The organism is Patiriisocius marinus (assembly GCF_008974325.1).
Taxonomy (GTDB): domain Bacteria; phylum Bacteroidota; class Bacteroidia; order Flavobacteriales; family Flavobacteriaceae; genus Patiriisocius; species Patiriisocius marinus.
In genome coordinates, this window is sequence record NZ_BKCG01000007.1 from 1 (window position 1) to 57,671 (window position 57,671).

Annotated in this window: 59 protein-coding genes (1 of these 59 running past the window's edge); 40 read left to right on the forward strand and 19 right to left on the reverse strand. The window is 33.8% G+C overall.

The window, feature by feature from the left end; genetic code table 11:
- On the reverse strand, positions 1-1,123 hold a 1,123-nt coding region (locus GBH57_RS11985; RefSeq protein WP_507763218.1), incomplete at its 3' end, for a phage tail-like protein.
- A gap of 170 nt (positions 1,124-1,293) precedes the next feature.
- The gene (gene radA / locus GBH57_RS11990) at positions 1,294-2,670 is read right to left on the reverse strand and encodes a DNA repair protein RadA (protein WP_151674737.1); all 1,377 of its coding nucleotides are present in this window, start codon (positions 2,668-2,670) and stop codon (positions 1,294-1,296) included.
- Between the two features lie 311 nt (positions 2,671-2,981).
- Between radA and GBH57_RS11995 the strand changes: the two genes are divergently transcribed.
- A complete protein-coding gene (locus tag GBH57_RS11995) occupies positions 2,982-7,442 on the forward strand; it encodes a T9SS type A sorting domain-containing protein (protein ID WP_151674738.1) in 4,461 nt (1,486 codons plus the stop codon).
- 79 nt (positions 7,443-7,521) lie between these two features.
- On the opposite strand, the gene GBH57_RS12000 is transcribed toward GBH57_RS11995, so the two are convergent.
- Positions 7,522-8,670 carry an alpha/beta hydrolase-fold protein gene (locus GBH57_RS12000; RefSeq protein WP_151674739.1) on the reverse strand — a complete coding sequence of 383 codons (1,149 nt, stop codon included), beginning with the start codon at positions 8,668-8,670 and terminating at the stop codon, positions 7,522-7,524.
- 391 nt (positions 8,671-9,061) lie between these two features.
- On the opposite strand from GBH57_RS12000, the gene GBH57_RS12005 reads away from it, so the two are divergent.
- Entirely contained in the window at positions 9,062-9,715 is a 654-nt protein-coding gene (locus GBH57_RS12005; protein WP_151674740.1) for a response regulator transcription factor, read from the forward strand.
- 88 nt (positions 9,716-9,803) lie between these two features.
- On the opposite strand, the gene GBH57_RS12010 is transcribed toward GBH57_RS12005, so the two are convergent.
- From GBH57_RS12010 to panC, 3 genes are all read right to left on the reverse strand, one after another.
- The gene (locus tag GBH57_RS12010) at positions 9,804-10,772 is read right to left on the reverse strand and encodes a lysylphosphatidylglycerol synthase transmembrane domain-containing protein (RefSeq protein ID WP_235904712.1); all 969 of its coding nucleotides are present in this window, start codon (positions 10,770-10,772) and stop codon (positions 9,804-9,806) included.
- Between the two features lies 1 nt (position 10,773).
- Positions 10,774-11,121 carry an aspartate 1-decarboxylase gene (gene panD, locus GBH57_RS12015; protein ID WP_151674741.1) on the reverse strand — a complete coding sequence of 116 codons (348 nt, stop codon included), beginning with the start codon at positions 11,119-11,121 and terminating at the stop codon, positions 10,774-10,776.
- A 69-nt stretch (positions 11,122-11,190) separates the two neighbouring features.
- On the reverse strand, positions 11,191-12,033 hold the full coding sequence (panC, locus tag GBH57_RS12020; protein ID WP_151674742.1) for a pantoate--beta-alanine ligase: 843 nt from the start codon (positions 12,031-12,033) through the stop codon (positions 11,191-11,193).
- A gap of 104 nt (positions 12,034-12,137) precedes the next feature.
- Here panC and GBH57_RS12025 point away from each other — a divergent pair, with 104 nt between their 5' ends.
- The 7 genes from GBH57_RS12025 (at position 12,138) to GBH57_RS12055 (ending at position 20,360) form a co-directional block, all read left to right on the forward strand.
- Complete coding sequence (locus GBH57_RS12025) at positions 12,138-12,962, forward strand: glycogen/starch synthase (RefSeq protein WP_151674743.1); 825 nt, start codon at positions 12,138-12,140, stop codon at positions 12,960-12,962.
- Between the two features lie 69 nt (positions 12,963-13,031).
- The gene (bamH, locus tag GBH57_RS12030; RefSeq protein WP_161596096.1) at positions 13,032-14,612 is read left to right on the forward strand and encodes a BamH family beta-barrel-assembly machinery protein; all 1,581 of its coding nucleotides are present in this window, start codon (positions 13,032-13,034) and stop codon (positions 14,610-14,612) included.
- A 9-nt stretch (positions 14,613-14,621) separates the two neighbouring features.
- Positions 14,622-16,469: a glutamine--fructose-6-phosphate transaminase (isomerizing) gene (gene glmS, locus GBH57_RS12035; RefSeq protein ID WP_151674745.1), complete on the forward strand. Its 1,848-nt coding sequence runs from the start codon at positions 14,622-14,624 to the stop codon at positions 16,467-16,469.
- Between the two features lie 169 nt (positions 16,470-16,638).
- Entirely contained in the window at positions 16,639-17,118 is a 480-nt protein-coding gene (locus GBH57_RS12040) for a DUF4442 domain-containing protein (protein WP_235904713.1), read from the forward strand.
- A gap of 212 nt (positions 17,119-17,330) precedes the next feature.
- Positions 17,331-18,836, forward strand: a complete 1,506-nt coding sequence (atpD, locus tag GBH57_RS12045; RefSeq protein ID WP_151674747.1) for a F0F1 ATP synthase subunit beta — start codon at positions 17,331-17,333, stop codon at positions 18,834-18,836.
- A 72-nt stretch (positions 18,837-18,908) separates the two neighbouring features.
- On the forward strand, positions 18,909-19,184 hold the full coding sequence (locus GBH57_RS12050) for a F0F1 ATP synthase subunit delta/epsilon (protein WP_151674748.1): 276 nt from the start codon (positions 18,909-18,911) through the stop codon (positions 19,182-19,184).
- 669 nt (positions 19,185-19,853) lie between these two features.
- Positions 19,854-20,360, forward strand: a complete 507-nt coding sequence (locus GBH57_RS12055) for a hypothetical protein (protein ID WP_151674749.1) — start codon at positions 19,854-19,856, stop codon at positions 20,358-20,360.
- Between the two features lie 52 nt (positions 20,361-20,412).
- Here GBH57_RS12055 and GBH57_RS12060 read toward each other — a convergent pair whose 3' ends face one another.
- Positions 20,413-20,592, reverse strand: a complete 180-nt coding sequence (locus GBH57_RS12060) for a helix-turn-helix domain-containing protein (protein WP_308640249.1) — start codon at positions 20,590-20,592, stop codon at positions 20,413-20,415.
- A 30-nt stretch (positions 20,593-20,622) separates the two neighbouring features.
- Positions 20,623-21,087 (reverse strand): DUF2975 domain-containing protein, encoded by a 465-nt coding sequence (locus tag GBH57_RS12065; protein ID WP_151674750.1) that lies wholly within the window; start codon positions 21,085-21,087, stop codon positions 20,623-20,625.
- Positions 21,088-21,227: 140 nt separating this feature from the next.
- Here GBH57_RS12065 and GBH57_RS12070 point away from each other — a divergent pair, with 140 nt between their 5' ends.
- From GBH57_RS12070 to bioA, 4 genes are all read left to right on the forward strand, one after another.
- On the forward strand, positions 21,228-22,337 hold the full coding sequence (locus GBH57_RS12070; RefSeq protein WP_235904714.1) for an aminotransferase class I/II-fold pyridoxal phosphate-dependent enzyme: 1,110 nt from the start codon (positions 21,228-21,230) through the stop codon (positions 22,335-22,337).
- Positions 22,334-22,744, forward strand: a complete 411-nt coding sequence (locus tag GBH57_RS12075; protein WP_151674752.1) for a putative signal transducing protein — start codon at positions 22,334-22,336, stop codon at positions 22,742-22,744. The genes GBH57_RS12070 and GBH57_RS12075 overlap by 4 nt, the downstream gene beginning before the upstream one ends.
- Positions 22,744-23,355, forward strand: a complete 612-nt coding sequence (bioD, locus tag GBH57_RS12080) for a dethiobiotin synthase (RefSeq protein WP_151674753.1) — start codon at positions 22,744-22,746, stop codon at positions 23,353-23,355. The genes GBH57_RS12075 and bioD overlap by 1 nt, the downstream gene beginning before the upstream one ends.
- A gap of 66 nt (positions 23,356-23,421) precedes the next feature.
- Positions 23,422-24,687, forward strand: a complete 1,266-nt coding sequence (gene bioA, locus GBH57_RS12085; protein WP_151674754.1) for an adenosylmethionine--8-amino-7-oxononanoate transaminase — start codon at positions 23,422-23,424, stop codon at positions 24,685-24,687.
- Between the two features lie 3 nt (positions 24,688-24,690).
- On the opposite strand, the gene GBH57_RS12090 is transcribed toward bioA, so the two are convergent.
- Positions 24,691-25,128 (reverse strand): cytochrome c oxidase assembly factor Coa1 family protein, encoded by a 438-nt coding sequence (locus tag GBH57_RS12090; RefSeq protein ID WP_161596097.1) that lies wholly within the window; start codon positions 25,126-25,128, stop codon positions 24,691-24,693.
- 63 nt (positions 25,129-25,191) lie between these two features.
- Here GBH57_RS12090 and GBH57_RS12095 point away from each other — a divergent pair, with 63 nt between their 5' ends.
- From GBH57_RS12095 to GBH57_RS12115, 5 genes are all read left to right on the forward strand, one after another.
- Complete coding sequence (locus GBH57_RS12095; protein ID WP_151674756.1) at positions 25,192-26,340, forward strand: beta-ketoacyl synthase N-terminal-like domain-containing protein; 1,149 nt, start codon at positions 25,192-25,194, stop codon at positions 26,338-26,340.
- Positions 26,341-26,636: 296 nt separating this feature from the next.
- Positions 26,637-27,212, forward strand: coding sequence for a hypothetical protein (locus GBH57_RS12100; RefSeq protein ID WP_151674757.1), 576 nt, complete (start codon positions 26,637-26,639; stop codon positions 27,210-27,212).
- Between the two features lies 1 nt (position 27,213).
- On the forward strand, positions 27,214-28,617 hold the full coding sequence (locus GBH57_RS12105; RefSeq protein WP_151674758.1) for a flotillin family protein: 1,404 nt from the start codon (positions 27,214-27,216) through the stop codon (positions 28,615-28,617).
- A gap of 224 nt (positions 28,618-28,841) precedes the next feature.
- Positions 28,842-29,930: a biotin synthase BioB gene (gene bioB / locus GBH57_RS12110; protein WP_151674759.1), complete on the forward strand. Its 1,089-nt coding sequence runs from the start codon at positions 28,842-28,844 to the stop codon at positions 29,928-29,930.
- 112 nt (positions 29,931-30,042) lie between these two features.
- Positions 30,043-30,906 (forward strand): cupin-like domain-containing protein, encoded by an 864-nt coding sequence (locus GBH57_RS12115; RefSeq protein WP_151674760.1) that lies wholly within the window; start codon positions 30,043-30,045, stop codon positions 30,904-30,906.
- On the opposite strand, the gene GBH57_RS12120 is transcribed toward GBH57_RS12115, so the two are convergent.
- The 3 genes from GBH57_RS12120 to GBH57_RS12130 all read right to left on the reverse strand — a co-directional run bounded on the left by GBH57_RS12120 (position 30,899) and on the right by GBH57_RS12130 (position 33,778).
- Positions 30,899-31,375, reverse strand: a complete 477-nt coding sequence (locus GBH57_RS12120) for a regulatory protein RecX (RefSeq protein WP_151674761.1) — start codon at positions 31,373-31,375, stop codon at positions 30,899-30,901. The genes GBH57_RS12115 and GBH57_RS12120 overlap by 8 nt on opposite strands.
- 149 nt (positions 31,376-31,524) lie before the next feature.
- A complete protein-coding gene (locus GBH57_RS12125) occupies positions 31,525-33,066 on the reverse strand; it encodes an Rne/Rng family ribonuclease (protein ID WP_151674762.1) in 1,542 nt (513 codons plus the stop codon).
- Positions 33,067-33,487: 421 nt separating this feature from the next.
- Positions 33,488-33,778 (reverse strand): HU family DNA-binding protein, encoded by a 291-nt coding sequence (locus GBH57_RS12130; protein ID WP_151674763.1) that lies wholly within the window; start codon positions 33,776-33,778, stop codon positions 33,488-33,490.
- Positions 33,779-34,075: 297 nt separating this feature from the next.
- Here GBH57_RS12130 and mutY point away from each other — a divergent pair, with 297 nt between their 5' ends.
- The 5 genes from mutY to GBH57_RS12155 all read left to right on the forward strand — a co-directional run bounded on the left by mutY (position 34,076) and on the right by GBH57_RS12155 (position 38,512).
- Complete coding sequence (gene mutY, locus GBH57_RS12135) at positions 34,076-35,140, forward strand: A/G-specific adenine glycosylase (protein WP_151674764.1); 1,065 nt, start codon at positions 34,076-34,078, stop codon at positions 35,138-35,140.
- A gap of 97 nt (positions 35,141-35,237) precedes the next feature.
- Entirely contained in the window at positions 35,238-35,687 is a 450-nt protein-coding gene (locus GBH57_RS12140; RefSeq protein WP_151674765.1) for a single-stranded DNA-binding protein, read from the forward strand.
- 19 nt (positions 35,688-35,706) lie between these two features.
- Positions 35,707-37,035, forward strand: coding sequence for a gliding motility-associated protein GldE (locus GBH57_RS12145; protein WP_151674766.1), 1,329 nt, complete (start codon positions 35,707-35,709; stop codon positions 37,033-37,035).
- Entirely contained in the window at positions 37,032-37,586 is a 555-nt protein-coding gene (gene gldD / locus GBH57_RS12150) for a gliding motility lipoprotein GldD (protein WP_151674767.1), read from the forward strand. Before GBH57_RS12145 ends, gldD begins: the two co-directional genes overlap by 4 nt.
- 53 nt (positions 37,587-37,639) lie before the next feature.
- Positions 37,640-38,512: a DMT family transporter gene (locus GBH57_RS12155; RefSeq protein ID WP_151674768.1), complete on the forward strand. Its 873-nt coding sequence runs from the start codon at positions 37,640-37,642 to the stop codon at positions 38,510-38,512.
- A gap of 11 nt (positions 38,513-38,523) precedes the next feature.
- On the opposite strand, the gene GBH57_RS16035 is transcribed toward GBH57_RS12155, so the two are convergent.
- The 3 genes from GBH57_RS16035 to GBH57_RS12170 all read right to left on the reverse strand — a co-directional run bounded on the left by GBH57_RS16035 (position 38,524) and on the right by GBH57_RS12170 (position 40,292).
- The gene (locus GBH57_RS16035) at positions 38,524-38,832 is read right to left on the reverse strand and encodes a T9SS type A sorting domain-containing protein (RefSeq protein WP_161596098.1); all 309 of its coding nucleotides are present in this window, start codon (positions 38,830-38,832) and stop codon (positions 38,524-38,526) included.
- Between the two features lie 222 nt (positions 38,833-39,054).
- Positions 39,055-39,882, reverse strand: a complete 828-nt coding sequence (locus GBH57_RS12165) for an FG-GAP-like repeat-containing protein (protein ID WP_151674770.1) — start codon at positions 39,880-39,882, stop codon at positions 39,055-39,057.
- Positions 39,883-39,893: 11 nt separating this feature from the next.
- Positions 39,894-40,292, reverse strand: coding sequence for a hypothetical protein (locus GBH57_RS12170; protein ID WP_161596099.1), 399 nt, complete (start codon positions 40,290-40,292; stop codon positions 39,894-39,896).
- A gap of 265 nt (positions 40,293-40,557) precedes the next feature.
- On the opposite strand from GBH57_RS12170, the gene rplU reads away from it, so the two are divergent.
- The 3 genes from rplU (at position 40,558) to GBH57_RS12185 (ending at position 41,972) form a co-directional block, all read left to right on the forward strand.
- Positions 40,558-41,199: a 50S ribosomal protein L21 gene (rplU, locus tag GBH57_RS12175; RefSeq protein ID WP_151674772.1), complete on the forward strand. Its 642-nt coding sequence runs from the start codon at positions 40,558-40,560 to the stop codon at positions 41,197-41,199.
- Positions 41,200-41,266: 67 nt separating this feature from the next.
- Entirely contained in the window at positions 41,267-41,530 is a 264-nt protein-coding gene (rpmA, locus tag GBH57_RS12180) for a 50S ribosomal protein L27 (protein ID WP_151674773.1), read from the forward strand.
- Between the two features lie 139 nt (positions 41,531-41,669).
- Positions 41,670-41,972 carry a hypothetical protein gene (locus tag GBH57_RS12185; protein WP_151674774.1) on the forward strand — a complete coding sequence of 101 codons (303 nt, stop codon included), beginning with the start codon at positions 41,670-41,672 and terminating at the stop codon, positions 41,970-41,972.
- 106 nt (positions 41,973-42,078) lie between these two features.
- Here the strand turns inward: GBH57_RS12185 and ahcY are convergent, their stop codons facing one another.
- A complete protein-coding gene (gene ahcY, locus GBH57_RS12190) occupies positions 42,079-43,389 on the reverse strand; it encodes an adenosylhomocysteinase (protein WP_151674775.1) in 1,311 nt (436 codons plus the stop codon).
- Between the two features lie 153 nt (positions 43,390-43,542).
- Here ahcY and GBH57_RS12195 point away from each other — a divergent pair, with 153 nt between their 5' ends.
- The 8 genes from GBH57_RS12195 to GBH57_RS12230 all read left to right on the forward strand — a co-directional run bounded on the left by GBH57_RS12195 (position 43,543) and on the right by GBH57_RS12230 (position 50,901).
- Entirely contained in the window at positions 43,543-44,175 is a 633-nt protein-coding gene (locus tag GBH57_RS12195; RefSeq protein WP_151674776.1) for a 4'-phosphopantetheinyl transferase family protein, read from the forward strand.
- 6 nt (positions 44,176-44,181) lie between these two features.
- Positions 44,182-44,880 carry a geranylgeranylglyceryl/heptaprenylglyceryl phosphate synthase gene (locus GBH57_RS12200; protein WP_151674777.1) on the forward strand — a complete coding sequence of 233 codons (699 nt, stop codon included), beginning with the start codon at positions 44,182-44,184 and terminating at the stop codon, positions 44,878-44,880.
- Positions 44,881-44,996: 116 nt separating this feature from the next.
- Positions 44,997-45,257, forward strand: a complete 261-nt coding sequence (locus GBH57_RS12205) for a thiamine-binding protein (protein ID WP_151674778.1) — start codon at positions 44,997-44,999, stop codon at positions 45,255-45,257.
- Positions 45,241-45,873, forward strand: coding sequence for a nicotinamide riboside transporter PnuC (gene pnuC / locus GBH57_RS12210; RefSeq protein WP_151674779.1), 633 nt, complete (start codon positions 45,241-45,243; stop codon positions 45,871-45,873). Before GBH57_RS12205 ends, pnuC begins: the two co-directional genes overlap by 17 nt.
- Positions 45,834-46,424, forward strand: a complete 591-nt coding sequence (locus GBH57_RS12215; RefSeq protein ID WP_151674780.1) for an AAA family ATPase — start codon at positions 45,834-45,836, stop codon at positions 46,422-46,424. Before pnuC ends, GBH57_RS12215 begins: the two co-directional genes overlap by 40 nt.
- Positions 46,402-47,931 (forward strand): DUF4301 family protein, encoded by a 1,530-nt coding sequence (locus GBH57_RS12220; protein WP_151674781.1) that lies wholly within the window; start codon positions 46,402-46,404, stop codon positions 47,929-47,931. The genes GBH57_RS12215 and GBH57_RS12220 overlap by 23 nt, the downstream gene beginning before the upstream one ends.
- Positions 47,928-48,335: an alternative ribosome rescue aminoacyl-tRNA hydrolase ArfB gene (gene arfB / locus GBH57_RS12225; RefSeq protein WP_151674782.1), complete on the forward strand. Its 408-nt coding sequence runs from the start codon at positions 47,928-47,930 to the stop codon at positions 48,333-48,335. Before GBH57_RS12220 ends, arfB begins: the two co-directional genes overlap by 4 nt.
- A 346-nt stretch (positions 48,336-48,681) precedes the next feature.
- A complete protein-coding gene (locus GBH57_RS12230; protein ID WP_151674783.1) occupies positions 48,682-50,901 on the forward strand; it encodes a TonB-dependent receptor in 2,220 nt (739 codons plus the stop codon).
- 75 nt (positions 50,902-50,976) lie between these two features.
- Here GBH57_RS12230 and GBH57_RS12235 read toward each other — a convergent pair whose 3' ends face one another.
- Entirely contained in the window at positions 50,977-51,414 is a 438-nt protein-coding gene (locus GBH57_RS12235) for a Rieske (2Fe-2S) protein (protein WP_151674784.1), read from the reverse strand.
- Between the two features lie 228 nt (positions 51,415-51,642).
- On the opposite strand from GBH57_RS12235, the gene greA reads away from it, so the two are divergent.
- Both greA and GBH57_RS12245 read left to right on the forward strand, forming a co-directional pair.
- On the forward strand, positions 51,643-52,119 hold the full coding sequence (gene greA, locus GBH57_RS12240; RefSeq protein ID WP_151674785.1) for a transcription elongation factor GreA: 477 nt from the start codon (positions 51,643-51,645) through the stop codon (positions 52,117-52,119).
- Between the two features lie 3 nt (positions 52,120-52,122).
- Complete coding sequence (locus tag GBH57_RS12245) at positions 52,123-52,512, forward strand: HIT family protein (RefSeq protein WP_151674786.1); 390 nt, start codon at positions 52,123-52,125, stop codon at positions 52,510-52,512.
- Here GBH57_RS12245 and GBH57_RS12250 read toward each other — a convergent pair.
- Together GBH57_RS12250 and GBH57_RS12255 are read right to left on the reverse strand one after the other, a co-directional pair.
- Positions 52,507-52,857 carry a hypothetical protein gene (locus GBH57_RS12250; protein WP_151674787.1) on the reverse strand — a complete coding sequence of 117 codons (351 nt, stop codon included), beginning with the start codon at positions 52,855-52,857 and terminating at the stop codon, positions 52,507-52,509. The genes GBH57_RS12245 and GBH57_RS12250 overlap by 6 nt on opposite strands.
- Positions 52,857-54,014, reverse strand: a complete 1,158-nt coding sequence (locus GBH57_RS12255) for a sensor histidine kinase (RefSeq protein WP_151674788.1) — start codon at positions 54,012-54,014, stop codon at positions 52,857-52,859. Before GBH57_RS12255 ends, GBH57_RS12250 begins: the two co-directional genes overlap by 1 nt.
- A gap of 100 nt (positions 54,015-54,114) precedes the next feature.
- Here GBH57_RS12255 and GBH57_RS12260 point away from each other — a divergent pair, with 100 nt between their 5' ends.
- The 4 genes from GBH57_RS12260 to GBH57_RS12275 all read left to right on the forward strand — a co-directional run.
- Positions 54,115-54,942: a flavin reductase family protein gene (locus GBH57_RS12260; protein ID WP_151674789.1), complete on the forward strand. Its 828-nt coding sequence runs from the start codon at positions 54,115-54,117 to the stop codon at positions 54,940-54,942.
- 109 nt (positions 54,943-55,051) lie between these two features.
- A complete protein-coding gene (locus tag GBH57_RS12265; protein WP_151674790.1) occupies positions 55,052-55,438 on the forward strand; it encodes a DUF3127 domain-containing protein in 387 nt (128 codons plus the stop codon).
- A 122-nt stretch (positions 55,439-55,560) separates the two neighbouring features.
- A complete protein-coding gene (aat, locus tag GBH57_RS12270) occupies positions 55,561-56,205 on the forward strand; it encodes a leucyl/phenylalanyl-tRNA--protein transferase (RefSeq protein ID WP_151674791.1) in 645 nt (214 codons plus the stop codon).
- An 88-nt stretch (positions 56,206-56,293) separates the two neighbouring features.
- Positions 56,294-57,671 carry the 5' portion of an agmatine deiminase family protein gene (locus tag GBH57_RS12275; protein ID WP_151674792.1) on the forward strand. 359 nt of this gene lie beyond the right edge of the window, so 1,378 of the gene's 1,737 nt are visible here — the first part of the coding sequence; it begins with the start codon at positions 56,294-56,296; its stop codon lies off the right edge, out of view.

A 57,671-nucleotide genomic window follows, 5' to 3' on the forward strand; every position in this document is an offset into this window, starting at 1 on the left:
TAATTGTTCCATCACCATTGTCAACGATAGTTGTTGTAGTTTCAAGAGCTGCCACAAGATCACCCAGATTATATATGTTAGGAGTTCCGTTTTCGTCAGTATATGTAAGTTCAGAAGTTGCAGCGTCGTAGCTAAAAAATGTTAGCGTTTCAAATTCATCAACCATTCTAGCGATGTTGATGATGGTCTCTACACCTTCTTCATCCGTATAGGTAATTGTTCCATCACCATTGTCAACAAGGGTAGTTACTGTTTCTAGAGAAGCTATAATAGCTCCTAAATTATATACGCTAGGTGTTCCATTCTCATCTATGTAAGTTAAATCAGATGTTGTAGTGTCGTAGTTTAGAAACGTCAATGTTTCATAATCACCAACCATCGTTGCGATGTCGATAACAGTTTCTACTCCGTCTTCATCCGTATAGGTAATTGTTCCGTCACCATTGTCTACGATTGTTGTTACTGTTTCTAGTGTAGAAATTAAGTCGGCTAAATCTAGAGAAAATATTGTTCCGTCTTCATTGGTATAGGTGAAAATTCCAGTTACTGGATCGTAATTTGCTACAGTTACGGTTTCGAAATCTCCAATTATTGTTGCTAGGTCAATAATAGAATCTACTCCGTCTTCATCTGTATAAGTAATAGTACCGTCTCCATTGTAAACAAGTGAAGTAAGTGTTTCAGAGTTTGAACCGTTAAAAGTTATTGGTGTTCCATCACCATTGTCGAAAGTAAACGTTCCGTCACCGTTATCGATTAAAGAAGCTTTTTGGATAATCGTTAAAGTTCCTTCTTCATTTGTATATGTGAATGAACCGTCATTATTATCAATAAGTGTTGTAATAGTTTCATTATCCATTACATCAACACATAGGCTAGTCCAAGAGTTGTTATTAAATTGAAATAAACACTGCTCATCAGTATTATATACAATCGCTCCGTTTAATGGAGTAATTGAAATCATTTGAGAGTTTGATATTCTCGAAACAACTAAAACCTTTTCATTACTCTCAAGTTCTAAGATTGAATTTGAGTCAATTGTGTTCGGGTTATTTCCAATTTTAACCTGAGCATTCATAGTCAAAGACATACAAACAATCAGAAGAAGTATAATTTTTTTCATAGCAAAACCTTTATAGGAATTGCAAATTTATAGATTGGTAATCAGTATTGTAGGAATTGTAGGACCCTAACAATTTACTTTTCGACCAACAACTTTTATTTACGACAAAATAATAGTTGTGAAAAATTAAAATATGTAGTTTTTGTTAAAAATGAGGGTGATAGGACAGTTTAGGCGAACAAATGCTTAACCACATCGTGTACTTTGGCCACTTTTACTATCTGAATTCCGTATGTTTCTTTAGGAAGTTTGCAATATTTTGAGATGATTATTGTTTCAAAACCTAGTTTCTCGGCTTCTAAAATTCTTTGGTCCACTCGAGTTACTGGACGTACTTCTCCAGCAAGTCCTATTTCGGCAGCAAAGCACATTCTTTTGTCAATTGCGATATCTACATTACTCGATAAAACAGCTGCAACTACAGCGAGATCAATCGCAGGATCATCTACAGAAATTCCACCAGTTACATTTAAAAAAACATCTTTAGCACCCAATTTGAAACCTGCACGTTTTTCTAAAACCGCAAGAATCATATTTAACCTTTTGGCATTATATCCAGTGGCACTTCGTTGTGGTGTTCCGTAAACTGCAGTTGATACTAAAGCTTGAATTTCAATCATCAATGGACGCATTCCCTCTAAGGTTGCAGAAATTGCAGTACCACTTAATTCTTCTTCATTTTTAGATATTAATATTTCCGAAGGATTTGAAACTTCACGAAGTCCGCTACCTTGCATCTCGTATATTCCTAGTTCGTTTGTACTTCCAAAACGGTTTTTATTAGCGCGTAAAATTCTGTAAATATGGTTGCGATCTCCTTCAAATTGAAGAACGGTATCTACCATATGTTCTAAAATTTTAGGTCCTGCAATATTTCCATCTTTTGTAATATGCCCAATTAATATAACAGGCGTAGCAGTTTCTTTTGCAAACTTGATGAGTTCGGTTGTGGTTTCTCTAATTTGAGAAATACTACCAGGACTACTCTCAATATAATCTGTATGTAATGTTTGTATGGAATCTATAACAACAATATCAGGTTCCATTTCGGCAATGTTACGGAAGATATTTTGTGTTTTTGTTTCAGTTAAAATGTAACAGTTTTCCGATTCTGGATGAATGCGTTCTGCACGCATTTTAATCTGGCTTGCACTTTCTTCACCTGAAACATAAAGTGTTTTATAAGGAAGTTGCAATGCAATTTGAAGCATTAATGTACTTTTTCCAATACCAGGTTCACCACCTAAAAGTGTTAAACTTCCGGGTACTAATCCACCACCAAGAACTCGGTTAAGTTCGCCATTTTGGGTGTCCATTCTTGTTTCTGCAGAAGTGCTAATTTCTGAAACTTTAAGAGGTTTAGCAGTTCGGCTTCTATTTGTAGTAGCCATTTTTGATTCGCCAACCTCCCAAGAAATTTTTTCGGCTTTTTGAATTACCTCTTCAGCAATTGTATTCCATTCTTTGCACGATGTGCACTGTCCTTGCCATTTTGCAAATGAAGCACCACAGTTTTGACAGAAAAAAGTTGTTTTAGTTTTAGCCATAGATAGAATGTAAAAGTAAGATTTTCAAAACTGAATTTATAATTTTTATTATCTATTGAAAGTCTAACTCAGTTTAATAAAACTAAGGACTTAAATGATTAAAATTTCCGAAGTTATTTAAATCTAGTTTACGTACATATACAAGTTTTAGTTTTGCTTACTCATTGATAGTGTATGTTTAAATGTAATTTTTGGTGAGTTTGTTTTTAAAAATTCATTCACTAAAAAAAACGTTTACTCACTAAAAATTTAGTCAATTTAACAGTTAATAGCTATATTTTTAGGAATCCTCCCCCCTAATAGTATTCAGTATGAAAAACACATTACTCTTCCTTGGAATATTATTTCCATTAATGTCAATGTTTGGTCAAGCGCCTGCAAATGATAATTGTAGCTCCGCCGAAACGCTCAACTTTTTAGTAAATAGTGAAGGAAACCCTGAAACTACGGTCACTTCAATTTTTGATATGTCAACAGCAAGTTCAATAACAGATTCTTGTAGTGGAAATGGATTATTTAACGACGTATTTTATGAATTTACGATGCCATTTGACGGGAATGTACAGTTTTCAGGAGACCTTTTTGTATTTGATTATTTAACTGTTTATACCGATTGTGATATTGCAACTGAAGTAATTTGTAGAAGAAACAAAGGATTATTGTTGGGTTTAATAGCTAACACCACCTATAAATTAAGGCACTCAAATACAAACTCCACAGATCCAGTTACATTTTCTTTAGAGTTATTAGAAACACCAACAAATGATACCTGTTTTATGAATATGGCAGATGAAATGATCTTTGTAACTAATGGAGATGGAAATCCTGAGGTTACTAAAACAAGTGTGATACCAAACGCATCAGATAGTGGGATAAATGGAACTTGTGATGATAATACAACCAATCTAGATGTGTTCTATAAGTTTGTAATGCCTTTAGAGGGTAACGTGCGATTTTCAGGTTTGTTTGTATTTGATAAATTGACATTATATACAGGTTGTGATGAGGCAACTGAAGTAGGATGTAGGACAAATAATGGGTTGCTTTATAATTTAATAAGCGGGACAGAGTATATTCTTAGACACTCTATGGCAGAGAGTCAGGCAAGTACTGCTACATTTACAATGGAAGTGTATAGTGCAATTTTAAACGATGATTGTGTTACTGCTGAAGAGGTTGTTTTTTCGCCAGATGTAGATGGAAATCCCTCAGCATCTTTTGTCCTGAAACAACGTAATGCTACGCCAAGTACTATTTCTAATACTTGTGATCAAAATACTATAAATGTTGATCAATGGTATGAGTTTACGATGCCAGTTCAAGGGAATATTAGTGTGAGTGGTCTTTTTGTTTTTGATAGAATGGCCTTGTACAGTGCTTGCGATACATCTACTGAAATTGATTGTTTTTCTAATAATGGAATTTTTGAAAATTTAACTGTAGGAGAAACATATCTACTTAGGAATTCGATTGCAGAATCTCAAGCGACCACACGAACATTTACAATGACTGCTCTAGAGGTAATAGTTAATGATGAGTGTGAGTTTAGAACTCCGTTAAATGTTACTACTACAGAAGAACTAACTGTAATAACTGATTTGAGAGCAGCAACCGAATCTGCAGGTCCTAATTTGCCAAATCCGTGTGGTGAAAATCCAGCGCATATATATGTTGATGTTTGGTACGAGTTTACAATGCCTGTAAATGGAAATTTAGCAATTACAAATAGTGACGGTCCCAGCGAAGCTATTGTATTGTATGATATGTGTGGTGATCTTGTAGATTTAGGATGTGAGTTTGGAAGTGGAATAATTTATAACCTAACTGGAAATACAACGTATATAGTACGTTATGCAGATAGAGATGTACACTTAAATAGTAATTCGGATTTTAGATTACAAGCATTCGAAACGCTGCCAAATGATGAATGTGAAGATAGAATAACATTAGAAATACCAACCGAAACAGAACTAACAGTTGTTTCAGAACTTAGAGGTGCAACAGCATCCACAGATCTAAATCTAGCAAATCCTTGCGAAGCAAATGTATTGCATACCTATGTTGATGCTTGGTACGAATTTGAAATGCCCGTAAATGGAAATTTAGTAATAACAAATACTGATTCAAATTCTGAAGCACTTACTTTGTTTAGTATGTGTGGTGATGTTGTAGAGTTGCATTGTGAATTTGGAAGTGGCGTTTTTTACAATTTATCAGTGGGTTCAAATTACATTATGCGATACTCAGACAGGGATATCAATGTAAATGGAAACTCAGATTTTAGAGTACAGGCCATTGAAGCACTTTCTAATGATGACTGTGAAAATAGAGAAACTCTTGTAATAACAACCACGGAACAATTATCAGTTGAAACTGATTTACGAGGAGCAACGCCTTCTATAGATCCAAATTTAGCAAACCCTTGTGAAGCAAATGCATTGCATACGTATGTTGATGTTTGGTATGAGTTTGTAATGCCCGTAAACGGAAATGTACAAATAACAAACACCAATAGTAACACTGAGGCAATTACGCTTTATAATGCTTGTGGTGAAAATGTAGATGTAGGGTGTGAATTTGGAAGTGGACTTCTTTATGATTTAAATCAAGGAACTACTTATCTACTTCGATATTCTGATAGAGATGTAAGTTTAAACAGTAATTCCGATTTTAAATTACAAGCTTTTGAAAAAGCTGAGAATGATGAATGTGCAGATGCTTCGGTTTTAAACCTAAGTACCTTGAATCCTGTTTCGGTAAGTACAGATTTTCGGGGTGCTTCAAATGATAGTGAGATAAGTTGTGAAAACAATGAAACGCGTTTATATCTTGATGTTTGGTATGATGTGACAATGCCTGTTGATGGGGAAATTCAGTTAAATAATGTAAATAATAATATGTACATAGCTTTCTTTGATGAATGTAGCGGGAATGAACTAACGTGTTTCTTTAACGATGGATCATTATTTAATGTCTCAGCAGGAACTCAACTCAAAATGAGAGCTTCAGTTAGAGATATAAATGCAGCTCAATTTACTTTCGATGTTGCGGTAGTTCCAAGCCCATTATCAACTTGTATTGGTACAACTGAGTTTATAGCAGGGGAATGGAATAACGGTATTCCAGATAATTCAATGAATGCCATTATTAGAGAAAGTTATAATACCTCAACAACAATTAATCCTGCAACATTAGAGCCATATGGTAGTTTAGAAGCGTGTAGTGTTTCAGTAGATACTGGACATACACTTGCTATTGCTCCAGATACTTTTTTAGAAGTTACAGGAGATATCCTTGTAAATGGAACTTTAGAGATCGCGCATACGGCAAATGTAGTTCAGTTAGATCCATTAGCTACAACCATAAATAATGGAACTATTAATGTAAATATAACAACTCCTTTACTTGCTCCACGAGATTTTATGTTGCTTGGTAGCCCAATGACAAATGAAATGACTAATAGTGTTTTTGCTGAAGCTCATCAAATTCGTCAACACAATACAACTCTTTTTGTTCCAAATGTAGACGTAGCAACGGAGTTTCCTTTTGCTGAAAATTTTGCTGATGATAATGGTGATGATTGGACAATGCAAACAGGACTGCTTAATGCTGGACAAGGATATTTTGTACAGCCACAACCAGATTTATTAACTGGAGGGAGCTTTAGCCTTATTTTTAATGACGGAATATTTAATAATGGTACTATTTCAATGCCATTGCTATTCAATACAGATAAAAATAGTAGTCCAAATATTTTGGCAAATCCATATCCATCTGCAATATTAGCAGACGATTTTATCAACACAAATATTTCGGTTGGCGAAGTATATTTCTGGGAACATATCACTGAGCCTTCCGGAGACTTTCCGGGATATAATACTGCTAATTTTAGTATGGAAGATATTTCTATGTATAATTTAATGGGAGGAGTAAAAGCTGCTAGTGACCCATCAATAGATGATACAAAACCTAACGGAATAATTTCCACAGGTCAAGGTTTTGGTGTAAAAGCAAACGTGGCTGGAGTGGCTATTTTTTCTAATGAAATGCGAAGATTATCAGGAAATACAACTTTAAGAACAAGTCAAAATGATACAGAAAAACTTTGGCTATCAATCACTGCTCACGAATTTAATAGAAAAGGGAGCACGTTGCTTGGCTTTTCAAACCAAACTAGCCAAGGTTTAGATGCTGGTTTTGACAGTAATAGATTAGCAAGTATTCTTTCAATCTTTTCTGAGATAGAAGGGAGTGATGTGGAGCTAGGAATACAAAGTCGTGAGGCGTTTAATGAAAATATATCTATTCCAATTGGGTATTCTACTATGATTGATACACCAACAATGTATCGTATAAACGTTGACGAAATAGAAGGTTCTCAACTTTTTGATACCACAGTAATTTTAGAAATAGTTGCAACTGGTGAAAGAATTAATATTTCAGAAAATGCTTATGAGTTTCTTTCGGAAAAAGGACAATTTAAAAATGCTTTTGTACTTCACTTTAAAAATAATGTGCTAGGTATTTCTTCTGAAAATTTCAGCAACACAACCATATCGCCAAATCCAAGTGATGGAGTTTTTAATATTAATACTCAAGAAACTTTAGATGCTGTTATAGTGACAGATATATTAGGAAGGCAAATTTTTAATGATGAAAACATAAAAAATAATCCGTATTCACTCGATTTAAAACAAGAAAGTTCAGGCGTGTATTTTGTGACACTGACTTCTAAGCAGCACAGTAAATTGATTAAAATTATAAAGGAATAACTAATGGACTAACTATATTAAATTTTAAAAGCCACGATGTGTATCGTGGCTTTATTCTTTTCAGAAATATGATTGTTATTTAATAACCAAATTCATCTTTTATTTTATCAGCCCTTTCAAGCATCATGTCTACAGTAATAAAATCTGCTTCTTCTTTATCGAAAGCTGCTTGATACGTTCGCATTGCTTTTTTAGGCTCTCCAGTTTCTTCGTAAAAACGACCTAAATAATAAGACCCTAAAACGGTGTCTGGATATGCTTTTATTGCCATTTGAGCAATTGTTTCTAAGCTCTCCCATTTTTTACGCTTCTCGCAGGCAGTTGCCGTTGCGATAAAGTCATTTACCCTAATTGGGTTAGTTAGTCCAAATAGGTCTTCAATTGTTTTATATTTATCAATTAAATATTGGCTAATAGGAGTGTCAAGTTTCATAACGACATCCTTAAATTCTTGTTTGCTAATAGGTCTGTACACAGCAAAGATTTTTTCTAGAGCATTTGGAATTCCACGTCCAACTAGAGAATAGTGTGTAGCACCTTCAAAATTGTCAAAATAATATTCAAAATTATCACTCTTAACACCTTTTAGGGCTGCGTCTAATTGAACAGTTCCTTCCATTAACCCTTTGATGTCGTCAGAGCCAGTAGCTAAGTAGTAAAAAATCTTAGATTGCACACCAGGTAATCTACTCGCTAATCTATTTGCGGTATCAGGGGCTAAATCTGGACTTAGTGAAATATAACCATTCATTAATGGAGGGTCTTTAAAAAGATAGTAGTTTAAAAAATTAGCTGTAAAATCGTGCCCAACACCAATTACAAACTTTGCAGTTCTATAATTATTATCAATATATGGCATTAACTCAAGACCAATGAATTCGAAAAAGTCAGCTCCTTTATCTGAAGGTAATGAATTGTCATCATCATAATTACAATCATCATAGCGTTTATCACCTTGCATAATTCCAACCACAATTGACTCTGGCATATCTTCCCAGTAGCTAAAGTAATCTACATTACCTGCAACAGGTTCAAAAAGGTAGTCGGCATCAAGTACAAGTACCACGGGATATACTTTGTCAGTATTTTCCTCATAATTTCTAGGTAGTTGAATTTTAAGCCTTCTGGTTTCTTCAAGTTTGTTAGAAGTAAATTCTTCATATACAATTTGCGCACTAGCAGTCATAGCTGTTAAGCAAAAAGTAAAAAGCAAGATCAGTTTTTTCATTGTTTCGGAAATTTTAAGAATGGAAAGATAGTGATTTTTGTAAATGTCACATTATATCAAATATTGAAAGATTAGTTTCAATTGTAAAAAAGCGATAAATATTTAGTTTTTCTTTCTTTTGGTTGTGGATTGTCTGTTGAGAAATGTAGTTTGTTAATTATCTTTTATTCAGGAATATAGAAATTTAACCTTGTTAATGATTTTATGTTTAATATTCTGAAATATGTAAGAAAAAATATTTTTTTATATTGATAATAAGTAGGTTATGGGCTTTTTTTGTGTATTTGATACCAATATTAATGTAGTTCGTCTCAATAATTTTTATGACATCTTATAATGATGTATTTTTAGTAGTAACTAACTAACTATTATTATTTTAATTACATTTTCCATGGACAATAATCATATAATTATTGCACATAGTAATAGGCAATTCCTAGAAGGAATTGTCTCTGAAGTGCTGAGAAGAGAGTACAAAATCGCAAAGCAATTTACCAGTGGAGTCAAAGCCCTGAGGTATATTTTAAGAGAGCAACCTGAAATCGCAATTATTCAATCTCAATTTAGTGATATATCTGTCTTCGAGATTATCAACGAAGCTAGAGCAAAAGAGATTGATATTCGATTTGTAATAATTTTTCCTAAAACAGAATACAAACAATTTTTAATTGCCAGTAAGATGAATATTGCTGGTTGTATCTATGCTGGTGAGGTTTTAGAGGATCTTTTAGACTGCTTAAATACGGTGTTACAGGGCGAAATCTTTGTGAGTAAAGGCATTAAATCTACCAATCCTAAAGATGAATCGCTAAAGCTTATTTCTTCTTTGTCTGCTACAGAGATAAAGGTTTTAACACTTGTATCAATCTATCAGAAATCTTCAAAAATTTCTAATAAATTAGATATTTCAATTAGAACAATTGAAAAGCATAGGAGTAATATCATCAAGAAATTAAAAATTAATTCTAAAGTTAAAACATTGCCTAATTGGGCTGAAGAACATAGAGAATTAATACAGTCATTCGCCTTACAAAGTTTGGCATGAAAACAGATGGAGTTTTAAGAAAAGTGCTTTTATACTGTGCAATCGTAGTAAGCGGTTTGCTAGTGATTTCTTATTTAGTAAAAGTAATTTAAGCTAATTTATTTTTGTTGTATAGGGGTAATGTTATTAATGATATTACTCCTATAACAACAATTGAAGTGATGTTTGATATCCAAACTATCCACCCAAAAGCTGTACCTACTGTAAACGGGACCGCAAATAACACCAGTATGCCAGCTATGGCAGCAGGATATGTTCCAAAACCACTATTTGTAAAGGCAAAGGTGAAACTACCAACAACGAATGCTATAATAATAGTGCTTAAAGGGATGCTAGAGGTTTCAATTAAAGCATGTGTTGCAGTGTAAAATGATGCAACATATAAACCCCAAATAAAAAGAGAATGAAGTATAAAAGCTTTCTTTTTTTTCATTTTAACAATGCTTAATACTCCATCTTTTAAGCCATCAATAAAATTTTTGATTTTAGCAGGAATTGTAAATGTTTTAAATTTCAGAAGAAATATTAGCGCAATAGAAAAAACAATAAAACCAATTCCAGCTGCATACATGAGCTTTTTTGGAATGCTGGATGCTATGTATTCGTAAAGCACGTCAAACTTAAGGAAGAGTGCGGTGAACGTAAAAATCATTAAAAAAATAAGATCTACAATTCGTTCACTTATAATTGAGCCAAATCCTTTTTCAAAAGGAATTTTTTCATACTTATCCATTATTAAGCCTCTAGATACCTCTCCGCTTTTTGGTATAAATATGTTCATTAGGTAGGCAATTGAAATTGCCATAAAATTATTAGCCAATTTAGGTTTATAACCTAAAGGCTGTAGCATAAAATTCCAGCGGTAAGCTCTTAAAAAATGGCTTAAAACACTTAATAGCACAGATAAAACAACAATGCCATAATTAGCATTACTAAAATATGCCTTAAGTTCAACAAATTGTTCAGGAGTGAATTTATTATATGTAAACCAAATGAGGAAAATTCCAAAACCTAACGGAATTCCTATTTGGAGAAACTTAGATATAATTTTATTCAAACTAAACGAGTAAGTTGTCTGTGTTAGGAAATACTAAAGAAGGCTTAAAGTTTTTTGCATCTTCTCTAGTCATTAAACCATAGGTGATAAGTATTAAAATATCTCCAGGAGCTACTTTTCTAGCAGCTGCACCATTAAGAGTTATTTCTCCACTTCCGCGTGGTCCAGGAATAGCATAAGTTTCTAATCGTTCGCCATTGTTGTTATTAACAATTTGAACTTTTTCACCTTCAACAATATTTGCTGCGTCAAGCAAATCTTCATCAATTGTGATACTTCCTATATAGTTTAGATCAGCACCAGTAACTTTTACTCTGTGGATCTTTGATTTTACAACGTGTATTAACATAGTGCAAAGATACTTATTATTAGGAAAACAATTATAAAATGATATTTATCAAATTAATAAATACTTAAATTAATTTATTCTCATATTATCTATAAGTCTAACTTCGCCACAAAACGCCGCTACAAAAGCTCTATATTTAGTCGATTTGTGTTTTCTTAATGCTGTTTTTAAAGTGCGCTCGTTCGCAATTTCAAAATACTCTAATTTTAAATTACTTTCCTTAAATTTTTTTTCAGCTAACTTTGTTAGTGCTGGGAGTGATAGTGAATTAAATTTTGAAGCCACTTCTTTTAATGTAGCGCTAATTAATATTGCCTCTTCAAATTCTGTAGTAGAAAGTCTTTTGTTTCTAGAGCTCATTGCTACTCCATTAGGTTCGCGTACAATTTCACAACCTACAATAGTTGTTGAAATATTTTCAATCTCAACAAGTTTTTTTACAATTTGTAACTGTTGAAAATCTTTCTGCCCAAAATATGCTTTATGTGGCGCTACTATTTTTAATAATCTAGACACAACTGTCCCCACACCATCAAAGTGACCTTTTCTGTGTTTTCCTTCCATTTCATTTGCAATTGCTCCAAAATTGAAGGTGCGAGATTTTATATTGCCTTCGTAAAAGGCTAAAGCATCTGGAGCATACACAATTATATTTCCTTGCAACGTTTCTAAAAGTGTGACGTCTTTATCCAGTGTGCGAGGGTATTTTTTTAGATCTCCTTCATTGTCAAACTGAGTTGGATTTACAAAAATGCTTACAACCACACAGTCATTGTCTTGTAGGGCTTGGCTTACAAGAGACAGATGCCCTTGGTGTAATGCTCCCATAGTAGGGACAAACCCAATGGTTTTTGTGCTTCTGAAAGCGCTAAGAGCCTGTGATAATTTTTCATTGGTGGTATAAACGTTCATAATGGTATTGTAATTGATAGCTAAATTAACTTATAGTAAGCAATCTGCATAAATTTTCGTAATTTTGCAACTTTTAATAACCTAGCTAATAAAGCACTAAATTTATGAAAGATAAAAGAATCTTGTATGTGTCATCTGAAGTAATTCCTTACCTGCCAGAGACCGAGATTTCTTCCATGTCGTTTGAGGCACCTAGAATGGTTAATAACAACAATGGGCAGATTAGAATATTTATGCCTCGTTATGGTAACATTAATGAGCGCCGTCATCAATTACATGAAGTAATTCGCCTTTCGGGGATGAATTTAGTGATTAATGATTTAGACATGCCTTTAATTATTAAAGTAGCTTCTATACCTAAAGAGCGTATGCAAGTTTACTTTATTGATAATGAAGATTATTTTAAACGTAAGGCAACTTATGCTGATGAGGATGGAAACTATTTTTCAGATAATGATGAAAGAGCTATTTTCTTTGCAAAAGGAGTTATTGAAACAGTGAAAAAATTAAATTGGTCGCCTGATATTATCCATGTTCACGGATGGTTGGCTTCTTTTTTACCATTGTATCTACGTAATTACTACGGAAATGAGCCGTTGTTTGAAAATAGTAAGATTGTTACTTCTGTTTATAACCAAGGTTTTACAGGTACTTTAAATGAAGAAGTAGGAGACAAAATTAGGTTTGATGCTATTGATGATGAAGCTATTGCTCATTTAGATACGCCTACATTTGAAAATGTGATGAAAATTGCAATTGATAATTCAGATGCGTTGATTATGGGTTCTGAAGATATTTCAGAAGAACTAGTTTCTTACATTGGAGGAATAGATAAGCCTGTTTTGCCATTTCAGCACAAAGAAGACGTAGAAAGAGAATATATTGAATTTTACAAGTCTAAAGTTTTATCCGAAGAAAGCGAAGAATAACCGCCATTTTATTTGGCGTTAAGGATTTTGCCGGAATAAAATTTCGGCTTCCTTTAAAAAAAAATGAAGATGAAAATAAAAAATGCGTTGCCAAAACTTATGGCAATTTTTAGTGCCATAGTTCTTATGGCATCTTGTGAAGAAGATTTAGGTACTATTGGTTCTCAAATTATTGGAGATCAAAATGTGGATGCTATTTTAGATGATACTAAAACGGTACTGTCTTACAGTCGTAAACTTGTTCCAACACAGTCTAATGAGCTTCCTATTTATCAATTAGGAAGCTATACAGATCCTGCTTATGGTAGATCTACAGTAAATTTATTAAGTCAATTAACGCTTAATAATACCAATCCTAACTTCAATTTCTACCCAGAACTTGATAGTGTTGTGTTATATATTCCTTATTTTAGTGAGCTTACTACTGATGATGAAGGAGTTGGTACTTATGAGTTAGACTCAGTATATGGGAATAGCCCAATAAATATTGAAATTTTCGAATCTGGATATTTTCTAAGAGATTTTGATCCAAGTTCGGGGTTTGAAGAAACTCAAAAATACTATACTAATCAGGGTCCACTTTTTAATTCATTTCAAGGTGAGTTGATTCATACAATTACGAATTTTGTTCCTTCAAGTGACGCAATTGAAACAGTTGAGTTTCCAGATGAAGATGACGATGGTGGTGAAACTGAGCCCGTAGTTACGGAATTACCTCCAGGATTAAGAGACACATTGCCAACAGCCTATTGGGAAGAAAAGATTTTTAGTAGAGAAGATACTCCAGATTTATTAAATAATAATAATTTTAGAGAGTATTTAAGAGGATTATATTTTAAAGTAAATGGTAGTGGAGATAATTTAATAAAGTTTGATCTTTCTGATGCGAGAATAGATATACATTATACTTTTCAAACTGATTCAAATATTCCTAGCGACGATATACCTCGTACGGCAACTGTTTTGACTTTAGGTTTTGATGCGATAAATGTAAATGTATTTGATAATGATCTTACACCTTCAATAGCTGCAGATTTAGAAAATCCTGATGTGGTGAATGGTGAAGAGCATTTGTATGTTCATGGTGGAGATGGGGTTATTACATTGTTAGAACTTTTTGGAGATGATGCTGATGGAAATGGTGTTGCAGATGAGTTAGATCAAATGAGACAAGACGAGTGGCTAATTAATGAAGCTAACTTAATTTTCTATGTAGATAAAGGTCAAGTTTCAGGTGGTTCTCAAGAGCCAGAAAGAATAGTTATTTATGATATTGAAAATGGAACTGCTTTAATAGATTATACAGAGGATACAACTTCTGGAGATGAAGCTATTGATGCTTATACAACTCACTTAGGTCGTTTACAAAGAGATAGTGACGGTAAAGGTGATTTTTATAAAATTAGAATTACAAATTATTTAAGCGATCTTATTCATAAGGATTCTACAAATGTGGCTTTAGGTCTTGTAGTTTCTCAGAATGTAGGAGCTGGAGGTTATCAAGATTTAGAAACAACACAAGCACCTGGAGTAGAACAGGTGCCTTCTAGTAGTGTAGTTGCCCACGAGGGTACTGTATTGTTTGGGAATAACTCAACAAATACAGAACGAAAATTGAAACTTCAAATTTATTATACAGAACCAAACTAAAATAAAAGTATGTGTGGAATTGTTGGTTATATAGGTCATAGAGAAGCTTATCCTATTGTTATAAATGGATTAAGAAGATTAGAGTATAGAGGTTATGATAGTGCTGGAATTGCACTTTATGACGGAAAAAATATTCAGTTAAGCAAAACCAAAGGTAAAGTAGCAGATTTAGAGAAGCGTGCTGATTCTGAAATTTCTAAAAAAGGATCATTAGGAATAGGTCATACAAGATGGGCAACTCACGGTGTGCCTAATGATGTAAATTCACATCCTCACTATTCAAATAGTGGTAATTTAGTGATAATCCATAATGGGATTATTGAGAATTACTCTTCAATTAAAACAGAACTAATTAATAGAGGTTATACTTTTAAGTCTGATACTGATACTGAAGTTCTTGTGAATCTTATTGAAGAAGTAAAGAAAAAACAAGATGTAAAACTTGGTAAGGCAGTTCAAATTGCTTTAAATGAAGTAGTAGGAGCTTATGCTATTGCTGTGTTTGATAAAAATAAACCAGACGAAATTGTAGTTGCAAAATTGGGTAGCCCACTTGCAATAGGTGTTGGTGATGATGAGTTTTTTATCGCTAGTGATGCTTCACCTTTTATCGAGTTTACAAACAATGCTATTTATCTTGAAGATGAAGAAATGGCAATTATTCGTCGTGGTCGTGACATTAAAATTAGACAAATTAAAAGTGATAAGTTAGTAAAACCTTTTGTACAAGAGCTTAAGTTGAATATTGAGCAAATCGAAAAAGGTGGGTATGACCACTTCATGTTAAAAGAAATTTACGAACAGCCTTCTGTGATTAAAGACACATATAGAGGTCGTTTGTTAGCAGATAAAGGTATTATTAAACTTGGAGGTTTAGAAGAATATATTCCTAAGTTTATTAATGCAGATAGAATTATTATTGTTGCTTGTGGTACTTCATGGCACGCAGGACTTGTTGCTGAATATATTTTTGAAGACTTAGCGAGAATTCCAGTTGAGGTTGAGTATGCAAGTGAGTTTAGATATCGTAACCCTATTATTACTGAAAATGATGTAGTTATTGCTATTTCTCAAAGTGGTGAAACTGCTGATACGCTTGCAGCTATTAAATTGGCCAAAGAAAAAGGAGCATTCGTTTATGGTATTTGTAACGTTGTAGGTTCAACAATTTCAAGAGAAACACATAGTGGAACATACACACACGCAGGACCAGAAATAGGTGTTGCATCTACTAAAGCATTTACAACACAAATTACTGTGTTGACAATGATTGCTTTGAAATTGGCGCAAGTAAAAGGTACTATTTCTAAGTCAGATTATATGATGCACCTTCGTGAACTAGATATGATTCCTACTCACGTTGCGGCAGCATTGAAAAGCAATGACAAGATAGAAGAAATTGCAGCAGTATTTAAAAATGCTACAAATTTCTTGTATTTAGGTAGAGGGTATAATTTCCCAGTCGCACTTGAAGGAGCGTTGAAATTAAAAGAGATATCATATATCCATGCTGAAGGATATCCAGCTGCCGAAATGAAACACGGTCCTATTGCTTTAATTGATGAGCATATGCCAGTTGTAGTTATTGCTATTAATAGTAATCATTATGGTAAAGTTGTAAGTAATATTGAAGAGATTAAAGCAAGAAAAGGAAAAATTATAGCGGTGGTTACAGAAGGTGATACAGTTGTAAGAGAACTTGCAGATTATGTTATGGAAGTTCCTAAAACTCCTGAGTCATTAACTCCTTTAGTTACTACAATTCCATTGCAATTACTATCTTATCATATAGCGGTAATGCTTAATAAAAACGTAGATCAACCACGTAACTTAGCTAAATCTGTTACGGTAGAATAAGATTTATAATTATTATATTATTATCAGCTCTTTCCTTTAATGGAGGGGGCTGATTTTGTTTTGTCTTATTTGCGACAACTATTCTATGTATCCATAAAAATTTCAAATTACTTATTAAATATATAATATGTCTTTTTATCAAAAACTCTCTGAAGTAGGCTCTAAGTTCATGAGTCAAGCAACATTGTTTAAATATGGTTTTAATCTTTCGCCTATGTATCGTCGCAGTACAGCTCGTATTACAGAAGTTACTGATGATTTAATGCATATTAAGATAAGGCTACCTATCAATTACAAAAACAGGAACTATGTGGGATCAATATTTGGGGGGAGTATGTTTAGTGCGGTAGACCCTATACCAATGATACAAGTGTTGAATATTCTTGGCAATGATTATGTTGTTTGGGACAAGGCTGCTGAGATTAAATTTAAACGTCCAGGAAGAGAAAATCTTTATGCCAATTTTAACTGCACACCTTCGGAAATATTAAACATTAAAAACCGTGTCGAAAATGAACAAGAAATCGAAATCCAAAAACTTACACAGCTAACAAATAAGAATGGAGATGTTGTTTTTTGTGAAGTTTCAAAGACAATTTATATAGCAGATAAGGAATTTTATAAAACTAAACGAAGAACGAAAAAATAATCGTTACTTATAATTAGAGAGTAATAATATAATTATGAGCAGTTTCAATCAATTGCAGCTCTTTTTCAGTCTTTAAAATTTCGGAAGAAAAAAATCATTTAAAAAAGACGTTTTTTGAGTTGTCATATTTCCGAAGAAAAAACTATCTTTGCAGCGTTAAAAAAGAGGGTGCTTCATGTACCCGTAGATAACTAAAACAGAAACAGTTGATAATGTCACAAGTTACAGGAAAAGTTGCACAGATTATTGGACCAGTAGTAGATGTTGAATTTGCTAATGGAGCCGAGCTTCCAAAGATTTACGATAGTCTAGAAGTTAATAACCATGGAAACAAGTTAATTCTTGAAGTACAGTCTCACGTAGGTGAAAATACAGTTCGTACCATTTCAATGGATTCAACGGATGGTTTAAGCCGTGGAGTAGATGCTGTTTCAACAGGTGCGGCAATACAAATGCCAATAGGTGATGATATCTATGGTCGTCTTTTTAACGTAATTGGTGATCCTATTGATGGTATGGCTGCGCTCCCTAAAGAAGGGGCTAACGGTTTGCCAATACACAGGGATGCACCTAAATTTGAAGATCTTTCAACTTCAAGTGAAGTACTTTTTACAGGTATTAAAGTAATTGACTTAATTGAGCCTTATGCAAAAGGTGGTAAAATTGGTCTTTTTGGTGGTGCCGGAGTAGGTAAAACAGTATTGATTCAGGAGTTGATTAACAATATTGCAAAAGGTCACGGTGGACTTTCAGTATTCGCAGGAGTAGGTGAAAGAACACGTGAAGGAAATGACCTTTTGAGAGAGATGTTAGAGTCAGGAATTATCAAGTATGGTGATGACTTTATGCACTCAATGGAAGAAGGAGGATGGGACTTGTCTAAAGTAGACAAGATGAAGATGAGAGAATCTAAAGCAACATTTGTTTTTGGACAAATGAATGAGCCACCTGGAGCACGTGCTCGTGTTGCATTATCAGGATTAACAATTGCTGAGTATTTCCGTGATGGAGCTGGGGATGGTCAAGGAAAAGATGTACTTTTCTTCGTTGATAACATTTTCCGTTTTACTCAAGCAGGTTCTGAGGTATCTGCCTTATTAGGTCGTATGCCTTCTGCCGTAGGTTACCAACCTACACTTGCAACTGAGATGGGAGCAATGCAGGAACGTATTACTTCAACTAAAAAAGGTTCTATTACATCTGTACAAGCGGTTTACGTACCTGCAGATGATTTAACGGATCCAGCACCAGCAACAACATTTGCTCACCTTGATGCAACTACAGTATTATCTAGAAAGATTGCTGAGCTAGGTATTTACCCAGCGGTAGATCCACTAGATTCAACTTCTCGTATATTAACTGAAGCTATTTTAGGTAAAGAGCACTATGCTTGTGCACAAAATGTAAAAGAACTTTTACAACGCTATAAAGAATTACAAGATATTATTGCAATTCTTGGTATGGAAGAACTATCTGAAGAAGATAAACTTGCTGTAAACCGTGCACGTCGTGTACAACGTTTCTTATCTCAACCTTTCCACGTAGCGGAGCAGTTTACTGGTATACCAGGAGTTCTTGTAGATATTAAAGAAACTATTAAAGGATTTAACATGATTATGGATGGTGAATTAGACCACCTTCCTGAAGCAGCATTTAACCTTAAAGGTTCTATCGAAGAAGCGATTGAAGCTGGAGAGAAAATGAACGCAGAAGCTTAAAATATAGTAATCAGTAGTGCGTATTGAGTTTTACTCACTACACATTACTAATTGCTCAATACTATAAAAAATATGTATTTAGAAATAGTAACTCCAGAAGCATCCATAGTAAGCGGTGAGGTAGAAAGTGTAACGGTTCCAGGAATGGACGGATCATTTCAATTATTGAATAATCACGCAGCTATCGTATCTTTATTAATGGAAGGAATGGTTAAGTTTAAAGGTAACCCAACTATTGCAGCTGGTTTCGAAAATAAATTTACTCAACAAGATGGTGAATGGTTAATGAAAATTAGCGGTGGTACTATCGAAATGAATAACAATAAAGTAATTGTATTAGCTGACTAATTTTTCTAATCATTACAAAATTCCTAAGCCCAAAATCTATTTATTAGATTTTGGGCTTTTTATATTTGTGTAGTACATCATAGACATTTTATTTATACCTGCTTTGTGGATTTAAAAAATAGTTACATTTCTAATGAAAAAGGTCTCTGTGGCACATAATACTTGCTGCATTTTTTTTTACTGCTAGCTTTTTTATTTTATATCTAGTATGTTTTGATAATAGCATTGTTAGTCATAGAAGAGAATACGGTGGTCTGGCATATATAATAACATTTGGTCTTATATTAGGGATTCGATACCCTCAAGTTATAGATTATCAATTTGATTTTGAAAAGAAGACCTATAAGAAAATCTATACATTTGGATTCATAAAATTTCCAAAGGAGTTTCCCTTCGAGGACTTAAAATATATTGCAGTTTTTGGTAAAAATGATTTAATTTATGAAATCAATTTATGGCACGGTAAAAATAAACAGTTTACAATTTCATATTATGAAGAGCTACCTATTGCCTTGACAAATGCACGACATATTGCCGAAAAACTTCACTTGGATATTTCGGATGCATCAAATCCAAATAGTGCAGATTGGTTGATCAAGGAAAATCTAATAGAATTAGATAGATAATTTATAATTCAGAAATATTAATATTCAATTAGTTTTAATTAAAATGTCCTTATTAGTAGACGATAGATATGTTGTGATTTCTCAAGGTCCGGTGCCTTTGTTTAGGAGGATTATTGCTGCAGTATTATTAACAGGTTTTGTATTTTGTGTATATGCAATGGTGCGTGAATATTTAGAGGAAGGATGGATTAACGCCTTGTATTTTTATGGATCATTCTTTTTATTAATGTACGGATTTCAAGCAGCCCGATCCCGCAACTTTGTATTTCATTTTAAAAAACATCGTTTTAGAGAAGAGGTTCAATTGGGTTTTTTGAAATTTGGTTTTTGGGAACCATTGCCAGATTTGAAATATGTTTCAGTTTATAAAGTAGCACCAAAAATATATATCATAAAGATATTTATAACTGTTAATGATGGTTATGAAATAGTAGGTTTTAAAAATGCTGATGATGGCATACTTGCTGCTAAAGCAATTGCTAAAAAATTATCTATAGATTGCTGGAATGCTACCAATCCTGGTAATGGCGACTGGCTTGAAATTGATTAAAATCTTATGATTAAATTAGAAAATAGTAATAATGTTTTTATTGAAGTTTGAATTAAGAGTTTTTTTTAAATTTTAAAATTTCTCCCGGCGGGCAATCTAATACCTCACAAATAGCTTCGAGTGTTGTAAAACGCATTGCCTTAGCTTTGCCAGATCGTAATATAGAGAGGTTTGCTTGTGTTATTCCTATGCGTTCGGCTAATTCCTTACCTCGCTTCTTCTTTCTTGTAATATACCGTCTAAATGAATTTCTATCGCCATCTCAAATTGTTAAATCATGTTCAGCTTTCATTAATCGTACATTTTTTAACGTATTTGAAATAAGTTTAAAAAACAGTCCAACTATAATAATAAAAAGTGGCACAAAAATATTGTTACCGTATTGAACAGAAATTGTGGTTCCATTAAAATCTGCAATCCAAGTTAATAAATAGGAAACAGTAACTGCTATTGCTGAAATAACTAAATACAACCCACTGTTGTCTAAATTCTTAATTACTTGTTTTTTAAGCAGATTATTATCAAGGAAGTATCTTTCGGTTCTTTTTAAATAATAAAGAGCTACTAACATTAATATGTAGCTTATTATGCTAATTGTTACAGCTAACCAATATAACATTGATAAACTAGAGACGTCTTCATAACCGTTTAGTGATACATTTCCAATCGAAGTATTAAAAATGCCAAATGGTAAAATGATTAAAAACCCAGCTAGCCCAGGAATCATTAATATAAATAATATATCAATGAGATTTTTTAATAATAAATAAATGAATAATTATTTAAAGTTCATTTTTTACCTTTCATACTTCGGGCTATCTTTGAGCTGTGTTACCTAGAAAACTTAACACTAAATTGCAAAAACGTATGGATGAAAATTCCTTGCGAAAACTAGGTACGCCTAATTTACTTATAGACTTTTCTAGCAATGATTATTTGGGTTTTAGCTTTAATAAATCGATTTTTCAAAACACTTCTAAAATTTTAAAGCGTCACAATCTAGAAGTAAATGGAGCAACAGGTTCTAGGCTTTTATCGGGCAATCATTCTATTTACACAGAAACCGAACAATTACTATCGAAATTTTATAACAGTGAACACGCACTACTATTTAATAGTGGATATGATGCTAACGTAGGTTTTTTTAGCAGCGTACCGCAAAGAGGAGATGTTATTTTATATGATGAACTTTGCCATGCTTCTATACGTGATGGAATTAAAATGAGTGATGCTAAAGCATTTAAGTTTAATCATAATAATCTAATACACTTAGAAAAGCAATTATCCTTTCGGGCTGAAACTAGAAAAGAAAATGAAGAACAGTACATAGTCACTGAATCTGTTTTCTCTATGGATGGAGATCAACCAGACTTAATAAGCTTGGTTTCACTTTGTAAAAATTACAATGCTCATTTAATCATTGATGAAGCACATGCAGTTGGAATATTTGGAGATAAAGGTGAAGGACTTGTTAAAGGACTAGGCTTAGAAAATGAGGTTTTTGCTAGGATCATTACTTTTGGTAAGGCATTAGGTTGTCACGGAGCAGCTATTTTATGTAGTGCAGGTTTAAAAAATTATCTAGTAAATTTCTCCCGAAGTTTTATTTATACTACAGCCTTACCGCCTCATTCCATTGCAACAATACAATCTGCACATGAAGAGTTACGTATTATCAACCGTTCTAGAATAAATTTAAAAAGCAATATTGCAATATTACTAAAGGAAGTAATGTCTAAAGACTTAGAACAACATTTTATCTTGAGTGATTCAGCAATTCATAGTTGTGTTATTCCTGGCAATACACAAGTCAAGAAAATTTCCGAAGCTTTAAAAGAAGAGGATTTTGATGTAAAGCCTATTCTTTCTCCTACTGTTCCGAGAGGACAAGAGCGACTGCGTATTTGTATTCATAGCTTCAACACTAGCGAGCAAATAAAAACACTTATCAGTACTATAGCTACCTTTGTAAAATGAATCAAAAATTCACAACTGTAGCAGTATTTTCATATTCTTCTGAAGCAAAAATAATTAGAGGTCGCCTTGAAGCTGATGGTATTCAAACTTTTTTAAGTGATGAATTAACTATAGATACTGACCCTTTAGTTAGTAATGCGATAGGTGGTATAAAATTGAAAGTGCTAACTGAGGATGTTGAAAAAGCAAGAGAAGTCTTAGATTCGATAAGTGCATATTCGCTAACAAATGAGGGAGAAAAAATTATTTGTCCCAACTGCGAGAGTACTAAAATCAACTATTTTACTCATATTGAAGATGTAAAATCTTTAATGGCTTTTATATTTGGATTCTTATTTGGGGGACTACCTTTTCACACAAAATACGAATACAAGTGTGAAATTTGTAAATCAAAATTTAGCAACTAATGAATACTTTTTTTATAACTGGAATTTCAACAGAGGTTGGGAAAACAATTGCTTCGGCAATCATAACTGAATCATTACAAGCAGACTATTGGAAACCAATCCAAGCTGGTGAACTTGAAAGTAGTGACACGCATAAAGTAAAGCAATTAGTATCTAATTCAACAACGGTTTTTCATCCTTCGGCTTTTGATCTGGTAACGCCTATGAGTCCACACGCAGCAGCAGCTATTGACGGAGTTAAAATTTCTGCTAAAAAAATAAAGAGGCCTGTGACTAAAAATAACTTAGTAATTGAAGGGGCTGGAGGACTATTAGTGCCTTTAAACGAAACTGAAACGATAGCAGATTTAATACAACCAAGCGATAAAATAATTATTGTTTCGCGACATTATTTAGGAAGTATTAATCATACCTTATTAACTGTAGAAGCATTAAATACTAGAAATTTCAACATCCATGGAATTCTATTTAGTGGTGAAAAGCACCCAACAACCGAAGCTATTATTTCAAAAATGACTGGAGTTCCTATTTTAGGACGCATTGATGAAGAACCATATTTTGATACAAATGTAGTGAATGAATATGCTGAAATTTTAAAAAATAAATTATAATTTTTAGCGCAAAGAAACCTTAATAATACACAAAAGTCTCTAGTCAAAACCACATAACTTTGTAAGATGAATTTAACGCAACGTGATAGTATATATCTTTGGCACCCACTTACGCAACATAAAACTGCCATAGCACCATTACCTATTGTAAAGGCGAAAGGTGCACTACTTTGGGACGAAAACGGAAAGCAATATATTGACGGAATTTCGTCGTGGTACACCTCTATGTATGGGCATTGTAATGAAGAAATTACTGCTGCAATGACTAAGCAAATGCAAGAATTAGATTTTGTAATGTTCAGTGGTCTCACTCACAAACCAGCCATCGAATTGTCAGAGAAATTGATGAAAATTTTACCTTCTAATCAGGCCAAAATATTTTTTAATGATAATGGTTCCACGGCTGTTGAAGCGGCGATAAAAATGGCATTACAATTTCATTTTAATAATGGCGAAAATAGAGATACTTTAATTGCTTTTGAAAATGGATTTCACGGGGATACATTTGGCGCTATGAGTGCTTCAGGTATCGCTAGTTATAATGCTCCTTTTGAAGATTTTTTACTTAAAGTAGAGCGAATTCCAGTTCCTACAGAGCATAATTTAGCCGAAATAGTACAGACGTTAAACCACATTCTAGAAAATAACAACTGTGCTGCCTTTCTATTTGAACCGTTAATTCAAGGAGCAGCAGGAATGAAATTTCATAGCGTCGAAGGTCTTGATGCATTAATTGCGAAATGTCAAAAACATAAAGTACTCTGTGTTGCAGATGAAATTATGACGGGTTTTGGGAAAACAGGAACAAACTTTGCCTGTGACCAATTAACGCAACAGCCAGATATTATGTGTTTGAGTAAAGCATTAACAGCAGGAATGTTTCCGTTAAGTATTACAAGTTGTACACAACATATTTATAATGCATTTTTAAGTGAGGAAGTACATAAAGGGTTTTTCCATGCCCATACTTTTAGCGCACATCCTTTGGGCTGCGCTGCTGCAATTGCAGGGTTGGAATTGTTGAATTCGCCTACTATTGTTGCTAAAAGAGAATGGATTTCAACCTCGCATAACGCATTTAGTGAAAAAATAAAAGAGCACTCAAAAGTGGCTAATGTTCGTTCTAAAGGAGTTATTTTAGCAATAGACTTAGCAATACCAATGGATCGCTATGGAAGTTTAAGAGATGAACTATACCAATTTTTCGTAGAAAGAGGATTGTTAATTAGACCATTAGGAAACACCTTGTATTTATTGCCGCCATTTGTAATTACGGAAAGTGATTTAGAAAAATGTTATGTAATATTGGAAGAAGCTTTAAATACTTTTTAAAGTTTAATCAAGCAATATTTTATCATTTTCTAGTAAGTCAATAACAAGATTGCTCTCAGTTATGGTAACTGTCATAACTTGATATGTCCAGTTATCACCTTTACCTTCTCCTTCAACTTTAACTGTAGCTTCTCCATTTGGTCCTTTTATTGGGATGTTTAAAAAAGCAGTTTTAAGACCGTTAATATTATTCACATTTCCTTGCGGCATTCCATTGGTTTCAATAGGCTCGCCTAATATTGCAACAACTTCGTTATTTGCAGCAGCACGCTCTAACGATTCTGTGTGAGCTGCACTATTTTCAAATAATGAAGATAAACCTACCATCATTGTACCAGCAAAGACTACAAAGGCAATAATAATAAATAAACAGCCACCTGTTGGAACTGCCCATTTCCAGTTTCTCGACCACCAACTTTTTTCCTCTGTAATTTCGTTCATTATTCTACAATTTTCTGAGTATCCAATTTTGATATCCCGTATTTTTGAGCCAAAATACAAAATTTGCATCAACCAATTTCAATTCGTGCCATTTCATCTATTTCTGCTTTGGGATCAACCTCTGCAGAACTATGGGAGGGTTACCTTTCAAAATCTGCATTTTTCCAGAAACTGAGTTCAGGAAAATGGGTTTCCAAAATAACTTCGGAAACTGAAATTGCTGTAAATCAGTTAAGAGAATATTCACATGCATATAAAAATTTAGATAGAACTACGTTGTTAGCTATTCAGGCTACGCGCAATTTGTTTAATAAAGGAGCATTTCCGAAGGAAAACTTAGGGATAAACATTGGATCTTCAAGAGGTGCTACAGAATTATTTGAAAAATATCATTCCGATTATTTAGAAGGTCAAAAGATTTCTGCCTTTACTTCTCCCACAACAACTTTAGGGAATATTTCCTCTTGGGTTGCGCAGGATATCGCGCTAGATGGAGTTACAATTGATCATTCGGTTACGTGTTCAACAGCGATGCATTCTATTTTAAATGGGATAGCGTGGTTAAAATCTGAAATGGCAGATGCTTTTATTGTTGGAGCTAGTGAAGCACCACTGACGCCATTTACTTTAGCTCAAATGGATGCTTTAAAACTGTATTCAAAATCTGAAAATACATTGGCTTGTGAATCTATGCGATTTGAAAAAAAAGCAAACACAATGGTTCTTGGTGAAGGTGCTGCAATGGCATATTTAGAAAGAGGGGTTTCGGAAAATAGTCTTGCAGTTATTGCAGGTTATGGTTTTGCCTCAGAAAAATTAGTCCACAATAGTTCTATTTCTAAAAATGCAGATTGTTTTCAGAAATCGATGCAACGTGCCTTAAAATATGCAAATTTTGAAACTGTAGATGCCATAGTTATGCACGCACCAGGAACTGTAAAAGGTGATCAGGCTGAAAAAAATGCAATTGATATTGTTTTTGGGAAACAGTTACCGTTATTAACTTCAAATAAGTGGATATTGGGTCACACCTTTGGCGCAAGCGGAATGTTTAGTGTTGAACTAGCAGTGATGATGTTGCAACATAACAAGTTTGTCGAAAATCCTTATTTTAGTAATGCGAGACACTTACCATCTAAGTTGAAAACCGTAATGGTTAATGCTGTAGGATTTGGGGGAAACGCTGTGAGTGTTATTTTACAAGGTATTTAGGTAGTTGTCAATTTTGTATTGTAACAAATTAGTGATTGTGCGACTAATTTTTTGCTTAAGTGTCTTAATCCTGAGAAGCTTCAAAATTATTAAGGGATAGAAACCAACCATTTCATAGACATTAAAAGCACATTCAAAACTATATTTTAAATCCCGAATGAACTCTAAAACCAAAGGGTTTCACAACGTCATGTTTTATAAATAAATATGTTAGCATCCTTGTGAATAATCGATAGAGTTACCTGTCCGGAAGCTTTTAAATTTAGTATATTTCTAATCTCTAATAAATACTAATTATGGAACAATGGTTTGCTGCACTTAGCATATTTGAAAAGGTCTATTGGTTAACTGCTGGTATTTCTTCAGTGATTTTCTTAATCTTATTAGTCCTTACTTTTATAGGTGCTGAAGTAGATGATTTAGGTGATGTTGATGCAGAAATTGATGGTGATACTGGCATAGGGTTTCAGTTCTTATCATTTAAAAATTTGATGGGATTTTTCACCATTTTTGGCTGGAGCGGAATTGCTTGTATAGATGCGGGTTATTCAAATGGCCTTACAATGATTATCTCTGTAGTTTGTGGTTTGTTAATGATGCTTGCGATGGCAACGTTATTTTACTACTTAACTAAGCTTGATAGCGACGGATCATTGAAAATGAAAAATGCTCTAAATAGCGTAGGTGAAGTTTACCTAACTATTGGTGCAAATAGATCAAGAATAGGAAAGGTGCAAGTAAATGTTCAAGGAGGTCTTCGAAGTTTAGAAGCACTCACTGATGAAAGTACAGACTTAATCCAAGGAGATATAATAACCGTTACAAGCGTAACAGACAATGGAATATTAATAGTAAACAAACATTCGAAATAATATGCTAACACTACCACTACAACTAGAGCAATATGCAGGATTAGCCGCAATTGGTTTTGCAATTCTGTTTTTCTTTATAATTATTATCACATTTATTCGAAGGTATAAAAGATGTCCTTCAGACCGTATATTAGTAGTTTACGGAAAAGTAGGAACTGGAAATTCGGCTAAATGTATACACGGTGGAGCTGCATTTATTTGGCCAGTAATACAAGATTATGAATTTCTAGATTTAACACCTATTTCGATTGAAGTAAACTTAGTGAATGCCTTAAGTAAGCAGAATATTCGTGTAAATGTTCCTTCTAGATTTACAATTGGAGTTTCTACAGAGCCAGGTATTATGCAAAATGCAGCAGAGCGTCTATTAGGTCTTGGTCAACAAGAAATTCAAGAACTAGCGATGGAGATTATTTTTGGTCAATTACGTTTAGTAGTTGCGTCAATGGATATTGAGGAGATTAATAATGACCGTGATAAGTTTTTAACTAACATTTCAAACAGTGTTGAAAGCGAACTTAAAAAAGTAGGACTTAAATTAATAAACGTAAACATTACAGATATTGTTGATGAGTCTGGTTACATTGAAGCTTTAGGTAAAGAAGCAGCAGCACACGCGATAAACGCTGCACGTAAATCTGTTGCCGAAAAAACTAGAGATGGTTCTATTGGTGAAGCAAATGCAGTACAAGATGAAAGAACACAAGTTGCAGCAGCAAATGCTCAGGCTGTTGAAGGAGAAAACACAGCGAAAATTGCTGTAGCAAATTCCGATTCTTTAAGAAGACAACGAGAAGCAGAAGCTGAACGTGTTGCGATAGCTTCAGAAAAAGTACAATCTGCGAAAGCTTTAGAAGAATCATATTTAGCTGAAAAGGAAGCCGAAATATCAAGAGCAGAAAGAGAACGAAGTACACAATTAGCCGATATTATTGTGCCAGCAGAAATTGATAAACGTAAGGTTGAAATTGATGCTGAAGCCGAAGCCGAAAGAATTAGACGACTAGCAAAAGGTGAAGCAGATGCAATTTTATTTAAAGCCCAAGCTGAAGCTCAAGGTATTTATGAAGTTCTAACAAAACAAGCACAAGGTTTTGATCAAATAGTTAAAGCTGCTGGGAACAACTCAAAAGATGCAGTATTATTATTAGTGGCAGATAAACTACCAGAACTTGTAAAAACTCAAGCTGAAGCTATTGCAAATATTAAAATTGATAAAGTTACTGTTTGGGAAAATGGTAGCGGAAAAGATGGAAAAACAGCAACTTCTAACTTTATTTCTGGAATGTATGGATCTGTCCCTCCATTACAAGAAATGTTTAATATGGCAGGAATGCAGCTTCCAGATTATTTAAAAGGGAAAGAAATTGAAGCTGAAACAACTAAAGATATTACTGATAAGTAATACCTCTGTTTTCTAATATTTTAAAGACCTGTAAGTTATATTTACAGGTCTTTTTAGTTAAAATTACTAAGAGATTTAGCTGTTTTAGAGGGGGCTTGAGTTTTAATTTTCCTTATTTTTGAACGCTTAGCAATATTAGATTATTGGGTTTCGACTAAATGACATTAATTATTGTTAGAACAATTTACAATCAATTAGAATTTCAGATTGAAAGATTCATATATATGACAGAAACAAGACATAACTGGACTAAAGAGGAAGTAATGGAAGTGTATAACACCCCATTAATGGAGCTTTTATACCAAGCAGCTACAGTACATAGAGAAAACCATAACCCAAATCAAGTACAGGTTTCTACCTTGCTTTCTATTAAAACAGGAGGTTGTCCTGAAGATTGTGGGTATTGTCCACAAGCAGCAAGATACCATACAGATATTGAAGGTAATGATTTAATGAGCGTACAACAAGTTAAGGCACAAGCACTAAGGGCAAAGTCGAGTGGAAGCTCCAGAGTTTGTATGGGTGCTGCCTGGCGAAATGTTAAAGACGGACCAGAATTTGACAATGTATTAGAAATGGTGCGTACCATTAATAAGCTTGATATGGAAGTTTGTTGTACTCTTGGTATGATTACAGAAAACCAAGCTCAACGTTTAGCAGAAGCAGGTTTATATGCTTACAATCACAATCTTGATACTAGTGAAGATTATTATAAAGATGTAATTTCTACTCGTGCTTTCCAAGATAGGTTAGATACTATTGATAACGTTCGTAAAACAAATGTAACTGTTTGTAGTGGTGGAATTATTGGGATGGGAGAACAATTAGAAGACCGAGCTGGAATGCTCGTAGCGCTTGCTAGTTTAAGCCCACAACCTGAAAGTACACCTATTAATGCTTTAGTTCCTGTAGAAGGAACACCAATGGAGGAATTTGAAAAAGTTTCTATTTGGGAAATGGTACGAATGGTAGCTACTACTAGAATAATATTGCCAAATACTCAGGTAAGGCTTTCAGCAGGTAGAACAGATATGTCTAGAGAAGGGCAAGCTATGTGTTTCTTTGCTGGAGCTAATTCAATTTTTGCAGGGGATAAACTGTTGACTACGCCTAATCCAGATGTAAATGAAGACATGAAAATGTTTAAACTTTTAGGTTTACAACCTATGAAACCTTTTGCTAAAAAGGCACAACCTGAGAGTGTTGAAGCGCAATACTCTAAGTTTAAAGAACAAGGGGAAAAGCCAAAGTGGTCGCGCCCAGGACATAAAATTGAGCGTAACGAAGAGGCAAAAGCAAAAGCTAAATTATAATATTGCACCTTAAAATGTAGCCGATGTATTTATTACATCGGCTTTTTTTATGCTTTCTTTAAAAACTCTTTATGGCTAAGTTTCGTAAGTTTGTTAACCCTCATAACAGACTATGCAGCTCAAGGAAATAGAACGTATACAAACCATTACTAGTAAAGATTTCTACAAGAAATATTTCAAAACTCAAACACCTGTGGTTATTGAAAATTTTATTGAAGATTGGCCCGCATTTACTAAATGGAATCTAGATTATATGGCAGAAGTAGCTGGTGATAAAGAAGTGCCTTTATACGATGATAGACCAGTACATCATAAAGATGGCTTTAATGAACCACATGCCACGATGAAAATGAGTGAGTATATTGCGCTTTTGAAAAGAGAGCCAACAAAGTATCGTATTTTTCTTTGGAATGTGTTAAAAGAAGTTCCTACGCTTCAAAAAGACTATAAATGGCCAGACTTTGGTTTAAAGCTTATGAAAGGATTGCCTATGTTGTTTTTTGGTGGGACTGATAGTTACACATTTATGCATCACGACATTGATTTAGCTAATATTTTTCATTTTCATTTTCAAGGTAAGAAAGAAGTAATTCTCTTTGATCAAAAGCAGAATGATTATTTATATAAAGTTCCGCATTCATTAATCTCAAGAGAGGATATTGATTTTTCTAAACCAGATTATAAAAAATGGCCGGCTTTAAAAAAAGCAAACGGATTTAAAACACACTTAAATCACGGTGAGGTATTGTACATGCCAGAAGGTTATTGGCATTATATGAAATATAAAACACCAGGGTTCTCTATGAGTTTACGTGCTGTGCCGCGAAATCCTTTACGACTAGGTCGCGCTGTTTACAATGTGTTTTTTATGCGTCATTTTGATAATTTAATGCGTCGTTTAAAGGGGCAGCAGTGGATTGATTGGAAAAATGAACAAGCAGTTATTAGAACTAATGAGAAGTTAGGTATTAAATAACCTCCTTAACCTTTTCCCAGACCATCCCAGATTCCCAACCACGGTAGATCATATAATCAGCAAACTTTTTTCTTTTTTTTTGAGAATTTGTCTCTGTTTTTAATTGAAGTAATCTTTTTTTGGCTAGACCGTCAAAAGTTGTATAGTACTCATAATCAGGTATTTCTTTAAGGGCTTTCTTAATGTTATATGCTGAAATATGCCTGAATTTCAATTCGCGTGTTATTCTCACCTTACCCCACTTTTTTTGTCTGAACTTTCCACGAGCAAAAGCTTCAGCAAAGCGTGTTTCATTTAAAAAATTATGTTGTATTAAGTGGCTTAGAATTTCATCAATTGCTAATGGAATCATTCCCATATCTCGTAATTTTTGTCCCACTTCTTTATGACAGCGTTCTTGATACACACAGTAGCGTTCTATAGATCGCTTTGCTTCCTCAACAGTGTATGTTTTTTTAGTTTGCTGCATTTATTGTAAAAGTACTATATTTTCAACTTCAATTAGCTTTTGTTATTATTCCAAAAACGTGTATAATGATAGCAGTTTTTAAATTAATATTTCTGAAATTATTAAAAATAAAAAAACCCCCAATAGCAAAAGCCATTGGGGGTTTGTGGTTATTTAATCTTGTTACCACTCTTGTCAAAGAAGTGATACTCTAGATACGTGTAAGCATCTCTTGGTTGTATTTTCACCCATTTTTTATGCTCCATAAACCACTTATGGCGCAATGATGGAAAACCTTTTGTTAAAAAGGCTGCTATAAAAGGATGCGCACTAAGCGTAATGTTTTTATAGTCTTGCTTGAAGAGTCTTTTAACTTCTTCGGTAATTTTTTGTACCACTACTATAGGCGCTTCAATTTCTCCGCTTTCAGTCCCTGGGGCTTCTTCGCGTGTTTTAATATTCATTTCAGGCCTAACGCGCTGGCGCGTAATCTGGATAAGTCCAAATTTTGACGGAGGCAAAATCTTGTGCTTTGCTCTGTCATCTTTCATTTCGTCTCGCATATGATCGTAGAGTGCTTTTCTATTTTTAGCTTGCGCCATATCAATAAAATCGATCACGATAATCCCACCCATATCACGTAAACGTAATTGTCGAGCCACTTCACTGGCTGCGATCATGTTTACTTCTAAAGCAGTTGCTTCTTGGTTATTAGATTTGTTGCTACGATTTCCACTATTCACGTCGATAACGTGCATTGCTTCTGTGTGTTCAACAACTAAGTACGTTCCTTTTGAACCGGAAACGGTACGACCAAAGCTTGTTTTTATCTGTCTTTCAATCCCAAATTTCTCGTACATTGGGACATTAGAGTCATATAACTTAACGATGTTTTCCTTACCAGGTGCAATTTCTTGCACATAATCTTTTATTTGTAAATAGAGTGTCTCATCATCAATATGAATTGCAGAAAACGAATCGTTAAATACGTCTCTAATCATTGATGCTCCTCTATTTAATTCACTTAACACCTTACTTGGGTGGTGTGCCCCTTGTAGCTTTTTGCACATCGCTGTCCAGCGATCTACTAGATTTTGTAAATCTTTATCCAGTTCTGCTACTTTTTTGCCTTCTGCTACGGTGCGTATAATAACACCAAATCCTTTAGGTCTAATACTTGTAATTAGACGTTTAAGTCTGTCTTTTTCTTCACGACTTTCTATTTTTTGAGAAACAGAAATTCGATCTGAAAAAGGTACAAGAACGATATAACGGCCAGCTATTGAAAGCTCACTACTTATACGTGGTCCTTTTGTGGATATAGGTTCTTTAACGACCTGTACCAGAATAGATTGATTGTTTTTGATGGCATTATTTATGCCTCCATTTTTATCAATCTCCTTATCAAATGGGAAATCTTTTAAAGTATAATCTTTAAGTTTACCTGTGCTTACACGTTTAACGAACTTCAACATTGAAGAAATTTTAGGACCTAGATCATGATAGTGTAAAAAACCATCTTTTTCATAGCCTACATTGACAAATGCAGCGTTAAGTCCCGGCACAGTTTTACGTACTTTAGCGAGAAATACATCTCCTACCGCAAAATTGTTAGCCTCTTCTTCTTTGTTTAATTCAATTAGTCTTCCATCTTTTAAAAGAGCAAAATCAACTTCTTGCGAACTGGATCTAATAAATAATTCGTAGTTCACGTTACATTAATTTATATCCGTTTAAACAAAGGCATATCATGCCATTTGACAAAAACAGATGGATTAAACAATAATTTTATCACAGGTTTTGTGTATTTCTATTCTGAAATATTCAAAATAGAAAAAACCCGTCGAAACCAAACACGCTTAACAGGTGATAAGTGTATCTAATTTCATTTTCAAAGAACTATTTTTGTATTAAATTACTTTAATACTTAAGAGAACAACGTTCTCTCAATGCTTTCTATTATCAATACGATATTGATAAAAAAAGAAAAAGTAGTTTAAAACTACTTTTTCTTGTGACGGTTAGCACGTCTTCTCTTCTTACGCTTGTGCGTAGCGACCTTATGTCTTTTTCTTTTTTTACCGCTTGGCATATTTATTTGATTTATATCCTCCCAAAGGAGAACGATTATAATTATTTAACTTCAACGTTTGTTTTAACACCTTCAACAAATACTTTTGCTGGCTTAAAAGCTGGGATGTTATGTGCGGGGATCTTAATCGTAGTGTTTTTTGAAATGTTACGACCTGTTTTTTCAGCTCTAGTTTTGATAATAAAACTTCCAAAACCTCTTAAATATACGTTGTCTCCACCTTCTAAAGAGGTTTTAACTTCGTTCATAAATGTTTCAACAGTAGCTTGAACATCTCCTTTTTCCATTCCTAATTTCTCTGAAATCTTCGCTACGATATCTGCTTTCGTCATGTTTGCTATAATTTAATTTTACGTTTCAATTTTTTTTAAGACGGCAAATATAACAATTTTAATATCAATAAGTCAAAAGGTAATGCATTAAAAACAAATACTTAACATAATATTTTGAACCTTATAAAACAAAACTAAAATTACGATAGTCAGTCGTAAAACTTTCTGAAAATAAATACGTTAGCTTTTTTTATTGCTAATTAAAAATAACACTACTTAAAAGTGTTTCCCGATTCAAATTTAATAATTAAAAAATAAATTCTGAAACTTTAAGTGATAGAAGCGTATTTTTGAATAATGGCTGTCCAAAAAGAATTGTTTTCTAGTAGAATAATGTCGTGGTATACTTCTAATAAAAGAGATTTACCTTGGCGAAATACTAATGACCCCTTTAAAATTTGGCTTTCTGAAATTATTTTGCAGCAAACTCGTGTTGATCAAGGGATGCCTTACTACTATAAATTTATTGAAGCCTTTCCTACTATTAAGGACTTAGCTAGTGCTCCACAAGAACAGGTTTTAAAATTATGGCAAGGTTTAGGGTATTACTCTCGCGCTAGAAATTTACATATAGCTGCGCAATTTATTGCAACAGAGTTGGATGGGGAGTTTCCAATTACCTATAAGGACTTATTAGCTCTAAAAGGAGTGGGTGATTATACGGCTAGTGCTGTAGGTTCTATTTGTTACAATTTACCTACTGCTGTTGTTGATGGAAATGTATATCGTGTTTTGTCAAGACTTTTTGGTATTGCTACACCTATTAATACAACTGAAGGTATTAAGGAGTTTAAAAAACTAGCGCAACACTTGTTGTTTAAAAAAGATACAGGGACTTATAATCAGGCTGTAATGGAGTTTGGAGCAAGATTCTGCACACCAGCAAATCCGGACTGTGACCATTGTATTTTTAATGACTCTTGTGTGGCTTATAAAACTGAAAGAGTTTCTGAGCTTCCTGTTAAGTTGAAAAAAACAAAGGTTAGAAAACGTTATTTCAATTATATAGTTCTTTTAGATTCGGAATTACAGACTAAATTACATCAACGCACCGAAAAAGGAATTTGGCAGCAACTTTATCAATTTCCATTAGTGGAAACTAATAAAATTGTGACTTCTGTTGAGTTGATGAAAGATGATTGTTTTAAGAAAATTGAAAGTGAATACAAATTAGAGGAACTCATTTTGTTTAACGAAGTACCTGTTATTCATAAGTTGTCTCATCAACATTTAATTACTCATTTTTGGATAGTTTCAGTAAAAAGCACGATTGAAAATGGAATTAAAATTTCGGCTTTGCCAGATTATGCTGTGCCGGTGCTTATCGAAAATTTTATTTCAAAATTCCCTCCATTCAAATAAGCGTTTTTTTAGCTATATTTAAATCTCAAAACCTACCTTTGTTTATTCTGAACTTAGTTGAGAATAAGCGTAAATTGTAGTTGAAAAAAGAAACGATATGAATGGTACTTTAAATAAAGTGATGCTTATAGGGCATACTGGAGACGAAATTAAAATGCATTATTTTGATGGTGGTGGATGTATAGGTAGATTTCCTTTAGCTACTAACGATTCGTATACTAATAAATCTACTGGTGAGCGTATTGAAAATACTGAATGGCACAACATTGTTATGCGTAACAAAATGGCTGAAGCTTGCGAAAAGTATTTGAAAAAAGGGGACAAAATTTACATTGAAGGCCGAATAAAAAATAGAAAATGGCAGGATGATAGCGGTAATGATCGTTATAGTACGGAAATTCAGTGTATAGATTTTAATTTCCTTACTCCTAAACCTCAGGGGCAGGGTGCGCCTGTTGCAAATAGTGGCACGCAGTCTGCAGCTACTCCAGCGCAAACACAAAATATTCAAGAACCTGGTAATGATAACGACGATTTACCTTTTTAATAAATTGATTTAAACCGCTGTGGATATAGAGCCTCCTAGTACCCTTTTAATTTCTCTTATTAGTGCAACGAGCATTACAAGCATTTTACTTTTATTGGTGTTGCTATTGTGTTCTGCATTAATTTCGGGTGCAGAAAATGCATTTTTTTCGCTTACCTCAACAGATTTAGATGCTGGGGAAGAAAAGGAAGTGTCTAAAAAAATGCAAATTGTCGCTAAACTGCTCGATAAACCTAAAAAATTATTAGCTACAATTTTAGTAGCAAATAACTTTATAAATATCGCCATCGTATTATTATTTGATTCGTTGGGTGAAGTCTTTTTTGCCGATATTACGGCAGTATGGTGGGGTATTAATGTGCGATTTATTGTCGAAGTGGGTGTTGTTACTTTTATGATTTTGCTATTTGGAGAAATTCTTCCTAAAATTTACGCAAGCAGAAACAGTGTTGTATTTGCAACATTTATGGCTTATCCTCTTAGAGTTTTAGATTTTTTAATTACACCGTTAAGTATGCCTATGCGTGCTGCAACGATAGCAATTCATGAGAAATTTGGGAAACAGAAATCTAATATTTCAGTAGATCAATTGTCGCAGGCGCTTGAACTTACTGATGAAACAGATACGACACACGAAGAGCAGAAAATTTTACAAGGGATTGTGACTTTTGGTAATACAGATACCAAGCAGGTGATGAAAAATAGGATGGATATTTTTGCTCTAAATGAAGCCCTTGAATATAAAGATATTTTACCTGACATTATTGCGCATGGATATTCTAGAATCCCTGTTTTTAAGGATAATGTAGATAATATTACGGGTATTCTTTATGTGAAAGATTTAATACCTTTCATAGACCGCACAACTCTAGATTGGACATCGCTTAAGAGGGCCCCTTATTTTGTTCCTGAAAACAAAAAACTGGACGATTTACTTAATGAGTTTAAAAAAATGAAAATGCACCTCGCTATCGTTGTTGATGAGTATGGTGGAACAAGTGGATTAATTTCATTAGAGGATATTATTGAAGAAATAGTAGGTGAAATTAGTGATGAGTTTGATGATGAAGATTTGATTTTTTCAAAACTTGATGAGAACAATTTTATATTTGAAGGTAAAACAGCTTTAAAAGACTTTTATAAAGTAATTGGGCTTGAAGATATCACTGTTTTTGAGGATAGTAAAGGCGAAGCCGAAACGTTAGCAGGGTTTCTATTAGAGGTTTCGAAAGGTTTTCCTAAAAAGAACGAAGTAATAACGCACCGTAACTTTGCGTTTACTATTGAAGCGTTTGAAAACAAGCGAATAAAACAAATTAAACTGTCAATTTTACCTACAATTTCATGAGAATAGCTGTGATGCTTATTATGTTATTAACACTCTTGTCTTGCGGAGATGATGTGTTAGTGAAGCCAAATGCAAAACTTAGACTTGATTACCCAGCTCCATCATTTCATAAAACAATGACAGAATGCGACTATAATTTTATGATGAGTGATTTTGCTGAATTTCAAAAAAGCAGAAATTGTGGCTCAAAAATTCATTACCCAGGAATGAATGCAACAGTTTATTTGACGTATCAAGAAATTAAAAACAACAATTTAGACTCGTTGTTATATGATGCTCAAAAGCTTGCTTATAATCACGATAGTAGGGCAAATGGTATTCCTGAGCAATTATTTGTGAATCCTGAAAATCGCACTTATGGTATGTTTTATAGTATCAACGGAAACGCTGCGAGCCAATCTCATTTTTATTTAACTGACAGCATTAGGCATTTTGTAACTGGCTCACTTTACTTTGAGGCGAAGCCTAATTTTGATTCGATTTATCCAGCAGTAGTGTATCTAAGAGATGATATTAGAACTATGATGGAAACTATGGAGTGGGAGCAATAAGTTTAAACTTAAAATCTCATCTTTGCATCTTCTAAAAACCTGAAGTATTGCTAATGAAAAGTATTCCAAAAAAATGGATTTATCTCATCATCCTTTCTGCAGTTTGGGGGAGTTCATTTATTCTTATTAAAAAGGCGCTAATAGGCTTAACGCCATTACAACTTGGAGCTTTACGTACCTTGTTTGCTGCTACTTTTTTATTGCTTATTGGGTTTCCATATTTAAAGAAAATTGAAATACATAAATGGAAGTGGATAGCTATTTCAGCATTTTTAGGAACTTTTATTCCGGCATTTTTATTTGCTTTTGCAGAAACTGAAATAGATAGCGCTGTAGCGTCGATACTTAATTCTACTACACCTATTATGACCTTAATATTAGGTGCGGTACTTTTTAGTATAACTTTTACACGCAATCAGTTAATAGGTGTTTTTGTGGGTTTGATAGGAAGTATGTTGCTTATATGGAGCGGTGCAGATGTAAACCCTGATCAAAATTACTGGTATGCAACACTAATTTTATTGGCTTCCATTTGTTATGCATTTAATGTAAATATTATAAAAAGACATTTGCAAGAAATTCCTGCAATGGCAATTGCTGTGGGTAATTTTATAGTATTGATTATTCCTGCTTTTTTAGTATTACTTTTTTCAGATTTTTTTACTACTGAAACGCTACATAATCCAGAGGTTCACACAGCATTGGGGTATTTAGTGATACTTGCAGTAGTGGGTACTGGAGTTGCAAAAGTGATGTTTAATAAGTTAGTGCAAATGAGTACGCCTGTGTTTGCATCTTCAGTAACATACACAATTCCCATTATAGCATTATTATGGGGTTTTCTTGATGGAGAAACTTTTACTTTATGGCAAGGTGGAGCGGCACTTGTTATTTTACTAGGTGTTTTATTGACTAATAGAAAGTAATCTTAATATGATTACTTTTTAACAATTTTAAATACTTTTTTTTGTCCAGTGTTGTTTTTTATTTCTAAGAAATAGATGCTAGATGCCCAATTCTCGATATCAATTTTATGCTGGAAAGTTTTAGAATGCCATATATTGTTACCTAAAATAGATGTAACATTCATCTGTGCAAGGGTGTCACTATCTCCACTTTTTATAAATAATGCGGTATCTGCAGGATTAGGGTGAATTTTTATTGTGTTTAATTGTTTTTCTGGGTTATTTAGAATTAGTAAATTTTCATACCATACAATCGTATCATCATTTTGAGAGGCGCGCACCGCATCAATATCACCGTCGTTGTCAATGTCTACTGCTAAACATTTAGACCCTGCAAATTCTGTTTCTATTTCTTGTTGATCACCAAAACTACCTAAACCATTTAAGTTTTCGTACCATTTTAAGGTTGGTGAATTAACGGATGAAGTTAAAATGTCTACATCATTGTCATTGTCAAAATCTGCTAACGCAACTCCTGATGGGTTATCAGTCGATGAGATTATTTACTCATCACCAAAATTCCCAAGTCCATCTATATTCTCGTACCAAACAAATTTATCTAACGCTAGATATACTCCTAAAATATCTATATCACCATCTCCATCAAAATCTGCTGCTCTTATTCGACTTGCGGCAAGGCCATTTCCGCCAATAGCATTCTTGATTCCAAAATTCCCAAAACCATCATTATTTTCGAGCCAATAAATATTAACCTTACCAGTCGAATCACTTACTAAATCTAAATCTCCATCACTATCAATGTCTTCCATAATTAAAGAGCGAGAGCTAGAAATAGTGCTGTCTATAATTATTGCACTACCGAAAGTTGCTTGACTGTCTAAATTTTCATACCATTCAATTCTAGAGGCATCACCGCTAGACATAATGTCTAAATCTCCATCTGCATCAATATCTTCAATTAAAATAAAGAATGTATTAATGGTATTTGAGTTAATTAATTTTTGAGTGCTAAAATTTCCTTGCCCGTCAAGGTTTTCATACCAAACTATCCGTTGATCTGGTATGGTGGAGGCAATAATGTCTATATCTCCATCTCCATCCAAGTCACCATGAGTAACCATACTTGTTTGGTTTAAAAACCCAACTTCATTGGGGATAAATGACTCACCACCATCAACATTTTTATACCAAGATACATTGCTGCCAAATCTATTGGCAGCAATAATATCATTAAATCCATCACCATCAATATCTGCCCAATCAATCCATCGAACACCATCTGCCGTTGTTGTAATTGGTTTTGAATCTGAGAATTGAGCGGAGATTATTATAGTTTGAATTAAACAAATAAAAAGAAATAGCGTTTTCATATAGAACTAATTTATTCGTTATCTTTTAAAATTATTGTTTCTTGTGATGCATTCCCATCATATCCATCTTCATCTGGATCGTAGATCCATTGTCTATTTATTACGTTAGTGGGACTATTAAATTCGTGAAGACCTCTATATTTTAAGAATATTCCGATTTGATTATAAACTTTATTCATTTCAGCAATAACTGTAAGGACTTTGTGTTCGGTTATTGGTTCGGGGTAGTATCTATTGGGGTCGTTAATTTGCCAGAATGCTACATTAAATACTACTGGTAAATTAGAAGATGCTGTTGCTTTTTGTGCTTCGGTTACAATAAAATTATTGACATCATAATCATCAATGATACATTCTTCGTATTGTTGTGCATTAGTCGTCTGTAAGGATGTTAGGGCTAAAAGCAACACCCCCACCATTTTCTAAAACATTGAAATTTTGTATCCATAACTCGTGTTTACTAATTATCGATTTTAAATATATGAATATTAATGAATTAAAGATGTTGTAGCCGAAATTAATATTTACTTGTTTTCTATAAATCAATTTGCTGATTAACAAAATAGACTTATATTTGCACCCCTCTAAGGAGAATTATGCTTTATTCACAAATTGTGGGTGGCGAAAATTTCCGAAGAGAAAATAATAATTAACTAATATTTAAACGTTTACGCTATGTACGCAATTGTAGAGATAGCAGGGCATCAATTTAAAGTTGAAAAAGACCAAAAGGTTTATGTAAACCGTTTAGCTACTGAAGAAGGTAAAACTGTAGAGTTTGACAATGTTCTTTTAGTAGGTGACGGTAGCAACATTACCCTTGGCGCCCCGGCTATAGACGGAGCTCTTGTAGGAGCAAAAGTCCTAAGACACCTTAAAGGTGACAAAGTTATTGTTTTCAAAAAGAAAAGAAGAAAAGGATACCGTGTGAAAAACGGTCACAGACAGTCCCTTACTGAAATCGTTATTGAAAGCATCGCTACTTCTGGAGCTAAGAAAAAGGCAGCCCCAAAGAAAGAAGAAGCTAAAAAAGCAGCTCCAGCAAAGGCCGCTCCTAAAAAATCATCTAAAGGTGATGACTTGAAAAAAGTTGAAGGGATTGGACCAAAAATCGCTGAGACGTTAAATGAAGCAGGAATCAACACTTTTGCTGATTTAGCAAAAACTGATGCTGCTAAAATTTCAGAAATCATTGCAGGTGTTCGTGGAAATCACGTAACTGACACTTGGCCAGCACAAGCTCAAATGGCTGCTGATGGTAAGTGGGATGAATTGAAGAAATGGCAAGATGAATTAGATGGTGGTAAACCAGCTTAATTTATTTGTTTTTAAATTCTAAGTTTAATATACTCTTGTAGCAATACAAGACTAAAATTATAAAATTATGGCTCACAAAAAAGGAGTTGGTAGTTCGAAGAATGGTAGAGAATCAGAATCAAAACGTTTAGGCGTTAAGATTTTTGGTGGACAAGCTGCTATTGCTGGTAACATCATAATCAGACAAAGAGGAAATACACATCACCCAGGTGAGAATGTATACGGTGGAAAAGACCACACACTTCACGCTAAAGTGGATGGTGTTGTAAAATTCACTAAAAAGAGAGATAACAAATCGTACGTAAGTATCGTACCTTTCGCGGAAGCTTAAGATATTTCTTTCCTTAAAGATATAAACCCCAATCGATAAATTCGGTTGGGGTTTTTGTGGTTTATGTTAGGTTTTAAGTATCTTGACTCTACAAAACCAGGCTATTATGAAAAAATTTATTGTTATTCCACTCTTGCTTATGGCGTTTTTATGTGCTTCTACAGTTGTAAAAGCACAGCAAATACCGCAATATGATTTTCTAGAGGTAATTGTTGTTCAGAAGGCTAATAACCGTGGTAAGGTAAAGCGTATTAGAGTAGAAGAACAAGAATCGTTAGTAGGTAAGGGGATTTCTATTAAGCAGATAGAAGACTTTGAAACTACTGCCCAGTTACTTAATTATATGAATAGCAGTAATTGGGAGTTTTTAGATAGGCAAGCTATTGTTTCAGACGATAATGATCCTGTTTGGATGAGTTACATCTTTAGGAAACAGAAATAATAAACCCTCATACTTTTAAAAAGCACAAGGGTTTATTTGATTACTATTTCCGAAGTAATTTAAAATAAGCGTTTAATCTTAATTTTAAATCTGCTATAGATTTCAATTAGTATCTGTAGTACTCAGGCTTAAAAGGTCCTTCAACAGTAACACCAATGTATTCTGCTTGATCTTGTTTTAGCTCAGTTAATTCAACACCTATTTTTTCTAAGTGTAAACGAGCTACTTTCTCATCAAGGTGTTTAGGTAACATGTAAACTTCGTTACCATACTTGTCAGCATGGTTCCATAATTCGATTTGAGCTAAAGTCTGGTTTGTAAATGAGTTACTCATTACAAAACTAGGGTGACCAGTTGCACAACCTAAGTTTACAAGGCGTCCTTCGGCAAGTAAAATAATATCTTTTCCGTTGAGATCGTATTTGTCAACTTGTGGCTTAATTTCGTCTTTAGTTGCGTTCGTATTTAACCAAGCAACATCAATTTCGTTATCAAAATGGCCAATGTTACAAACAATAGTTTTGTCTTTCATTGCTTCGAAATGCTCACCTCTAACGATGTCTTTATTTCCAGTTGTTGTAATTACTATATCAGCATTTCCAACAACGTTTTCTAATTTCTTTACTTCAAAACCGTCCATTGCGGCTTGTAAAGCACAAATTGGATCAATTTCAGTTACCGTAACTATTGAGCCTGCACCTTTAAACGAGGCAGCAGTCCCTTTTCCTACATCTCCGTAACCGCAAACAACAACGCGCTTTCCAGCAAGCATTACATCTGTAGCACGACGTATAGCATCTACTGCACTTTCGCGACATCCGTATTTGTTATCAAATTTAGATTTAGTAACACTATCGTTAATGTTGATAGCTGGCATAGGTAATGTTCCATTTTTTACACGCTCGTATAAACGGTGAACACCTGTAGTAGTCTCTTCAGATAGACCGTTGATTCCTGCAGCAAGTTCTGGGTATTTGTCAAGAACCATGTTAGTTAAATCACCACCATCATCAAGAATCATATTTAAAGGCTTACGATCTTCACCAAAGAAAAGCGTTTGCTCAATACACCACTCAAATTCTTCTTCATTCATTCCTTTCCAAGCGTACACTGCAGTTCCAGCAGCAGCAATTGCAGCGGCAGCTTGATCTTGTGTAGAGAAAATGTTACAAGATGACCAAGTAACTTCAGCTCCTAAAGCTTGTAAAGTTTCAATTAATACCGCAGTTTGGATTGTCATGTGTAAACATCCTGCAATGCGTGCACCTTTTAAAGGTTGTTCGTTTTTGTATTCTTCACGCAATGACATTAAACCTGGCATCTCTGCTTCGGCTAATTCAATTTCCTTACGACCCCAGGCCGCTAAAGAAATATCTTTCACTTTGTTTGCTGTGTAAGGTACTGTTTTTGTTGACATATAATTTTTCATTTTCATTCCCGCCAAAGCAAGAAACTTGTTAATTTATTACTATTTTGTAATAGTTTTAATTCTGAAATTTTATTGATTGAACACTTGTTCCAGTCATTAAAATTTCGGTCTGCAAAAATAAGCAAAACCTATCAGAAAATAATGGCTCTTTACAAAACTATAACATTATCGGAAAACTCTAAATTGCTGATTTGGAAGATAGAAGAAACTTTTGAAGCTCTTGCTGACGGAATAGATTTAACAACTCACTGTCAAAACAGAGTGAATGGGATGAAAAGCGATTTGCATAGACGGGGTTTTATGAGTGTTCGACATTTATTAGCTGAGGTGGGATATACAGATTTTGATTTATTCTACGATACTGAAGGAAAACCCCATTTAAAAGATGGAAAACATATTTCGATAACGCATTCATACACCTTCGCTGCAATTATTATTAGTGACATTGAAGTAGGGATTGACATTGAAATGCAACGTAACAAAATTATCAGAATTGCTAATAAATTCACCCCTTTAGAAGAGTATAGAACTTTAGCTAATGACGATGCTATTATTAGAAAATTGACAATAGTTTGGGGAGCAAAGGAGGCTTTATATAAAAGTTTTGCACACCCAGGGGTTAGCTTTTTAGAAAATATTTATGTGGAAGATTTTAGATTAGACGCCACCAGTACTACTGCTAAAGTTGAAATTGAAAACAGAAAAGAAGTTTACAAAGTAGATTTTGAAGAGTTTGAAGGATTCACACTAGTATATGCTCAAATTGCTTCGTAATTATCTATGAGAAACACTCAAATATATTCCGAAATACTCAGTAATATTATAGCAGGCGAAAAGCTTTTAGCAATACTTATCGATCCAGAAAAGTTTAATGTTTCAACTACAAAGCATTTTTTAAGTAGAATTCCTAAACAGACAACGCATCTGTTTTTAGGTGGTAGTACAGTTCCCGAATTATTAATGGACAAGCTTATTGACTCGTTAAAAATACACACACAATTACCATTGATTATATTTCCGGGATCTGCGAGTCAGATTTCTGAAAAGGCAAATGCATTATTGTTTTTATCATTACTCTCTGGAGATAATCCTGATTATTTAATTGGACAACAAAAAGCTGGTGCAGCCCAATTAGTTGGTAGTTCACTCGAGGTAATTTCTACCGGATATTTATTAATTGACGGAGGTAATGAGTCGGCTGTAGCTCGAGTAACAAATACAAAGCCTATGTCTCAATCTAATATAGATGAGATAGTCCATACAGCTTTAGCTGCTGAATTAATGGGTGCAAAATGTATTTATCTTGAAGCTGGAAGTGGTGCGAAAACAATGGTTTCTGCTCAAATAATTACAGCAGTAAAAAAAGTATTGACTATTCCGTTAATAGTAGGAGGAGGAATACGTACTGAAACCCAACAGTATTTAGCTTACAATGCAGGAGCTGATATCCTTGTAATGGGTACTATTTTTGAAAAGTAACGATATAGTTTATCTCTTAAAATTAAAGGTGTTTTTGTAATTTTAGCTGAAATTCTCATTTAACAACTACAAAATACTCTCGAAGTGTATCTTTGTTTTTCAAATGCAACTCAAAAATGAATATTTCAGTAGAACTTACCCTCACGCCATTACAAGATAATTTTGAACCAGCAATTATCGATTTTATAAAATCACTAAGAGCATCTGGTTTAACGGTTCTTGAAAATCCATTAAGTACACAGGTTTATGGCGAGTATGATGCTGTAATGAGTATTTTAAATACTGAAATAAAAACTGCACTCCAAGCTGTTGATAATGGATTGATGTATATTAAAATTGTAAAAACAGATCGCAGCGATTATGAACCACATTTTTGATTTTCTTTTTGGTCAATATGCTGAGTATACAACGCTAGATATTGTTTTAGAATTAATTGCGGCAATTTTTACAATTGCATCTGTAGTTTACTCTAAAAAAAATAACATACTCGTGTTTCCTACAGGAATGATATGTACAGCAATATTTGTCTATTTGTTGTTAAAATGGGGATTGCTGGGTGATATGATGATCAATGCGTATTATTTTGTGATGAGTGTGTATGGTTGGTACGTTTGGACTCGTAAAGTTGATGATTCTCACGTAACGCCTATTTCTAGAGCAACTGTTAAAGAGCATAAAATTTCAGCAGTAATATTTGTAGCGACGTTCTTCTTTGTATTTGCTGTATATACAGTGTTTGATAAGTTTAACCACTGGACGGCATATATAGACACGTTTACAACGGCTATTTTCTTTGTGGGAATGTGGTTTATGGCAAAGCGGAAAATCGAAAATTGGATATACTGGATCATTGGTGATATTATAACAATTCCTCTTTATTTTTATAAAGGTCTCACCTTTAGTAGCATCTTGTATTTTGTATTGACGATTGTAGCTATCTTTGGTTACTTAGAATGGAAAAAACACTTAAACAAGCCAGTAGCGATTGCTTAAAGATTGTACTCTTTGGGCCAGAATCTACAGGTAAAACAACACTCGCTAAACAACTTGCAGCACATTTCAATACTGAATGGGTTCCGGAATATATGCGCACTTATTTAGAAGAAAAATGGGAGGTGTATCAACAGAAAATTACGAAGAAAGATTTGGTGCCAATAGCTGTAGGACAAATCAAAACTGAAAATGAACTTGCTGAAAAAACGAATACAGTATTGTTTTTAGATACTAATGTACTAGAAATCAAGGTATATTCTCAGTATTATTATGATGGATTTTGTCCAGAAGAAATTTTAAAAATCTGTAATTCAGCAACATACGATTTTTATTTTCTCACAGGAATTGATGTACCTTGGGAGGCTGATGAATTGAGGGACAGACCTTACGATAGAATTGAACTATTTCGTATTTTTGAGAATCAACTTTTACAAAAAAAACTTCCCTATCAAATCCTAGAGGGATCAATTGAGGAGCGATTATCTCACGCAATCGAAATAATAACTAATTTATTAAGCAAAACTGCTTATGTTACCACAAGAAGATCTTGAACAACTTACCGCACATGGAGTTTGTGAAGAGGCAGTAAGCGAACAATTAAAAATATTTAATCAAGGAGCACCCTTTACAAATATTGTTACTGCAGCAACTCATGGAAATGGAATTAACGTAATAAATAGTGCTGATCAAAAATCATTGATTGCTCATTATGATGATAAAAAAGAAGAGTTAGACGTCATTAAGTTTGTACCTGCAAGTGGTGCAGCAACAAGAATGTTTAGCTTTTTACATCAGTTTTTAGATGAGTATGATCCTGAAGAAGAAACGCTAGCTACCTTTATTAAAACGAAAGATAAAAAAGCGTTAAATGAATTTTTCTCTAGACTAAAAGAGTTTCCCTTCATTTCACAAGTTAGAAGTAAAATTAGAAGCACTTACCCAGAATATAAGAAGTCGAATAAAGGTTTACGAATGTACGTTTTGGTTAAGTTACTTTTAAACGAAGATGGTTTGAACTTCAGTAACCTTCCAAAGGGTTTAGTCCCTTTTCATAAGTATACTAAAATTATTAGAACCGCATTTGAGGAGCAATTATTTGAAGCAACACAATACGCAGCCTCTCAAGGGAGGGCACACGTACACTTCACATTCTCGCCTAAGCATGTAGAATTGTTTAAAAAAGAATATGAGGCTGTCGAAAAACGCCTAACAAATAAAACAAAGGTCAAAACTAAAATTTCATATTCATTTCAAGATCAAAGTACTGATACTATTGCGGTAACTTTAGAAAATAAACCTTTTAGAGATAACAATGGGCAATTTGTTTTTAGACCTTCCGGGCACGGCGCTCTGTTAAAAAACTTGAACGAAGTTGATGCAGATATTATCTTTATTAAAAATATAGACAATGTTGCTGTTGAAGAATATGTGAAAAACAATGCAAAATCTAAAAAAGTATTAGCAGGAAAACTTATTAAACTTCAGGCTAAAATATTTGAATACTTGAAACTTATTATTCAGCGAAACGTAACAGATAGCAAACTTCAAGAAATTAAAACATTTCTTTGGAAAGAGTTAAATATAAAAGACATACCACAAACTGAAGCTGGAATTGCAACAATACTAAATAGGCCTATTAGAGTTTGTGGTGTTGTTAAAAACACAGGCGCTCCAGGTGGTGGTCCTTTTTGGGTAAAAAATAGTGAAGGAGAAATTTCACTTCAAATTGTTGAAATGTCTCAAATTGATAAGGATGATGAGCGCCAATGGAATATGGCTCAAGAAGCAACACATTTTAATCCTGTCGACTTAGTTTGTGGAACAAGAGACTATAACGGTGAACCTTTTGATTTAAATCATTTTGTTGATCCAGAGGCATGCTTTATAAGTATGAAAACTATTGAAGGTACTCCTATTAAGGCATTAGAATTACCTGGACTTTGGAACGGTTCAATGGCAAACTGGAATACTGTTTTTGTTGAGGTCCCTGAATATACGTTTAGTCCTGTAAAAACAGTAAACGATTTGTTAAGTCCTGCTCATAAGCCATTAGCATGAATTTACAAGAAGCATTAATAAAAGAGCTTCAGTTTAAAGCTGTGCGAAGTAGTGGTCCAGGTGGTCAGCATGTTAATAAAACGTCTTCGGCAGTTCAGGTTAGTCTAGATGTAGTGAATTCAGAAGTTTTAAGCGAATCTCAGAAATCGCGTATTTCAGAAAAACTAAAAAACAGAATTTCGACGGACGGTGTTTTAACTTTGTCTTGTAGTGAATCCCGTAGTCAACATCGAAATAAAGCAATAGGGATTGAACGTATTGTGACCTTGGTCATTAAGTCATTACGAGTTTCTAAAACACGTAAAAAAACAAAACCTTCACGATCATCAATCGAAAAACGCATTACTTCAAAGAAAAATAATGCTTTGAAAAAGGCAAATCGCAAGCCGCCAAAAATTGATTAAAGTTTTATTGCATTACTATTTCTGGTATTAAAAAAGAAACTATCTTTGCCGCTCATCTCAAAGGGGTGCTTGATAGATTAACGATTGAAAATTGTCATTAAAAACAAAAGAACTAAAATGTTCAAAGGTTTAAGACAATACTTAAAATCTGAAATTTTAAGGGCTGAGATTATACCCATAGAACCTAGAACAGGTAATGCTGTTTAGGAATTATAACGTCGCATTGAGTGCGGTCGAGATGAATACGTCGAGTTTTTTCAATAAATTCGACTGCGCTCGAAAAGACATCATTTATTTTTAATAAAGAATAATGCCCCTTTTATTCGTCACAAAACCAATTGTACGAATGAAAACAATCGTTACTACATTATTTGCTGCATTGAGTATTTCATCAGCTATTGCACAAGTGCCTTCTCAGGTTCAAGATTCAACAAAAGTTGAAAACCTAGAAGAAGTTTTAATCCAAAGTATTAGGGTAAAAGCAGATTCTCCAATTACCCATTCAAATTTAGATGCGGAAGATTTAGAAGAACGTAACTTAGGGCAGGACATTCCTTATATGCTCAATTATTTACCTTCAGTTGTTACAACTAGTGATGCAGGTGCGGGTGTTGGCTATACTTATCTAAGAGTGCGTGGAGTTAGTGGTTCAAGTATTAATGTAACCCTTAACGGAATTCCATTTAATGACGCTGAAAGTTTAGGAACATTTTTTGTCAATCTTCCAGATTTTACTTCTTCAGTAGAAAGCTTACAATTACAACGTGGAGTGGGTACTTCTACAAATGGTAGTGGTGCATTTGGTGCAAGTTTGAATTTATTGACAGATGCAGTTCAGTCTGAACCAGGAGCTGAAATTGCAAATTCATTTGGTTCTTTCAATACAAGAAAACACAATGTAAAATTTACAACGGGAACATTAAATGATCATTTTGAGTTTTCGGGAAGACTATCTACTATCCAAAGTGATGGGTATATTGATAGAGCTAGTTCAGACCTGAAGTCATACTTTCTACAGGGAGCGTATAAAGATGAAAATCGTTTAATCAAATTGTTAGCTTTTGGAGGTCGTGAAGAAACATATCAAGCGTACTATGGTATTGACGCTGCTACTTTAGAAAATGATAGAACGTTTAATACTGTAGGTCAGATTTTTGATAACGACGGAAATTTTCAGCGTTTCTACGATAATGAAGTAGATAACTACGCCCAAGATCACTATCAGTTACTTTGGAATGAACGTATTGACAATAACTGGAGTACTAATGTTTCGCTTAACTATACGTATGGTAGAGGTTATTTTGAGCAATATGTAGATGATTACTATTTTTCAAATATATTATTTAGCGGCGCTTCAAGTTTCGACTTTTTAGGTGTTGAACCTATAACAGTAAATGGTGAAGAAGTAAACTCAACAGATTACATTCGCCGTCGTTGGTTAGAGAATAGCTTTTATGCCGTAAATGCTAATGTAAATTATAATAATAATTCATTAGATGTTTCAGCTGGAGCATTTTTTAGTCATTATGATGGAGATCATTTTGGTGAAATTTTATGGAGTGAACAACCTATAGGTTATGATTATGAAGAGCGTTACTACGACGGAAACGGTTTGAAAAATGAACTTTCAGTATTTGCAAAAGCTACTTATAGATTCAATGAACAATTAAGTGTATTTGGAGACTTACAAGGTCGTTTTATAAACCATAACAACTCAGGAACAACTTCAGATAGGGTGGAGTTAGATACAAAAGTGAATTATGAGTTTTTCAATCCAAAAGCTGGAATTTCTTATAAACTAGATAAAGGAAATCAATTGTACCTTTCATACGGAAGAGCAAATCGTGAACCTAGAAGAAGTGATTTTGAAGAAGGGTTATTTACTCCAGAGCGATTAGATGATTTTGAATTAGGATGGAGACACAACTCTAAAGGAGTAAGAGTGAACACTAATTTATTTTATATGAATTATAAAAACCAACTAGTACTTACGGGAGCAATTGATGATGTGGGTGACCCTATTAGAGCAACTAGTGGAGATAGCTTCAGAGCAGGAATTGAGGTAGATGCCTCTGTGAATATAACAGATAAATTAATGGTGCAGCCTAATGTGGCTTTAAGTATCAACAAAAACAAAGACTTCTTTTTTCAAAGAGATGGTGTGTTGACTAACTTAGGTAATACTGATATTTCATATTCACCATCTGTAGTTGCGGGTAATGCAATTATTTATAGCCCAGTAAATAAATTGAACATTTCATTACTTTCTAAATATGTTGGAGAGCAATATTTAGGAAATATTGATAGTGAAGGTTCAAAGTTAGACGCTTATTTTATTAATGATTTAAATGTAACGTACCGTCTTACAAACGTGCCTCTTGCAAAAGAAATTATGCTTTCTGGATTAGTAAATAACATTTTTAATCAGGAATATGTTTCTAATGGCTTTTTCTACACATTTGATGATGATTACAGTGAACCAGGAACTGTTACTACAATTGAAGGAGCAGGGTATTACCCACAAGCAAAGATTAATTTCATAGTAGGAGCAACTATTAAGTTTTAATAAGAAAAATTAAGGCCTAAAAAATCCGGATGAGTTTTAAATTCATCCGGATTTTTTAATTTAACTAATCTAATACTAGTTTGTAATTCTAAGAGTATTTCCACTTTTTTCAATGCGGTACATTTGCATTGGGTATAGCTCTGGATCCGTTTTGTGTTGACCAGTTAATATGTTGTATACATTGTCGTCATCTGGACAAGGACAAGAAGCTTCAATACCAAGTACCGTCATTCTAGAACAATTGTTAGGAGTATGATTTGGATCAGTAATTTCAAAAGCTGTAAATAAATCATTATTTAAATTGTAAACAACCACACCTTTTAACCCTTGTTGAGTAATGACAATTGATCCTCCAGGGAAGTTGAGGTTATTGTATTCTGGTAAATTTAAGTTTAATGTAATATTTACTAACGGATCGAGTAAATAAGGGTTGTCAAAACGAGTTCCGTCATCATCATTTCCACAGGAAAATAGTGTGATAGAAAGTACTATTAGTAGAATTATCTTTTTCATTGTGTAAGGCAAATTTAAATGCGATGCGAAATTAATCAAATTTATGCAACAACTTATTTTTTAGTATATTTGTTATAAATAATCCCGTCTTGAATGGGATTTTTTTTATTCCTGCATAAGCAGGAATTTTAGTGTAATTTAAAGTCCTGTACATTTAATACGGACTTTTGAAATGCGGTCTAGAATATGAAGCGACCTGCGGCTCACAACCTAATAAACGAACATATTATGAGTAAAGTATCTTATTATTCTCCAGAAGGATTAAAAAAATTAAAAGAAGAATTAAATCATCTAAAGGATGTGGAGCGTCCTAACGCGTCTAATGCAATAGCAGAGGCTAGAGATAAAGGTGATCTAAGTGAAAATGCAGAATACGATGCTGCAAAAGAAGCACAAGGAATGTTAGAGATGAGAATTTCTAAACTTGAAGAAGTTGTAGCGAATGCCCGCGTTCTTGACGAATCACAATTAGATTCGTCTAAAGTGTTAATCCATAGTTCGGTTAAAATAAAAAACCAAACTAATGGAATGGAAATGACTTATAAGCTTGTCGCTCAAACAGAAGCCGATTTAAAAACAGGTAAAATTTCAGTAGATTCTCCAATAGGTAAAGGTTTATTAGGCTGTAAAGTAGGCGATGTGGCGGATATCGTTGTTCCTAATGGGATAATGAAGTTTGAAGTATTAGAAATTTTTAGAGATTAATATATGTCATCAATTTTTACGAAAATAATTAATGGTGAAATTCCTTGCTATAAAGTAGCAGAGGATGACCAGTTTATTGCTTTTTTAGATGTAAACCCAAATGCAAAAGGACATACCCTTTGTGTTCCTAAAAAGGAAGTGAATAAAATTTTTGATTTAGATGAAACGCTTTATCAAGATTTGATGGTATTTTCAAGAAAAGTGGCGATTGCCTTAGAGAAAACAGTTCCTTGCAAACGAGTTGGGATGAGTGTTATTGGTCTAGAAGTGCCTCATGTTCACGTTCATTTGGTTCCTTTAAATGACATGAAGGAAATGACTTTCCAGCACAAAGTATCACTAACTAGTGATGAAATGTTAACACTGGCAACAGCAATACATTCTAATTTATAATTGAGTAGCTTTTAAAGCGAAATATATCAATGCGCTAACTAGCACTATAGTTAGCGCAATTAAACCTAAACCAAGTTTTGTTAAACGTGCACTACTACTTTTAGGCTGTACTTGTTTTTTATTGTAATTATACACACGTTCTATATCATCATCCCAGTTCACAGGGTAAATAATTGTATTACAAGAGTTGCAGTATAGTTTTTCATCAATCGTTTTTTCTGCTTTTACATATAATTTATGTGCAGTTTCCTTTTGCGAAAAAGTAAATTCTAACCCATTATTAGCAAAGCATTCTGGGCAATTATTTTTTAAAGTAGCGGTATGAAGAGTGTGGTTAGTTGTCATTAAGCCGAGGCTAGTTTTAGTGAGATTACAAAGGTAGTACCTTTTCCTGGGCTACTTTTTAAAACTTTAATTTTTCCGTTGTGATATTCTTCAATTATTCTTTTTGCAAGCGAAAGCCCCAACCCCCAACCTCTTTTTTTAGTAGTAAAACCAGGAGTAAAAATACGTTTATGATATTTCTTTGGAATCCCTTTTCCTGTATCGGTAACGTAAATTAAAGCATGTCTATCAGTTGCTTCAACCACTACACTTATATCACCTTTACCTCTCATGGCATCAATACCATTTTTAACTAGATTTTCTACAGTCCAACTAAAAAGCTGCGTGTTTAAATCAACAAATATAGGTTCAGATGGAATTTTTAAATCGAAATTAATGAGCTTCGAACTTCTGTTTTTTAGGTAATCATAAGCTTCGATAGTTTCGGTAACAAGGTTTTTTCTTTCTAAAGTTGGAACAGACCCTACTTTTGAAAAACGTTCAGTAATCATCTCTAGACGGGTGATATCTTTCTCCATCTCGACTACATAACTTTGGTCTACATTTTCAGTTTTTAAAATTTCGGTCCAACCTACTAAAGATGAAAGTGGAGTTCCTATTTGGTGAGCAGTTTCCTTAGCCATTCCAGCCCATAGTTTATTTTGTTCTGCAGATTTTGCGGTTTTATTAAAATAATAAATAGCTGCAATAAACAACATTAACATAATAATTAATATGGCCGGATAGTATTTAAGTTTGTTAATTAAAGGAGAATTTCCGTAGTAAACCGTTTGAATTAACTTACCATTAAATTTTATATCTAGGGGTTTGTACTCAGAATTAAATTGTGAAATGAGTTTTGCTCTTTTTATAGGATTATTAACAACGGCAGGATCTAAGTTATTGCTGTCATACTTATTATCCTTATGACTGTACAAAATCATAGGAGTCGTTTTGTTGCTAGAAATTGCTGTAAGTGATGTCGCACTAAGTGGTGTTTCTAAGTCAACGTCAAATGATGCTATTTCCTTTTGAGCCTCTGCCCAAATTAACATTTTCTCTCGTTCGTTTTCTTTAAGTTGTTTGAAAAAGCCAAATGTGCTCCACAAAATAAGGCTTATAATTAATGCCGAAACGATAATAAAAATCCACCTATTTAAGGAACCGAAAAATTGCATAGAATAAAATGTATTGTTCGTTAAATATAATGCAAATATGTTAATATTATTGTGCTCAGTAGCTTTTAGAAACTTGTGGCTTCAAGTATATTTGTTTACGATGATTACAATAGATCCTAAAGAAGTTAGTACAGGTGTTTTACACGGTTATTTATTAAGTGCAGTTGCGCCAAGGCCTATTGCATTTGCTAGTACAATTGATCACGACGGAAATGTTAATTTGTCACCATTCAGCTTTTTCAATGTATTTAGTGCAAATCCACCAATACTTATTTTTTCGCCTGCAAGACGAGTGCGAGACAATACAATAAAGCACACACTAGAAAATGTTGCTGCTACAAAAGAAGTAGTTGTTAACATTGTAGATTATGCAATGGTGCAACAAATGTCACTTTCATCTACTGAATATGCTAAAGGAGTAAATGAGTTTGTAAAATCTGGCTTTACTGAAGTAGCTTCTGAAACTGTAAAACCACCAAGAGTGGGTGAAGCTCCAGTACAATTAGAATGTAAAGTTAATGATATCATTGAACTAGGAACCGAAGGAGGAGCAGGTAACCTTGTAATTTGCGAAGTGTTGAAAGTACACGTGAAAAAGGAAATACTTGATAAAAATGGAAAAATTGATCCTGTAAAACTAGATGCCGTTTCAAGAATGGGAGGTAATTGGTATGGACGATCTAAAGAGGGAATGTTTGAAGTTCCTAAACCATTACAGAGCTTAGGAATTGGTTTTGATAGCTTACCAGTATCGATTAGAGAAAGCGCTGTGTTAACTGGAAATGATTTAGCAATGCTTGCAAATGTAGATGCATTACCAAAAGGTATTTCAGGTAACTTACAATGCACAGTGACACAACAAGAAACTGCAAAAGATTTTCTGCAAAAAGGTCAGGTTGACCAAGCTTGGAATGCACTTTGCAATTAAAAATATGATTAAAATTTCCGAAGGGAAACCAAACACTATAGCTAATATTAATTATTTAAACGATGGCCATTAACGCTCAAAAAACAGTGTATGATGGAAAATGAAAATTATGGAAGTACAAGGAAAAGTAAAATTAGTAGGAGAAACTCAAACTTTTGGAAGCAACGGTTTTAGAAAAAGAGAGTTAGTGGTTACAACTGAAGAGCAGTACCCACAGCACATTATGATAGAGTTTGTTCAAGATAAAACAGATTTATTAAATTCATTTGCGCCAGGACAGGATGTAAAAGTAAGCATCAACTTAAGAGGTCGTGAATGGTTGGATCCTAAAACAAATACAACTCGTTATTTTAATTCTATCCAAGGATGGAGAATTGAAAGTCTTGCGCCAGCTGCAGCTGGAGCACAAGGTGGAATGCCACCTATGCCTCCAGTAGATGCTTTTGAACCAGCGACAGATTTAAATCAAGACGATAACGATGATTTACCGTTTTAATTAAATCCATTACAGATTTAAGTACGCTAAAATCCACCTCTTAAGGGTGGATTTTTTTATTTTTACGTAATAATATTCACACAATATAACGGAATCATTAATTGTATGATTTCTATTAAATAATGGTAATTCTCAATAACGATTTATGGTTTCCAGAGGTGTCCACTGCAAACGAGGATGGCATTATCGCAATAGGAGGAGATCTCTCGCCTCAACGACTTATACTAGCATATAGTTCTGGAATTTTTCCTTGGTTTAATGAAGGAGAACCAGTAATATGGTGGTCTCCAGATCCAAGAATGGTATTGTTTCCTGAAAATTTTTATAAGTCTAAAACATTTAGAAAAACGCTACGAACTCACAATTATAGAATTTCTATAAATGAAGCTTTTGAGCAAGTTATTCGTCAATGTGCTATTATTAAAAGAGATGGACAAGGAGGGACTTGGATTACTTCGGAAATGGAAAGTGCATACTTAGCGTTGCATAATTCTGATGATGCAATGTCTATTGAAATATGGGAAGATAAAACTTTAGTAGGGGGACTTTATGGAGTGTATTTAAAAAAGCAAAAAGTGTTTTGTGGAGAAAGTATGTTTCATAAAAAGACCGATGTTTCTAAAATTGCGCTTTCGCATTTAGTAGATTTTTGTTTGAAAGAAAATATCAAAGTTGTAGACTGTCAAGTGTATACTTCGCATTTAGAAAGCTTAGGCGCAGAGGAGATTTCTCGTCTTGAGTTTCTAAAAAACCTTGAAGTTAATTAACTTTTAAGAACAAATATTTCTCACAATTACTTCATATATTGCGTTTATACTCTTCTATTTTAAGAGATTTACTAAAAAAATATACTTCATGAAATTTAATATCCATCGCTTTGTTGTTTTTACAATGGTACTGTTTTTTGGCATTTCAAACGCTCAAGAGCCTTTACCAAATTATTTAACAGATGACGAAAGTCAACTTCTTTCACAATTTCAGTTTTCATCTACAAGAATGACGCCTCCACCATCTGTACCTGTTAGAGCAGCTGCAGAATGGGAGGAAATAGAGTATTTAGTTATTACTTGGCAAAATAATTTTCAAGGTATTTTAGGGCAAATTGTTGCTGCTGGAGTAGAAGAGTGCAAGGTGATAATTACTACTCAAAATGAAACACAAGTAACTAACTATTTAAATTCACAAGGTATTAGCTTAACGAATGTTATTTTTATGGATAGCGATTGGGATAGTATCTGGATGCGTGATTATGCTGGGAATACTGTGTATGAAAATGAAGTAGGGGATAGAGCGCTTGTTGATTGGATTTACAATCGCCCAAGACCAAATGATAATAATGTACCAACAGCACATTCTTCATTAACGGGTGTTCCATTGTATATAACTGACACCGCACCCAATGATTTAGTAAATACTGGAGGAAATTATATGAGTGATGGCTTAGGGAATGCCTTTGCTTCTGAACTCATTCTAGAAGAAAATGAACCTGGAAATCCTTATGGGGTAACGGCAAAAACGGAAGCTCAAATTGACCAAATTATGGAAGACTATATGGGGATCACTAATTATATTAAAATGACTGCTCTTCCTTTTGATGTAATTAACCATATCGATATGCACATGAAATTGCTTGATGAGGAAACTCTATTAGTTAGTAGATATCCAGATGGTGTCGCAGATGGACCACAAATTGAAGAAAATATTGATTACGTTTTAAGTAACTTTCTATCCCCTTTTGGGACACCTTATAAGGTAGAATGGATGGATGCACCACCAAGTACAAGTGGACTTTATCCTGATGAAGGAGGATATTACCGTACGTTTACTAACGCTGTGTTTGTAAATAAAACTATTATTATACCAACGTATAGAGCTGAAGTAGATGATCCTGCAATTGCTCAATGGCAAGAGATGATGCCTGGATACAATATAGTAGGTATCGATGTAGATAACAATGGAGAAAATTTAATTTCTCAACTTGGAGCTATACACTGTATAACTCACAGTATTGGTGTTTCTGATCCTCTTTGGATTGTACACCAACCTATTGACGAGTCTGAAGAAAATACCACAGTTACAATAGAAGCTAGTGTTAAGCATAGATCAGGAATAAACCAAGCGAAAGTATATTACAGAGAAGTTGGTGCAACTACATACGCTGAGGTTAATATGTCTACAGTAGCAGATGATATATGGACAGCAGACATCCCTGTAGCAACAAATAATGTTGAAT

Bases quoted from the DNA above. Each gene is read 5' to 3' on its own strand.
- radA (WP_151674737.1), bottom strand. From the start codon at position 2,670: ATGGCTAAAACTAAAACAACTTTTTTCTGTCAAAACTGTGGTGCTTCA.
- GBH57_RS11995 (WP_151674738.1), top strand. From the start codon at position 2,982: ATGAAAAACACATTACTCTTCCTTGGAATATTATTTCCATTAATGTCA.
- GBH57_RS12000 (WP_151674739.1), bottom strand. From the start codon at position 8,670: ATGAAAAAACTGATCTTGCTTTTTACTTTTTGCTTAACAGCTATGACT.
- GBH57_RS12005 (WP_151674740.1), top strand. From the start codon at position 9,062: ATGGACAATAATCATATAATTATTGCACATAGTAATAGGCAATTCCTA.
- panD (WP_151674741.1), bottom strand. From the start codon at position 11,121: ATGTTAATACACGTTGTAAAATCAAAGATCCACAGAGTAAAAGTTACT.
- panC (WP_151674742.1), bottom strand. From the start codon at position 12,033: ATGAACGTTTATACCACCAATGAAAAATTATCACAGGCTCTTAGCGCT.
- GBH57_RS12025 (WP_151674743.1), top strand. From the start codon at position 12,138: ATGAAAGATAAAAGAATCTTGTATGTGTCATCTGAAGTAATTCCTTAC.
- bamH (WP_161596096.1), top strand. From the start codon at position 13,032: ATGAAAATAAAAAATGCGTTGCCAAAACTTATGGCAATTTTTAGTGCC.
- glmS (WP_151674745.1), top strand. From the start codon at position 14,622: ATGTGTGGAATTGTTGGTTATATAGGTCATAGAGAAGCTTATCCTATT.
- GBH57_RS12040 (WP_235904713.1), top strand. From the start codon at position 16,639: ATGAGTCAAGCAACATTGTTTAAATATGGTTTTAATCTTTCGCCTATG.
- atpD (WP_151674747.1), top strand. From the start codon at position 17,331: ATGTCACAAGTTACAGGAAAAGTTGCACAGATTATTGGACCAGTAGTA.
- GBH57_RS12050 (WP_151674748.1), top strand. From the start codon at position 18,909: ATGTATTTAGAAATAGTAACTCCAGAAGCATCCATAGTAAGCGGTGAG.
- GBH57_RS12055 (WP_151674749.1), top strand. From the start codon at position 19,854: ATGTCCTTATTAGTAGACGATAGATATGTTGTGATTTCTCAAGGTCCG.
- GBH57_RS12065 (WP_151674750.1), bottom strand. From the start codon at position 21,087: ATGATTCCTGGGCTAGCTGGGTTTTTAATCATTTTACCATTTGGCATT.
- GBH57_RS12070 (WP_235904714.1), top strand. From the start codon at position 21,228: ATGGATGAAAATTCCTTGCGAAAACTAGGTACGCCTAATTTACTTATA.
- GBH57_RS12075 (WP_151674752.1), top strand. From the start codon at position 22,334: ATGAATCAAAAATTCACAACTGTAGCAGTATTTTCATATTCTTCTGAA.
- bioD (WP_151674753.1), top strand. From the start codon at position 22,744: ATGAATACTTTTTTTATAACTGGAATTTCAACAGAGGTTGGGAAAACA.
- bioA (WP_151674754.1), top strand. From the start codon at position 23,422: ATGAATTTAACGCAACGTGATAGTATATATCTTTGGCACCCACTTACG.
- GBH57_RS12090 (WP_161596097.1), bottom strand. From the start codon at position 25,128: ATGAACGAAATTACAGAGGAAAAAAGTTGGTGGTCGAGAAACTGGAAA.
- GBH57_RS12100 (WP_151674757.1), top strand. From the start codon at position 26,637: ATGGAACAATGGTTTGCTGCACTTAGCATATTTGAAAAGGTCTATTGG.
- GBH57_RS12105 (WP_151674758.1), top strand. From the start codon at position 27,214: ATGCTAACACTACCACTACAACTAGAGCAATATGCAGGATTAGCCGCA.
- bioB (WP_151674759.1), top strand. From the start codon at position 28,842: ATGACAGAAACAAGACATAACTGGACTAAAGAGGAAGTAATGGAAGTG.
- GBH57_RS12115 (WP_151674760.1), top strand. From the start codon at position 30,043: ATGCAGCTCAAGGAAATAGAACGTATACAAACCATTACTAGTAAAGAT.
- GBH57_RS12120 (WP_151674761.1), bottom strand. From the start codon at position 31,375: ATGCAGCAAACTAAAAAAACATACACTGTTGAGGAAGCAAAGCGATCT.
- GBH57_RS12130 (WP_151674763.1), bottom strand. From the start codon at position 33,778: ATGACGAAAGCAGATATCGTAGCGAAGATTTCAGAGAAATTAGGAATG.
- mutY (WP_151674764.1), top strand. From the start codon at position 34,076: ATGGCTGTCCAAAAAGAATTGTTTTCTAGTAGAATAATGTCGTGGTAT.
- GBH57_RS12140 (WP_151674765.1), top strand. From the start codon at position 35,238: ATGAATGGTACTTTAAATAAAGTGATGCTTATAGGGCATACTGGAGAC.
- gldD (WP_151674767.1), top strand. From the start codon at position 37,032: ATGAGAATAGCTGTGATGCTTATTATGTTATTAACACTCTTGTCTTGC.
- GBH57_RS12155 (WP_151674768.1), top strand. From the start codon at position 37,640: ATGAAAAGTATTCCAAAAAAATGGATTTATCTCATCATCCTTTCTGCA.
- GBH57_RS12165 (WP_151674770.1), bottom strand. From the start codon at position 39,882: ATGAAAACGCTATTTCTTTTTATTTGTTTAATTCAAACTATAATAATC.
- rplU (WP_151674772.1), top strand. From the start codon at position 40,558: ATGTACGCAATTGTAGAGATAGCAGGGCATCAATTTAAAGTTGAAAAA.
- rpmA (WP_151674773.1), top strand. From the start codon at position 41,267: ATGGCTCACAAAAAAGGAGTTGGTAGTTCGAAGAATGGTAGAGAATCA.
- GBH57_RS12185 (WP_151674774.1), top strand. From the start codon at position 41,670: ATGGCGTTTTTATGTGCTTCTACAGTTGTAAAAGCACAGCAAATACCG.
- ahcY (WP_151674775.1), bottom strand. From the start codon at position 43,389: ATGTCAACAAAAACAGTACCTTACACAGCAAACAAAGTGAAAGATATT.
- GBH57_RS12195 (WP_151674776.1), top strand. From the start codon at position 43,543: ATGGCTCTTTACAAAACTATAACATTATCGGAAAACTCTAAATTGCTG.
- GBH57_RS12200 (WP_151674777.1), top strand. From the start codon at position 44,182: ATGAGAAACACTCAAATATATTCCGAAATACTCAGTAATATTATAGCA.
- GBH57_RS12205 (WP_151674778.1), top strand. From the start codon at position 44,997: ATGAATATTTCAGTAGAACTTACCCTCACGCCATTACAAGATAATTTT.
- pnuC (WP_151674779.1), top strand. From the start codon at position 45,241: ATGAACCACATTTTTGATTTTCTTTTTGGTCAATATGCTGAGTATACA.
- GBH57_RS12215 (WP_151674780.1), top strand. From the start codon at position 45,834: ATGGAAAAAACACTTAAACAAGCCAGTAGCGATTGCTTAAAGATTGTA.
- GBH57_RS12220 (WP_151674781.1), top strand. From the start codon at position 46,402: ATGTTACCACAAGAAGATCTTGAACAACTTACCGCACATGGAGTTTGT.
- arfB (WP_151674782.1), top strand. From the start codon at position 47,928: ATGAATTTACAAGAAGCATTAATAAAAGAGCTTCAGTTTAAAGCTGTG.
- GBH57_RS12230 (WP_151674783.1), top strand. From the start codon at position 48,682: ATGAAAACAATCGTTACTACATTATTTGCTGCATTGAGTATTTCATCA.
- GBH57_RS12235 (WP_151674784.1), bottom strand. From the start codon at position 51,414: ATGAAAAAGATAATTCTACTAATAGTACTTTCTATCACACTATTTTCC.
- greA (WP_151674785.1), top strand. From the start codon at position 51,643: ATGAGTAAAGTATCTTATTATTCTCCAGAAGGATTAAAAAAATTAAAA.
- GBH57_RS12245 (WP_151674786.1), top strand. From the start codon at position 52,123: ATGTCATCAATTTTTACGAAAATAATTAATGGTGAAATTCCTTGCTAT.
- GBH57_RS12250 (WP_151674787.1), bottom strand. From the start codon at position 52,857: ATGACAACTAACCACACTCTTCATACCGCTACTTTAAAAAATAATTGC.
- GBH57_RS12255 (WP_151674788.1), bottom strand. From the start codon at position 54,014: ATGCAATTTTTCGGTTCCTTAAATAGGTGGATTTTTATTATCGTTTCG.
- GBH57_RS12260 (WP_151674789.1), top strand. From the start codon at position 54,115: ATGATTACAATAGATCCTAAAGAAGTTAGTACAGGTGTTTTACACGGT.
- GBH57_RS12265 (WP_151674790.1), top strand. From the start codon at position 55,052: ATGGAAGTACAAGGAAAAGTAAAATTAGTAGGAGAAACTCAAACTTTT.
- aat (WP_151674791.1), top strand. From the start codon at position 55,561: ATGGTAATTCTCAATAACGATTTATGGTTTCCAGAGGTGTCCACTGCA.